This window comes from Streptomyces sp. NPDC058469, from assembly GCF_042721125.1.
Classification (GTDB): domain Bacteria; phylum Actinomycetota; class Actinomycetes; order Streptomycetales; family Streptomycetaceae; genus Streptomyces.
Map to the genome: position 1 here is coordinate 17239 of NZ_JBHXME010000020.1, position 55883 is coordinate 73121.

53 protein-coding genes and 1 pseudogene are annotated in these 55883 nt (G+C 70.4%); 31 read left to right on the forward strand and 23 right to left on the reverse strand.

Features of this window, described 5'->3' with window-relative positions:
* Window positions 1–283: 283 nt before the first annotated feature.
* Complete coding sequence (locus ACFWP5_RS12735) at window positions 284–1468, reverse strand: GDSL-type esterase/lipase family protein (RefSeq protein ID WP_384154341.1); 1185 nt, start codon at window positions 1466–1468, stop codon at window positions 284–286.
* A 118-nt stretch (window positions 1469–1586) separates the two neighbouring features.
* A complete protein-coding gene (locus ACFWP5_RS12740) occupies window positions 1587–2162 on the reverse strand; it encodes a TetR/AcrR family transcriptional regulator (RefSeq protein ID WP_384154343.1) in 576 nt (191 codons plus the stop codon).
* Window positions 2163–2233: 71 nt separating this feature from the next.
* Between ACFWP5_RS12740 and ACFWP5_RS12745 the strand changes: the two genes are divergently transcribed.
* The 4 genes from ACFWP5_RS12745 (at window position 2234) to ACFWP5_RS12760 (ending at window position 6009) form a co-directional block, all read left to right on the forward strand.
* Entirely contained in the window at window positions 2234–2728 is a 495-nt protein-coding gene (locus ACFWP5_RS12745) for an FBP domain-containing protein (RefSeq protein ID WP_384154345.1), read from the forward strand.
* A 210-nt stretch (window positions 2729–2938) separates the two neighbouring features.
* Entirely contained in the window at window positions 2939–3796 is an 858-nt protein-coding gene (locus ACFWP5_RS12750; RefSeq protein ID WP_384154347.1) for an aldo/keto reductase, read from the forward strand.
* 89 nt (window positions 3797–3885) lie between these two features.
* Window positions 3886–5658: an ABC transporter ATP-binding protein gene (locus tag ACFWP5_RS12755; protein ID WP_384154349.1), complete on the forward strand. Its 1773-nt coding sequence runs from the start codon at window positions 3886–3888 to the stop codon at window positions 5656–5658.
* A gap of 108 nt (window positions 5659–5766) precedes the next feature.
* The gene (locus tag ACFWP5_RS12760) at window positions 5767–6009 is read left to right on the forward strand and encodes a DUF5133 domain-containing protein (RefSeq protein WP_384154351.1); all 243 of its coding nucleotides are present in this window, start codon (window positions 5767–5769) and stop codon (window positions 6007–6009) included.
* A gap of 5 nt (window positions 6010–6014) precedes the next feature.
* Here the strand turns inward: ACFWP5_RS12760 and ACFWP5_RS12765 are convergent, their stop codons facing one another.
* Window positions 6015–6983, reverse strand: a complete 969-nt coding sequence (locus ACFWP5_RS12765; protein ID WP_384154353.1) for a GlxA family transcriptional regulator — start codon at window positions 6981–6983, stop codon at window positions 6015–6017.
* Between the two features lie 144 nt (window positions 6984–7127).
* On the opposite strand from ACFWP5_RS12765, the gene ACFWP5_RS12770 reads away from it, so the two are divergent.
* A complete protein-coding gene (locus ACFWP5_RS12770) occupies window positions 7128–7595 on the forward strand; it encodes a hypothetical protein (protein ID WP_384154355.1) in 468 nt (155 codons plus the stop codon).
* Between the two features lie 9 nt (window positions 7596–7604).
* Here ACFWP5_RS12770 and ACFWP5_RS12775 read toward each other — a convergent pair whose 3' ends face one another.
* Entirely contained in the window at window positions 7605–9644 is a 2040-nt protein-coding gene (locus tag ACFWP5_RS12775) for a SpoIIE family protein phosphatase (protein WP_384154357.1), read from the reverse strand.
* 201 nt (window positions 9645–9845) lie between these two features.
* Here ACFWP5_RS12775 and ACFWP5_RS12780 point away from each other — a divergent pair, with 201 nt between their 5' ends.
* The gene (locus ACFWP5_RS12780) at window positions 9846–11003 is read left to right on the forward strand and encodes a serine hydrolase domain-containing protein (protein ID WP_384154359.1); all 1158 of its coding nucleotides are present in this window, start codon (window positions 9846–9848) and stop codon (window positions 11001–11003) included.
* A gap of 43 nt (window positions 11004–11046) precedes the next feature.
* Here the strand turns inward: ACFWP5_RS12780 and tgmB are convergent, their stop codons facing one another.
* From tgmB to ACFWP5_RS12795, 3 genes are all read right to left on the reverse strand, one after another.
* The gene (tgmB, locus tag ACFWP5_RS12785; RefSeq protein WP_384154361.1) at window positions 11047–12033 is read right to left on the reverse strand and encodes an ATP-grasp ribosomal peptide maturase; all 987 of its coding nucleotides are present in this window, start codon (window positions 12031–12033) and stop codon (window positions 11047–11049) included.
* Window positions 12034–12049: 16 nt separating this feature from the next.
* The gene (tgmA, locus tag ACFWP5_RS12790) at window positions 12050–12241 is read right to left on the reverse strand and encodes a putative ATP-grasp-modified RiPP (RefSeq protein WP_033283043.1); all 192 of its coding nucleotides are present in this window, start codon (window positions 12239–12241) and stop codon (window positions 12050–12052) included.
* Window positions 12242–12405: 164 nt separating this feature from the next.
* Window positions 12406–12702, reverse strand: coding sequence for a YkvA family protein (locus tag ACFWP5_RS12795; protein WP_384154363.1), 297 nt, complete (start codon window positions 12700–12702; stop codon window positions 12406–12408).
* A gap of 156 nt (window positions 12703–12858) precedes the next feature.
* Between ACFWP5_RS12795 and ACFWP5_RS12800 the strand changes: the two genes are divergently transcribed.
* Window positions 12859–13662 (forward strand): helix-turn-helix domain-containing protein, encoded by an 804-nt coding sequence (locus ACFWP5_RS12800; RefSeq protein ID WP_384154365.1) that lies wholly within the window; start codon window positions 12859–12861, stop codon window positions 13660–13662.
* A gap of 40 nt (window positions 13663–13702) precedes the next feature.
* Here the strand turns inward: ACFWP5_RS12800 and ACFWP5_RS12805 are convergent, their stop codons facing one another.
* The 3 genes from ACFWP5_RS12805 to ACFWP5_RS12815 form a co-directional block, all read right to left on the reverse strand.
* A complete protein-coding gene (locus ACFWP5_RS12805) occupies window positions 13703–14974 on the reverse strand; it encodes an alpha-L-fucosidase (RefSeq protein WP_384154367.1) in 1272 nt (423 codons plus the stop codon).
* A 161-nt stretch (window positions 14975–15135) separates the two neighbouring features.
* Window positions 15136–16374: a hypothetical protein gene (locus ACFWP5_RS12810; RefSeq protein ID WP_384154369.1), complete on the reverse strand. Its 1239-nt coding sequence runs from the start codon at window positions 16372–16374 to the stop codon at window positions 15136–15138.
* Between the two features lie 274 nt (window positions 16375–16648).
* The gene (locus tag ACFWP5_RS12815; RefSeq protein WP_384154371.1) at window positions 16649–17080 is read right to left on the reverse strand and encodes a hypothetical protein; all 432 of its coding nucleotides are present in this window, start codon (window positions 17078–17080) and stop codon (window positions 16649–16651) included.
* Between the two features lie 260 nt (window positions 17081–17340).
* On the opposite strand from ACFWP5_RS12815, the gene ACFWP5_RS12820 reads away from it, so the two are divergent.
* From ACFWP5_RS12820 to ACFWP5_RS12830, 3 genes and pseudogenes are all read left to right on the forward strand, one after another.
* Window positions 17341–17871, forward strand: coding sequence for a PadR family transcriptional regulator (locus tag ACFWP5_RS12820; RefSeq protein ID WP_384154372.1), 531 nt, complete (start codon window positions 17341–17343; stop codon window positions 17869–17871).
* An 88-nt stretch (window positions 17872–17959) separates the two neighbouring features.
* Window positions 17960–18538, forward strand: coding sequence for a hypothetical protein (locus tag ACFWP5_RS12825; protein ID WP_384154373.1), 579 nt, complete (start codon window positions 17960–17962; stop codon window positions 18536–18538).
* Window positions 18438–19316: pseudogene (locus ACFWP5_RS12830) on the forward strand (SpoIIE family protein phosphatase); the annotation flags it as partial. The gene ACFWP5_RS12825 and the pseudogene ACFWP5_RS12830, both read left to right, overlap by 101 nt.
* 26 nt (window positions 19317–19342) lie before the next feature.
* Here ACFWP5_RS12830 and ACFWP5_RS12835 read toward each other — a convergent pair.
* From ACFWP5_RS12835 to ACFWP5_RS12860, 6 genes are all read right to left on the reverse strand, one after another.
* Window positions 19343–20374 (reverse strand): LacI family DNA-binding transcriptional regulator, encoded by a 1032-nt coding sequence (locus tag ACFWP5_RS12835; RefSeq protein WP_384154375.1) that lies wholly within the window; start codon window positions 20372–20374, stop codon window positions 19343–19345.
* A gap of 9 nt (window positions 20375–20383) precedes the next feature.
* Window positions 20384–21079: a nucleoside/nucleotide kinase family protein gene (locus ACFWP5_RS12840; protein ID WP_384154377.1), complete on the reverse strand. Its 696-nt coding sequence runs from the start codon at window positions 21077–21079 to the stop codon at window positions 20384–20386.
* Entirely contained in the window at window positions 21076–21972 is an 897-nt protein-coding gene (locus tag ACFWP5_RS12845) for an ATP-binding cassette domain-containing protein (RefSeq protein ID WP_384154379.1), read from the reverse strand. The genes ACFWP5_RS12840 and ACFWP5_RS12845 overlap by 4 nt, the downstream gene beginning before the upstream one ends.
* A complete protein-coding gene (locus ACFWP5_RS12850) occupies window positions 21969–22985 on the reverse strand; it encodes an ABC transporter permease (protein ID WP_384154381.1) in 1017 nt (338 codons plus the stop codon). The genes ACFWP5_RS12845 and ACFWP5_RS12850 overlap by 4 nt, the downstream gene beginning before the upstream one ends.
* Before the next feature lie 3 nt (window positions 22986–22988).
* Window positions 22989–23999: a substrate-binding domain-containing protein gene (locus ACFWP5_RS12855; protein ID WP_384154383.1), complete on the reverse strand. Its 1011-nt coding sequence runs from the start codon at window positions 23997–23999 to the stop codon at window positions 22989–22991.
* Window positions 24000–24150: 151 nt separating this feature from the next.
* Complete coding sequence (locus tag ACFWP5_RS12860) at window positions 24151–25116, reverse strand: DUF1152 domain-containing protein (protein WP_384154385.1); 966 nt, start codon at window positions 25114–25116, stop codon at window positions 24151–24153.
* 38 nt (window positions 25117–25154) lie between these two features.
* Here ACFWP5_RS12860 and ACFWP5_RS12865 point away from each other — a divergent pair, with 38 nt between their 5' ends.
* Window positions 25155–26075: a sigma-70 family RNA polymerase sigma factor gene (locus ACFWP5_RS12865; RefSeq protein ID WP_384154387.1), complete on the forward strand. Its 921-nt coding sequence runs from the start codon at window positions 25155–25157 to the stop codon at window positions 26073–26075.
* A 74-nt stretch (window positions 26076–26149) separates the two neighbouring features.
* Window positions 26150–26707: a dihydrofolate reductase family protein gene (locus ACFWP5_RS12870; RefSeq protein WP_384154389.1), complete on the forward strand. Its 558-nt coding sequence runs from the start codon at window positions 26150–26152 to the stop codon at window positions 26705–26707.
* Between the two features lie 65 nt (window positions 26708–26772).
* On the opposite strand, the gene ACFWP5_RS12875 is transcribed toward ACFWP5_RS12870, so the two are convergent.
* Both ACFWP5_RS12875 and ACFWP5_RS12880 read right to left on the reverse strand, forming a co-directional pair.
* The gene (locus ACFWP5_RS12875) at window positions 26773–28137 is read right to left on the reverse strand and encodes an FAD-dependent oxidoreductase (RefSeq protein ID WP_384154391.1); all 1365 of its coding nucleotides are present in this window, start codon (window positions 28135–28137) and stop codon (window positions 26773–26775) included.
* Window positions 28138–28348: 211 nt separating this feature from the next.
* Window positions 28349–29107: an SDR family oxidoreductase gene (locus ACFWP5_RS12880; RefSeq protein ID WP_384154393.1), complete on the reverse strand. Its 759-nt coding sequence runs from the start codon at window positions 29105–29107 to the stop codon at window positions 28349–28351.
* A gap of 220 nt (window positions 29108–29327) precedes the next feature.
* Between ACFWP5_RS12880 and glnT the strand changes: the two genes are divergently transcribed.
* The 10 genes from glnT (at window position 29328) to ACFWP5_RS12930 (ending at window position 42197) form a co-directional block, all read left to right on the forward strand.
* Entirely contained in the window at window positions 29328–30704 is a 1377-nt protein-coding gene (gene glnT, locus ACFWP5_RS12885; protein ID WP_384154395.1) for a type III glutamate--ammonia ligase, read from the forward strand.
* A 53-nt stretch (window positions 30705–30757) separates the two neighbouring features.
* On the forward strand, window positions 30758–31633 hold the full coding sequence (locus ACFWP5_RS12890) for a glutamine amidotransferase (protein WP_384154397.1): 876 nt from the start codon (window positions 30758–30760) through the stop codon (window positions 31631–31633).
* A complete protein-coding gene (locus tag ACFWP5_RS12895) occupies window positions 31621–32313 on the forward strand; it encodes a glutamate synthase (protein WP_384154399.1) in 693 nt (230 codons plus the stop codon). Before ACFWP5_RS12890 ends, ACFWP5_RS12895 begins: the two co-directional genes overlap by 13 nt.
* 16 nt (window positions 32314–32329) lie before the next feature.
* Window positions 32330–33658: an FMN-binding glutamate synthase family protein gene (locus ACFWP5_RS12900; protein ID WP_384154401.1), complete on the forward strand. Its 1329-nt coding sequence runs from the start codon at window positions 32330–32332 to the stop codon at window positions 33656–33658.
* Window positions 33655–34755, forward strand: a complete 1101-nt coding sequence (locus ACFWP5_RS12905) for an FAD-dependent oxidoreductase (protein WP_384154403.1) — start codon at window positions 33655–33657, stop codon at window positions 34753–34755. Before ACFWP5_RS12900 ends, ACFWP5_RS12905 begins: the two co-directional genes overlap by 4 nt.
* A 53-nt stretch (window positions 34756–34808) precedes the next feature.
* A complete protein-coding gene (locus tag ACFWP5_RS12910; protein ID WP_384154405.1) occupies window positions 34809–35459 on the forward strand; it encodes a helix-turn-helix domain-containing protein in 651 nt (216 codons plus the stop codon).
* Between the two features lie 112 nt (window positions 35460–35571).
* Window positions 35572–36777 carry an MFS transporter gene (locus ACFWP5_RS12915; protein ID WP_384154407.1) on the forward strand — a complete coding sequence of 402 codons (1206 nt, stop codon included), beginning with the start codon at window positions 35572–35574 and terminating at the stop codon, window positions 36775–36777.
* 101 nt (window positions 36778–36878) lie between these two features.
* Entirely contained in the window at window positions 36879–39599 is a 2721-nt protein-coding gene (locus ACFWP5_RS12920) for a glucosidase (RefSeq protein ID WP_384154409.1), read from the forward strand.
* Entirely contained in the window at window positions 39596–41074 is a 1479-nt protein-coding gene (locus ACFWP5_RS12925) for an alpha-amylase (protein ID WP_384154411.1), read from the forward strand. Before ACFWP5_RS12920 ends, ACFWP5_RS12925 begins: the two co-directional genes overlap by 4 nt.
* Window positions 41075–41270: 196 nt before the next feature.
* Window positions 41271–42197: a hypothetical protein gene (locus ACFWP5_RS12930; RefSeq protein WP_384154413.1), complete on the forward strand. Its 927-nt coding sequence runs from the start codon at window positions 41271–41273 to the stop codon at window positions 42195–42197.
* A gap of 59 nt (window positions 42198–42256) precedes the next feature.
* Here ACFWP5_RS12930 and ACFWP5_RS12935 read toward each other — a convergent pair whose 3' ends face one another.
* Entirely contained in the window at window positions 42257–42712 is a 456-nt protein-coding gene (locus tag ACFWP5_RS12935) for a MarR family winged helix-turn-helix transcriptional regulator (protein ID WP_384154415.1), read from the reverse strand.
* A 177-nt stretch (window positions 42713–42889) separates the two neighbouring features.
* On the opposite strand from ACFWP5_RS12935, the gene ACFWP5_RS12940 reads away from it, so the two are divergent.
* Entirely contained in the window at window positions 42890–44347 is a 1458-nt protein-coding gene (locus ACFWP5_RS12940; protein WP_384154417.1) for an MFS transporter, read from the forward strand.
* 254 nt (window positions 44348–44601) lie between these two features.
* On the opposite strand, the gene ACFWP5_RS12945 is transcribed toward ACFWP5_RS12940, so the two are convergent.
* The gene (locus ACFWP5_RS12945) at window positions 44602–45270 is read right to left on the reverse strand and encodes a TetR/AcrR family transcriptional regulator (protein WP_384154473.1); all 669 of its coding nucleotides are present in this window, start codon (window positions 45268–45270) and stop codon (window positions 44602–44604) included.
* Between the two features lie 99 nt (window positions 45271–45369).
* Between ACFWP5_RS12945 and ACFWP5_RS12950 the strand changes: the two genes are divergently transcribed.
* Together ACFWP5_RS12950 and ACFWP5_RS12955 are read left to right on the forward strand one after the other, a co-directional pair.
* On the forward strand, window positions 45370–46215 hold the full coding sequence (locus ACFWP5_RS12950; RefSeq protein ID WP_384154419.1) for a patatin-like phospholipase family protein: 846 nt from the start codon (window positions 45370–45372) through the stop codon (window positions 46213–46215).
* A 225-nt stretch (window positions 46216–46440) separates the two neighbouring features.
* On the forward strand, window positions 46441–47664 hold the full coding sequence (locus ACFWP5_RS12955) for a cytochrome P450 (RefSeq protein WP_384154421.1): 1224 nt from the start codon (window positions 46441–46443) through the stop codon (window positions 47662–47664).
* Between the two features lie 205 nt (window positions 47665–47869).
* On the opposite strand, the gene ACFWP5_RS12960 is transcribed toward ACFWP5_RS12955, so the two are convergent.
* Window positions 47870–48742 carry a helix-turn-helix domain-containing protein gene (locus tag ACFWP5_RS12960; RefSeq protein WP_384154423.1) on the reverse strand — a complete coding sequence of 291 codons (873 nt, stop codon included), beginning with the start codon at window positions 48740–48742 and terminating at the stop codon, window positions 47870–47872.
* Window positions 48743–48829: 87 nt separating this feature from the next.
* On the opposite strand from ACFWP5_RS12960, the gene ACFWP5_RS12965 reads away from it, so the two are divergent.
* The 3 genes from ACFWP5_RS12965 to ACFWP5_RS12975 all read left to right on the forward strand — a co-directional run bounded on the left by ACFWP5_RS12965 (window position 48830) and on the right by ACFWP5_RS12975 (window position 51206).
* Entirely contained in the window at window positions 48830–49426 is a 597-nt protein-coding gene (locus tag ACFWP5_RS12965; RefSeq protein WP_384154425.1) for a non-oxidative hydroxyarylic acid decarboxylases subunit B, read from the forward strand.
* 64 nt (window positions 49427–49490) lie between these two features.
* Window positions 49491–50915 (forward strand): non-oxidative hydroxyarylic acid decarboxylases subunit C, encoded by a 1425-nt coding sequence (locus tag ACFWP5_RS12970; RefSeq protein ID WP_384154427.1) that lies wholly within the window; start codon window positions 49491–49493, stop codon window positions 50913–50915.
* Between the two features lie 63 nt (window positions 50916–50978).
* On the forward strand, window positions 50979–51206 hold the full coding sequence (locus ACFWP5_RS12975) for a non-oxidative hydroxyarylic acid decarboxylases subunit D (protein ID WP_384154429.1): 228 nt from the start codon (window positions 50979–50981) through the stop codon (window positions 51204–51206).
* Between the two features lie 21 nt (window positions 51207–51227).
* Here the strand turns inward: ACFWP5_RS12975 and ACFWP5_RS12980 are convergent, their stop codons facing one another.
* Window positions 51228–51608, reverse strand: a complete 381-nt coding sequence (locus ACFWP5_RS12980; RefSeq protein ID WP_384154431.1) for an ATP-binding protein — start codon at window positions 51606–51608, stop codon at window positions 51228–51230.
* A 335-nt stretch (window positions 51609–51943) separates the two neighbouring features.
* Here ACFWP5_RS12980 and ACFWP5_RS12985 point away from each other — a divergent pair, with 335 nt between their 5' ends.
* From ACFWP5_RS12985 to ACFWP5_RS12995, 3 genes are all read left to right on the forward strand, one after another.
* Window positions 51944–53041, forward strand: a complete 1098-nt coding sequence (locus tag ACFWP5_RS12985) for a PP2C family protein-serine/threonine phosphatase (RefSeq protein ID WP_384154433.1) — start codon at window positions 51944–51946, stop codon at window positions 53039–53041.
* A gap of 71 nt (window positions 53042–53112) precedes the next feature.
* On the forward strand, window positions 53113–53568 hold the full coding sequence (locus ACFWP5_RS12990) for a MarR family winged helix-turn-helix transcriptional regulator (protein ID WP_384154435.1): 456 nt from the start codon (window positions 53113–53115) through the stop codon (window positions 53566–53568).
* A gap of 28 nt (window positions 53569–53596) precedes the next feature.
* On the forward strand, window positions 53597–54661 hold the full coding sequence (locus ACFWP5_RS12995) for an LLM class flavin-dependent oxidoreductase (RefSeq protein WP_384154437.1): 1065 nt from the start codon (window positions 53597–53599) through the stop codon (window positions 54659–54661).
* A 47-nt stretch (window positions 54662–54708) separates the two neighbouring features.
* On the opposite strand, the gene ACFWP5_RS13000 is transcribed toward ACFWP5_RS12995, so the two are convergent.
* The gene (locus ACFWP5_RS13000; RefSeq protein WP_384154439.1) at window positions 54709–55656 is read right to left on the reverse strand and encodes a chitinase; all 948 of its coding nucleotides are present in this window, start codon (window positions 55654–55656) and stop codon (window positions 54709–54711) included.
* Between the last annotated feature and the right edge of the window lie 227 nt (window positions 55657–55883).

Here is a 55883-nt window from a genome sequence, read left to right on the forward strand (position 1 = left end):
GCGCGGCCTGTGACGGGTGGACGCGCACCGGGTGGGGGGGGGGGGCGCCGAGCTGGTTCAGTGGGCCCCGCGTGTGGGGGTGGCGGTGGGGGGCGGCGGAGCTGTCGCCGCCCGCAACGCGTGGTTCCCGGCCCGCGCACGGTAGTTGGACGGCGAGGAATGCCGCTGGTTCTGCGGACCCGCCTCGAAGTCCCGCTCGTGTCCGCTCAGTTGAGCCGCCGTGCAACCGTGATCCTGCTCAGCCGACTCAGCCGACTCAGCCGACTCAGCCGACTCAGCCGTGTCACTCGGTCCCGGTCCTGGCCGCGAAGGCGCCGCCCTCACCGAACACGAGCCGCCCGAAGTTCTCGCCGATGTGCCGGTGTCCCGCCGGGTCGGGATGGACCTCGTCGGGGAGCGGGAGTTCGGCGTAGTCCTTCTCGCCGTAGAGGAAACGGCCGTCGAGGTAGTGGAGGTTCGGGTCCTCGGTCGCCCGCTGTTCGACGATGCGGGCGAGTGCGTCGCGGATGACGGTGAGCGTCAGGCGCCCGGCGGCGCGTTCGGCCGGATCGCCTGTCGCCCTGAAACGCAGGGTTCCGCCGTCGAAGTCGGGCATGAGGGGGCCGGGGGTGTCCTCCTGGACCGGGCAGAGGATGGCGGACACGACCAGCAGCGGTGTGGTCGGATGCCCCTCGCGGATGGTGTCGAGGAAGCCGTGGACCGCCGGGGTGAAGGCGCGCAGGCGCATCGCGTCGGCGTTGACGACGTTGATGCCGATCTTGACGCTGATCAGGTCCGCGGGGGTGTCCCGCATCGCACGGGCGGTGAACGGGTCGAGTAGCGCGCTGCCGCTGAACCCCAGGTTGACGAGCCCCACTTGGCCCTGAGTGGCAGCCAGCGCCGGCCAAGTCGCCGTCGGATGCGTGGCGTTCGAGCCGTGGCTGATGGAACTGCCGTGGTGCAGCCACACCTTGCGCCCGTTGTCCGGCGCCTTCTCGACGGGAGCGTCGGTGCGCAGGGCGATCAGCTCGGTGGCTTCCGTGTGCGGGAGCCAGATCTCGATGTCCTTGTCACCCGCCGGCAGGTCGGCGAACCGGGCGGTGCCGGGCTCTCCCTGCGTGAGCTCGGAGGACTGGGTCACCATGTCGGTGATCGTGCGCACGTTGCCGCCGGCCACCGTGGCCTGGGCGGTGAGACGGCCGTCGACCAGCAGGTCGTACACACCGTCGGCCGGGGCCGGGAACCCCAGGTAGACGCGCTTCGTGGGCAGCGTGTGCAGTTCGATCGTGGTGGCCCGGGTACGGAAGACCAGCCGTACACCGGAGGGCTGAGCCTCGGCCACGGTCAGTTGGGCGTCCGGGATCTGCCGACGCGCCCGGGCGGGCAGCCGATGCGGCAGCAGACCGTGCGCGGTCGTTTCCACGTCGAGGAAACCGCGCAGCATGTCGGTGGTGACGGGTGTGGTGATCGTGTCGTACTCGGTGCTCATTGCCTCAGCCTGTTGATCAAGGTGTCCGGAATGGGGCAGACCCGGAACGGGAAATAGGTCAGACCCGGAACCGGAGTACGTCGGATCCGGAACCGGGATACGCCAGATCAGGAATACGTCAGACGTGGGGCGCGGCCCGGTTCCGCAGCAGCGCGTCGAGCGAATCCACGATCCAGGCCCAGGATTCCCGCGCGTCGGGCGCGCTGTGCTCGAAGCCTCCGGCCAGCTCCAGGCTGACGTAGCCGTGGAAGACGCCGCCCAGCATCCGGACCGCGTGTGTCTGGTCCGGCTCTTCCAGGTCGTAGCCGCGCAGGATCGCCCGTGTCATCTGGGAGTGCCGCACCCCGGCGCTGGCGGCCGCCGTCTCGGGATCGAGCCGGAGCCGTGCCGCCGCGTACCGGCCGGGGTGCTCCCGGGCGTAGTCGCGGTAGGCGTCCGCGAAGGCGGCCAGGGCGTCCTTGCCGGCCCGCCCGGCCACCGCGTCGGAGACCCGGTCGGCGAGTTCCTCCAAGGCGAACAGGGCGATCCTGGTCTTGAGTTCCTGTGAGTTCTTCAGATGCGAGTACAAGCTGGCGACCTTGACGTCAAAGTGCCGGGCGAGTGCCGAGACGGTCACCTGGTCGAAGCCGACCTCGTCGGCCAGCTCCGCCCCCGCCACGGTCAGCCGCTCCGGCGTCAGTCCTGCTCTGGCCATAACCTTCCTCCCATTCGGCGATAGCCATTATGTATTTGCCTAAAGGTTTTAGGCAAACTAGCGTGCCGTTCATGAGACCACTGACTGAGCGGGAGATCCGCGCCGCCTTCGTGAACTGCACCAAGGGCGAGGCCAAGCGTCTGTCCGTCCCCCGGGACCTGGTCGAGCGGCCCTGGGACGACCTGGACTTCCTCGGCTGGCGGGACCCCCAGGCCCCCGACCGCGCCTACCTCGCGATCGAGCTGGACGGCCGTCCGACGGCGATCGCCCTGCGCTGTCCCGGTGCCGGCTCCTGGCAGACGCGGCGCAGCATGTGCTCGATGTGCGTGACCACCCACACCGGAGGCGTCTCGCTGATGACCGCCGCGAAGGCGGGCAGGGCCGGGCAGCAGGGCAACTCCGTCGGCGCCTACATATGCAGCGACCTCGCCTGCTCGCTGTACGTGCGCGGCAAGAAGGACGCGGGCATCGGCGCACGGCTGCCCGAATCACTCACCCTGGAGGAGAAGATCCAACGGACCGTCACCAGCATCACGGCGTTCATCGCCAAAGTCGCCTCCCGTTGAGCAGTCCGACTGAGCAGTCCGACTGAGCCGTCTGATTGAGCAGTCCCACTGCTGGGTCCGTTCGATTTCTTCTATTGGACCTACGGACCCGGGCCGGAGAAGCTGGAAGATGCGTCCTGCCCGTCGTGCCCGAGATCCGCGATCCGAGATCCGGCTCCGGCGGCGCGGGACGGCACGGTTCCGCGTGACAGCCGGAGGAGGAGCACCAGCATGGACACCCGCCGTATCGGTGACGTCGAGGTCAGTGCGATCGGCCTGGGCGGTATGCCCATGTCGATCGAGGGGCGGCCGGACGAGGCACGCTCCCTCGCGACCATCCACGCCGCACTCGACGCGGGCGTGACGCTGATCGACACCGCCGACGCCTACCACCTGCACGCCGACGAGGTCGGACACAACGAGACCCTGATCGCCAAGGCCCTCGCCTCCCACGACCGGGGCGCGGACGTCCTCGTCGCCACCAAGGGCGGCCATCTGCGCCCCGGGGACGGCAGTTGGACCCTGAACGGCAGCCCCGGCTACCTGAAGGAGGCATGCGAGGCATCCCTGCGCCGGCTCGGCGTGGAGGCCATCGGGCTCTACCAGTTCCACCGCCCCGACCCGAGGGTCGCGTACGCGGACTCGGTCGGCGCGGTACGGGAGTTGCTCGACGAGGGCAAGATCCGCATGGCCGGCATCTCCAACGCGAACCCGGAGCAGATCCGGCTGGCGAACGAGATCCTCGACGGCCGACTGGTCTCCGTGCAGAACCAGTTCTCCCCGTCCTTCCGCTCCAGCGAACCGGAGTTGGACCTCTGCGACGAACTCGGCATCGCGTTCCTGCCCTGGAGCCCCCTCGGCGGCATCGCCCGCGCCGGTGAACTCGGCTCCGCCTACGCGCCGTTCGCCCGCATCGCCGAGAAGCACGACGTCAGCCCGCAGCGCGTGTGCCTGGCCTGGATGCTCGCCAAGTCGCCGGTCGTCGTACCAATCCCGGGCGCCAGCCGCCCCGAGACGATCCGCGACTCGGCCGCCGCACCCGAACTCACCCTCTCCGCCGATGAGATCGCGGAACTGGACGCCGTCTGAGAAGGCCATGACGTCTGAGGTGTAGACATGGCGGGCAAGGGCAGTAAGCGCTTGCCCGCCAACCGGTCACAGGGGGAGGACCACCACCGATGGCGTCGTCCACGGAGAAACCGCTCGACCACCGCTACCGCGACGAACACCCGATCCGCACCCTCGCCTACCTGTTCCGCGCCGACCGAAGACGCCTGACCTGGGCCGTCGCCGTGTTCACGGTCAAACACAGCCCCATCTGGCTGCTTCCCCTGATCACCGCGACCATCATCGACACCGTCGTCCAGCACCAGCCGGTCAGCAGGCTCTGGACGAGCACCGGCATCATCCTGTTCATCCTGCTGATCAACTACCCCCTGCACGTGCTCTACGTCCGCCTCCTCTACGGCAGCGTCCGCCGCATGGGCACCGACCTGCGCTCGGCACTGTGCACCCGCATGCAGCAGCTCTCCATCGGCTACCACTCCCGGGTCAGCGCCGGAGTGCTCCAGGCCAAGGTCGTGCGCGATGTGGAGACGGTCGAGCAGATGGTCCAGCAGACCGCGGAGACCGGACTCGGCGCGATCACCGTGCTCACCGGCGGCCTGGTCATCATCGGCTTCCGTACACCGGAGTTCGTGCCCGTCTTCATCGTCGTCGTACCGGTCGCCGCGCTCCTCGTGTCCAGGCTGCGGGCACGGCTGCGTACCCACAACGAGCACTTCCGCCACGAGGTGGAGACCCTGTCCTCCCGCGTGACGGAGATGACCCGCCTCATCCCGGTCACCCGCGCGCACGGCCTGGAGGGCAAGGCCCTGCGCCGCATGGACGGCACCCTGCGCCGACTCCTCACCTCGGGAAACCGCCTCGACCTGCTCAACGGCCGCTTCGGCTCACTGGCGTGGGTGGTGCTGAACGTGGTCGGCGTCCTGGTCCTCGCCGGCGCGGCACTGGTCTCGTACTACGGCGCCTGGGGAGTCACCGCCGGTGACGTCGTCATGCTCAGTGCCTTCCTGACCACGCTCACCAACTCCACCACGACCCTCACCGGCCTCGCCCCGGTCATCACCAAGGGCCTGGAATCGGTCCGTTCGGTCGGCGAGGTGCTCCAGGCGCCCGAGTTGGAGGACAACGAGGGCAAGGCGGAGGTCACCGAGGTGCGCGGAGCCGTCACCTTCCGGAGCGTCGGTCATACCTACGACGGTGACCAACTCCGGCCCGCCGTGCACGACTTCACCCTCACCGTGACACCCGGCGAGACCGTCGCCCTCGTCGGCGCGTCCGGCGCCGGAAAATCCACCGTGCTCAACCTGGTCATCGGCTTCATTCGCCCCACCACCGGCCAACTCCTGCTCGACGGCATCGACATGAACACCCTCGACCTGCGCACCTACCGCCGCTTCGTCTCGGTCGTCCCCCAGGAGTCGATCCTCTTCGAGGGCACGATCCGCGACAACGTCGCCTACGGCATGGACGACGCCGACGAGGATGCGGTGCGCGCGGCGCTGCGGGACGCCAACGCCATGGAGTTCGTGGGGAAGCTGCCGCAGGGCCTGGAGACCCTGGTCGGCGAGCGCGGGGCCCGGCTGTCCGGCGGCCAGCGTCAACGCCTCGCCATCGCACGGGCGTTGATCCGCGACCCCAAGGTGCTCGTCCTGGACGAGGCGACTTCGGCCCTGGACACCCGCTCGGAAGCCCTGGTCCAGCAGGCGCTCGCCCGGCTGCTGCGCGGCCGTACGACATTTGTGGTGGCCCACAGGTTGTCCACCATCCGAGGGGCCGACCGGATCGTGGTGATGGGGGACGGGGAGATCCTGGAGGTCGGCACACACGACGAACTCCTGCGCCGGGGCGGGGCGTACACGGCGCTGCACAGCGGGCAGGTCGCCTGACCCACTGCCCGTCGGTTTCGCGTCAACAGCGCGGCGGGGTGTCGTAGTCGTGTGCTTGCCGCGGCGCCGACCGGGCATACGGTGCAGAAAGCGAGAGAGGGGTGTTCCGTGCTCGTGCCGGACCCGAAGGCCGTCAGAAAACTGCTCACCCGGTACGCGGTGCTGCGCATCTCCCAGGCGGAGCGCCACCGACCGCAGGCGGCCGACGAGTTGAACGACGTCGTCCACACCCTCTGCGTGATGATGGGCACCACCGGCATCCGGGAGGCCATCGTCAAGGCGGACGCCCTGTTGGCGGAGGCGCGCAGCACCCCGGGGAGCGCGGTCGCGGACGGACGCGCCCTGGCGTAGGTCTGTCAGGAGAGCGCCGCTTCGGGGACCGTCCTGCCCTGGAACGCCGAGCGGTACGCCTGCGGGCTCGTGCCGACCACCCGGCGGAAACGTTCGCGGAACGCGGTGGGGGAGCCGAACCCCGCCTGCTGGGCGATGCGTTCGATGGTGTGGTCGCTGTTCTCCAGCAGGTACTGGGCGCGTCGTACGCGGGCCCGCAGCAGCCACTGAAGCGGTGTGCTGCCCGTCTGTTCGCGGAAACGGCGGCTGAACGTACGCTCGCTCATGCCCGATCGCGTCGCCAGCGCGCCCAGCGTGACCTCGTGGGAGAGGTTGTCCTCGATCCACCGGAGAAGCGGTTCGAGGGTCGAGCCCTGCGGGACCGGAGGGTGCCGGTGGACGATGAACTGGGCCTGCCCGCCCTCGCGTTCGAGCGGCATGACCGACAGCCGGGCCGCGTCCGCGGCGACCGCCGAGCCGAAGTCCCGCCGGATGAGGTGCAGACACAGGTCCAGCCCGGCGGCGGCCCCGGCCGAGGTGAGGATCTGCCCGTTGTCGACGTACAGCACGTCCGGCTCCACCTTGACCAACGGATAGGTGCGGGCCAGCAGTTCGGCGGCCACCCAGTGCGTGGTGGCGCGCAGCCCGTCCAGCAGCCCGGCCTCGGCCAGCACGAAGGCGCCCACGCAGATGGACACGATCCGGGTACCCGCCGCTGCCGCCTCCCGCAGCGCCGCCAGCACCCGGGCGGAGGGCGGCGCGGCCTGCTCCGAGCGGCCCGGCACGATGATGGTGTCGGCGTCCGCCAGCGCTTCGAGCCCGTGGTCGACCCGCAGCGCGAACCCGTCCGTCCGCACGTCCGGCGTCTCACCGCACACCCGGACCCGGTAGGCGTTCCGGCCGTCCGGCAGCCGTGTACGGCCGAACACCTCCATCGGTGTCGCCATGTCGAACGGCACCACATGATCGAGAACAAGGATCGCGACGGTGTGCATGAACCCCACGATAGGCGGATTCCCGCCAGGGATGTGACATGGCCATCTGCCTCAGCAGGCTGATGGGATGGGTTGGCGGGAATCCGTTGGAAGCTGTCGTTCCAGCCCCTGTGCTGCCGGACGGGATCTCCCTAATCTGAGCCGGTGACCAAGATCCTTCTCACTCTGCACGTCCTGGCCGCCATCGTCGCGGTCGGCCCCGTCACCGTCGCCGCCAGCATGTTCCCACCGGCGGCCCGCCGCGCTCTCACGGGCGCGGACGGACCCGACGCGGGGGTGACGACCGTACGACTGCTGCACCGCATCTGCCGTGTCTACGGCGCGGTCGGGCTGGCGGTGCCCCTCTTCGGCTTCGCGACCGCTTCCGCCATGGGCGTCTTGAGCAGCGGCTGGCTCATCGCCTCCATCACGCTCACCGCGGTGGCGGCCGGCATCCTGATCGCGTTCGTGCTGCCCCGCCAGGACGAGCTCCTGGAGGAACTGGGCGCACAGCGGCCCGTGGAGCGTTCCGGGACTGTTCAACTCGCCATGTTCACCGGCATCTTCAACCTGCTGTGGGCGACCGTCACCGTCCTGATGATCATCCGTCCGGGCTCGACCACGGGCGCCTGACCGGACCGGTCAGCCGGTGACGCGGACCAGGAGGAGCGCGACGTCGTCGTCGGGTTCCGGGCGCAGCGCGTTGAGGAGCATGTCGCTCGTCTGCTCCAGGGGACGGCGGGAACTCTGCAACAGCCGCGTCAGCGCGTGCAGCCCCACGTCGATCGACTCGCCGCGGTTCTCCACCAGCCCGTCGGAGTACAGGGCGAGCAACGCGCCTGTGGTGAAGTCGACTTCGGCGGTCCCGAAGTCCACCCCGCCGACGCCGAGCGGGACTCCGCCGGGGATGTCGAGGAGTTCCGCGGTGCCGTCGGGGTGGATCAGCACGGGCGGCAGATGCCCGGCACTCGACAGGGCGCAGGTGCCCCGGCCGAGGTCGACGACGCCGTACGCGCAGGTGGCGATCGCGTCACCGAGGGAACCGGTGAGGTCGTCGAGGTGGTGCAGCAGCTCCGCCGGCGGGAGGTCGAGCCGGGCGAGTGCGCGGGTCGCGGTGCTCAACTGCCCCATGATGGCGGCGGCTTGGACGCCCTTGCCCATCACGTCGCCCACGACGAGGCCGGTGCGGCCCGGCCCCAGCGGCAGCACGTCGTACCAGTCGCCCCCGACCTCGCTCAGCGCCGGGAGATAGCGGGCGGCGATGTCGAGGCCCTCCTGCCGGGCCGGGGCCGGTGGCAGCAGGCTGCGTTGGAGGGTCAGCGCGGTGGTGCGCTCGCGGCCGTAGAGGCGGGCGTTGTCGATGCAGATCGCGGCGCGCGCGGCGAGTTCCGAGGCGAGGACGCGGTCCTGCTCGTCGAAGGGGCGGTCGTTGACGGTGCGGTAGAGGCTCAGTGTGCCCAGGACCTCGCCGCGGGCCATCAACGGGACGGCCAGGTAGGAGTGGACGCCCGCCATGCGCAGGGTCTGGGCGGCGCGCCCGTCCCTGGCGATGCGGCGCATCATCGGCGGGTCGACCCGCTCGACCAGGATCGGTCCGGCCTCGCGCACGCACCGGGTGATGATGCGGTTGGGGCCGTAGGTGGCCAGTTCGCCCACCGGGTCGGCCGCGTGGATCGCGTCGGTGAGATAGCCCGCGGCGACGGCCAGCGCCCGGAACTCGACCTGCGCGTCCTCGGTCACCGGAGTGATCGTGCCGTCCGTGACGACCGATTCCAGTACGTCGACGGCCGCCAGGTCGGCGACATGCGGCACCGCGACGTCGGCCAGTTCCCGCGCGGTCTGCTGGAGGTCCAGCGTGGTCCCGATCCGCACCCCGGCCTCCGCCACGACGGACAGGTGCTGGCGCGCCTGCGCGACCTCGTCGGCCGCCTGCTCCCGCTCGGTGACGTCCAGGACGGCCATCGCCAGCCCGAGCACCCGACCCTGCGCGTCCTCGATGCGGTGGTACGACTCCGAGTACGCCCGGTCCACGACGTCGGCCGCCGTCCGCCCCACGGTCTGCTGGTCGAGCAGCGGCTTGCCGGTGATCAGCACATGCCGCATCCGCGACTCGATGGCCGCGACGTCCAGACCGGGCAGCACCTCGCCGACGCGGCGCCCGACGACCTCGTCCTCCGGTACGCCGTTGATGCGCTCCAGGGCCGGATTGACGCCGACCCACCGCAGATCGGTGTCGAACACCGCGATGCCCACCGGCGTCTGCCGCACCAGGCTGTGGGACAGGGCCAGGTCCCGCTCCACGCCCCGTACGGTCGTGGCGTCCGCCGCGAGCCCCAGCAGATGCGCCTGACCGCGGCTGTCACGCAGCCGCATCGTGCGGAACTCCACCAGCCGCTCGCTGCCGTCCCGGTGCAGCAGGGGGAACACGCCGGCCCAGCGGGCACCCGAGCCCACCTGGGCGAACAGCTCACGCGCCCTGACCCGGTCGTCGGGCGACACCAGCAGCCGGTCCGCGCGCTGCGTCAGCGCCTCCTCGGGGGAGTAGCCGAGCAACTGCTCCGCCTCGGGACTCCACAGCGCGATGTACCCGCCGGCGTCCAGGACCACCGCCGCGACCCGCAACAGGTCCAGCAGCCCGCCCGGGGCGGCCGAGACACCGTCCCCGGCACCGTAAGCGTCCATCCCAGCCGCTCCTTCCGGCACGGCGCGGCACCGCCAAGATCCGAACCGCGGGTCATCCGATTACGGCACAGCCCGCCGCGCGGGGCAACACCGCGGGAGGCGAACAGGGGGAGGGGGCCGTATGGAGCACGTGGCCGCGCGGGCACCGACGCGCCCCCGGATTCTGGTCGTGCCCCGACCCCACTGCCCCCAGGACACTCCATGCCCTTGCCGCTCCGCCTCGTCTCCCTCCTGGTCGCCACCTGCGTGGGCGCCCTCGTGCCCGCGTCGCCCGCCGCGGCCGACGACCACTCCCTCCAGCGCGGCCTCGACGAACTGGTCGCTGCCCCCGACGGCCCGCCCGGCGTGATCGTCGTCCTGCGCGACGGCGATCACCAGCGCGTTCTCCGCGCAGGCACCGCAGACATCACCACCGGCCGCCCGCTCGAACCGAACGACCACACCCGCACCGCGAGCACCAGCAAGGCGTTCAGCGGAGCGGTGGCCCTGAGTCTCGTACGACAGCACAAGCTCGCCCTCGACGACACGATCGGCACCCGGCTGCCGCACCTGCCCCGGGCCTGGCGGTCGGTGACCCTGCGCCAGCTGCTCCAACACACCAGCGGGCTCCCGGACTTCAGTGAGAGCACCCGCTTCCGCAGCCTCCTCCAGGCCGACCCGCGCCGGCACTTCGACTCGCGGCGCCTGCTCGACTTCGTGGCCGGCGAACCGCTGCGCTTCACCCCGGGCTCGCAGTACCGCTACTCCAACTCCGACAACATCGCCGTAGCGCTGATGGCCGAGGCGGCGACCGGCGCACGCTACGAGGACCTGCTGCGCCACGACGTGTACAAGCCGCTGGGGCTGCACGACACGAGCCTGCCCCAGGGGTACGCGATGCCGAAGCCGTACATGCACGGATACGTCGTCGGCGGACCGTCCGGACCGGAGGACGTCAGTGAGGCGATCGGCATGTCGGGCGTGTGGGCCTCGGGCGGCATCACCTCCTCGCCCCGCGACCTGGCCGCGTTCATCAGCGGCTACGCCGCCGGGGCCCTCACCTCTCAGGCGGCCGTGCGGGAACAGCGGCACTGGATCCCCGGCGCCTCCGAACCGGCCGGCCCCGGCCGCAACAGCGCCGGACTCGCCCTCTTCCGCTACGACACCCGCTGCGGGGCGGTTCTCGGACATACCGGGAACACCCTTGGTTACACACAGTTGATCGCGGCGACCCCCGACGGCCGGCGCGCGCTCACTTTCTCATTGACAACTCAGGTGAACCAGGCGGGGAACCCGGAACTGCTGCGCAAGGTGCGCGCGGTCGAGGAGGACGCCGTGTGCAGCCTCCTGGGGACATACGGGGCTGAGCGCCACTCCTGACCCAGGGCGCTCACCCCCTCCGCCTCAGGCGAACCGTTACTGCTCAAGCGATCGCGCTGTCCGACCCGTTGACGAGGCCCTCCCGCTCCGAGGCGGCGGGCAGGGCCAGCCACTCCGCGATGGTCCGGGCGATCGGCTGGCCGGTGTCCGCCTCGACGAAGCCGAACTGGCCCGACTGGTTGCACTCCAGGAACCACCAGGTCCCGTCGGCGTCCTCGGCGAAGTCGAAGGCGCCGTAGGCCAGTTCGGCGTCCCGCATGTACGTCAGGACGGCCGCGGCGATGCGCGGCGGGACCTCGGTGGGGCACCAGGGCTGCACGGACACGGCGAAACGGACGTCGACCTCGGCGGGGTCGGGGTCCGGGGCGGTCGCCGTGCGGGCGGCGAGCATCCGGTCGCCCACCACGGTGAGCCGGATGTCGGCGCGCTTGGCGATCCGGCGTTGCAGCAGCGTGGGGCCGAACGCGACGGCCGCGAAGTCGGTGTCCGGCGCGACCCGGCTCGTCGGCACCGCTCGGGGCGGATCCTGCGGGTGGGCACCGGAGACCGGCTTGACCACCAGGTCCGGGAAGCGCTGCGAGAACTCGCGCGCGGCCTGCGGGAACGTGGTGATGAGGGTGGCCGGCACGGGCAGGCCGCTGCGCTGCGCGAGACGCAGCTGCCAGGGCTTGTGCCGGGCGCGGCGGGACGCGTCGGGGTGGTTCATCCAGCGGGCGCCGGAGCCGCGGAGCATGCCGTAGAGCGCCTGTGAGGCCTCCTCGGTCAGCCACGCGGAGGGCTGGGGTGCGCGGGTCGCCGGGGCACCCGGCCTGCGCACCCAGATCGACCGCAGTCCGCTCACGCTCACCAGCCGCCCCCCGGCGGACAGATGGCCGCGGAAGGCTCCGTGGACGTACTCCCCGGAGAGCGCGACCCCGCCGGTGAGGTCGGCGGGATCGATCCGGACCACGGGGACGCCGGACGCGTGGAGGTGCACCACCACCATGTCCGCTGTGACGTCCTCTTCGCAGGTAAGGACCAGGACGGTCATTTTCGTCGTTCCGCGTTCAGTCGTCGAAGTGAGTCTTCGATCCCGCGGTGGACGTCGTGGTCCCCAGTTCTCTCAGCAGAGCGAGATCATGGGCGGCCACCCGTCCGTCGGCGAGCACGTTCAACTGCAGTCCGGAGTCGTAGCTGTACGGAGCGGTGAGCTCCAACTGTGCTGCCGGGCGAGCGTAGTTGAGCGCGAACGGTTGCATCGTCTCTCCCTCGTCGGTACTACCTCGTACAAGCGGTGGCCACCCTGCGAGGTCGCTTGGCCCGCTGACTTCCGTCTGCTTCCAGAGACTTATACGAATCGAACGAGTGAATGGTTTCCTTACGCTGCGTAATCACAGGAAGGAGCCCGTTCCGCACATCGGGGTCAGTCGAGGTCGCCCGGCAGCCCCTTCTCCTGCTCGCCGAGGGAGTTGCGCATCGTGCGAAGAGCGAGGAGAAGTACGGCGATGTCGTCCAGATACACGGGATCGGGCATCAGGTCGGTCGGCAGTACGAAGTAGAGGACGGCACCCCAGAAAACCCATTTGGGGCCGGTCGGAAGCCCCGCGCGCCGCATGGTGCGCCGCGTACGGACGAGCCGCACCAGCACTCCGACGGCCACGGCGAGCAGCATCACCGCGAGCACCGCGGCGATGACGATCACGGTTGTGGTCGAGTCCACTGGCGCCCCTTTTTCCGGTGTGGCCGCATGGCATGTGCCCTATCCGGATGCCCGGTTACGGCCCCGGTATGGCCGACGAGAAGAACATCACACCCGAACGCTTCGAAGAGCCTTGACAGGCCCCGACCCCTTGTCAGGCACTGGTACGTTTTCACCGTGAGCGCGACCATCGGCACCGGAACCCACGTACGGATCGGCCTCGACGCCCCACCGCGCGTGGCCAGCCTCGGCGTGGGCGTGCACGGGACGGTGAGCCCGCGCGACGTGTTCCGGCTGCCCGACCTCTGGCAGCTCCACCTGTACCGCTACGAGGCGGAGTTGACCGTCGACGGTGTGGCGCACGAGATCAGGCCCGGCCATGTGAGCCTGGTGCCGCCCGGCGCGCTGGTGCGGTTCCACTACCGGGGCCGCTCCGAGCATCTCTTCGCCCACCTGGAACTCCCGTCGGCCGGTGAGCGGCTGACCGTGCCCGTGATGCAGGACGCCGGTACGCAGACGCCGGTGCTGACCGACCTGATGCAGCGGGCCGTGGCGGCGGCGCCGCGCAACTCCGCCCGCGCGGCAGCGGAGTTGTGGACCGTCCTGTGGCGCGTGGCGGACCTCGCGACCCCGGCCGCGGGCGGAACCACCGGCCCCCACCCGGCCTTCGCCCTCGCGGTGGCGCACATCGAATCGAACCTGGCGGCCCAACTGACCGTCCCCGACGTGGCCCACGCGGCCGGCGTCTCGCACAACCACCTCATCCGCCTGTTCCGCGCCGAGACCGGCACCACGGTCGTCGCCTACATCCGGCACCGCCGCATGGAACGCGCCCGGCACCTGCTGCGCGAGTCGACGCTGTCCGTCCCGGCGATCGCGGCCGCCGTCGGCATCGGTGATCTGCAGGCCTTCAACAAGGCGTGCCGACGTGAACTGGGGGCTTCACCCAGGGCGGTTCGGGCACGGGTGGGCGGGACCTGAAGGCCGGCTGTGCGGGCCGGTGTTACGGGTGGTGTATGCCTCAGTCCCGACCCGCCCCCCGGTACACGTCCAACTCCCCGTCCAGCTCGACCGCCAGGACCGTCGCCCGCTCGTCCACGTCGGCCGCGCCAGGGGCGTCGATCCACGTCACGCCCGGCACGTCACCGAGGCCGCCGATGACGTCGTGGCCGAGTTCGGCGCCGGTGCCGAGAACGGTGACCCGCCTGACGGGCGTACGCAGGCCGCGCACCGACACCGACTCGCGCGGCGGATCGAAGCACACCAGGTACAGCGTGCGGCGGTCGGCGGAGAGGGTGCTGGGCCCGTAGTGGTGCCCGGCGGGCAGACCGGCGACCGTGCCGTACACCGCCTCGGAGTGCCGGGCGATCCACCCGCCGAGCCCCTCAAGTCGCTCCGTCTGCGCGGGCGTTATCGTCCCGTCCTCCCTCGGGCCCACGTCGAGCAGCAGATTGCCGCCCATCCCGATCGTCTCCGTGAAGTAACGCACCAGCTGCCGCACCGACTTGTGATGCTCGTCCTGGTGCTGGAAACCCCATGAGTCGTTGACCGTCAGACACAACTCCCAAGGCCCGTCCGGGGCTTGCAACGGCACCCCTTGCTCGGGCGTCGCGTAGTCGCCGTAGCTGAGCATGCGGGCATTGAGGACGGTGTCGGGGTTTCCGGCGAGAATCTGCTCGGCCAACTCCCGCATGCCCCACTGCTCTTCGCTGCGCTCCCACTCGCCGTCGAACCACAGCAGGTCGGGCCGGAAGCGGTCGACCAACTCGCCGACCTGGCCGTTGCGGTAGGCGAGGTAGCGGGCCCAGGCGGCCGGGGACTCGTGGCCGGGCCGTGCGGAGGCGTACGGGTTGGTGCGTGTCTCCTCGTCGGGCGGATGGGGGTGCACCGTGCTGGCGTAGTCGGGGTGGTTCCAGTCGGAATGGGAGTAGTACAGACCGACGTTGAGACCTTCCTCGCGCAGCGCCTCCGCGTACGGCCCGATCAGGTCACGGCCCGCCGGGGTGCGGCGGACCACGTCCAGGTCACCGTGGGCCGAGTCCCACAGGGCGACGCCGTCGTGGTGACGCGCGGTCAGCACCGCGTACTTGGCACCCGCCCGCGCGAACAGCCGTGCCCAGGCCCGAGGTTCGTAGCGTGCGGCGGTGAACCCGTCGAGCTGCCGCATGTACTGGCCGTGCGGGACCTGGCCCGTGTAGAACGACCAGGACTCCGGCACACCGTCGACGGCGTAGATCCCGTAGTGGACGAAGATGCCCAACTTGGCATCGCGGAACCAGGGTTGCATCGGCATGCCGCCAAGCTAGGCCGGGGTGCGGCGGGGGCGCGTGGGCGCTGATCACCAATAGTGGTCTATTTTCACCACCGGCATTGCGCTGCGTAGGCCTTCGGCATACCCGAGGGGCCTGGGAGTCATTTGAGGAACGACGTTTCCTCGGCCCCGACACCGATCGCCTACTGCTCCTCGGCCGAGCGACCGCCGTCACTCGGCGGATCAGCACGGTCGCTGTCGGTCGGCGGCGCGGGGCGCAGAGCCTTCGTCGCGTCCCTCAGCCGACCGAACGTCCGCTGGAACGGCGACCCGCCCGGCGGAGTCGGCGCTCCGGGCACGGAGGCGCCGGCGGAGTCGCGCAGCGCGGCCAGCGCCTCGTTGGCCCGGTCCGCGGACTCCCGGTACAGGTCTCGGGACTTCGTCATCGCTTCGAGCGCCTCGGCGTACATGGCCACGAGCCTGCGCTCCCGGGCCAGTTCCTCCTCCATCGTCATCAGCTTCCACTGCTCGCGCAGCGCGGTGACGGCCTCCTGGCCGCCGTCCGGCAGGGGACGCGCGGAGGCGGCGTAGCGGCAGAGCACGTCCACGAGTTCGGTGGGCTCGGAACCGTCGAGGAAGACGCTGCGCACCGAGAAGTCGCGCACGTCGTAGGAGGGCGCCACCGGACTGGTGGGCAGCACCACGGCACCGCCGCGCGGCACCTGGAAGTCGAACTCGCGCAGCAACGCCCAGTTGACGGACCGTAGTTGGTCGGGTGTGGCCCGGTGCTCCACCACGCGGTGCTGGAGGCTCGCGGGCAGCAGTCGCGCCAGGGGCAGTCGGCCTTGCGCGTCCGGGGTCATGGCCTCGTGCACGACGACGTGGATGCTCCAGCCGTCCTGCGCGCAGCTCCGGAACAGGCGCCGCAGATCCTTCTCGTCGGAGGGCAGCGGATTGACCTGCCGGAAGCGCAGCCCCGGAACCGTCACATGGTCCCAGCCGGCGTCCGCGTCCTCGGGCCAGAACATGGTCGCGGGGGAGGGCCACCGAGGATCCCAGACCCGCTCGGCCTCCGCGACCAGGACCCACTCCTGACCCTCCGCCGAGACGGAGGCGGCAGAGCCGGAACCAGGGCCGGAGCCGGGCTCCGGGACGTGCGGAAGCGTCAACCGTGCCCGCACGGTCACCGTCCCCTCGACCCGCCACCGCGCCTCGAAGACCCGGTCGAGCGGATCACGGACATGATCGTGATCCTGACTCTTGTCGGCATCCCGATCCTGGTCCTCGTCGGGTTCCAGGTGGTCGTCGATGACCTCGCGGTCCTTGAGCCGTTGCAGCTGTCGCCGTACGACATCCGCGGCGTCGTCGGACCCGACGTAGCGGCCGCGAGCCAGCCACACCGTGTGGGGGATCGTGGGCGGAGCTGTGGAGGAGTTCGACATAGGCCAATCTGCGGGCGGGGGCGGTGCTGACCCACCAGTATCACCGTCGGAGATCTTGGCGGGTCAAGCGGGGGGTCGGGCAGGGGTCGTGGAGTCTCGTATGCCCGATTTTCCTGGGATACCGCGCGAGCATACGCGCGGGGTGTGATCGGTTCACTCCGGGCGGGCGGGTTTCACGCGTGCCTCTGACGTGGACCTGTCCCCAGAATGGTGGGGCGGACGGGACCCGCCCACCATCCGCTCGGGGCGGGTCCCTTCCGTGTGCCACCGGGACTCACCGACCCCGACGCCTGTCCACGGCGCCCGGCCGGGACGGGACGCCCGGTTCGGGCGGGGGCGCGCTGAACACGGCCGGTACCGAGCGGGCGCTCGTCGCGGACGGCGCCTTCAGCGGTACGACCGTCTCCTCGCGCGGCGGCCGGGTGCGTGGCAGCGGCTTGCCGACGACGCGGGTGTGCGTCATCAGCGAGGCGCAGGCCGCGCAGACCTCGGAAAGGGTCCACACCTGGCCGACCGCGGGATCGTGGCGCAGCACGAGCAGCACCGAGCCCGAGCAGTCGACCCGGGTCCCCTCGTGCGCCGCGCACCGCTGGCGACGGCAGCCGCAGGCCGCGTCGGGGCGTACGGTCGCCGCTCTGACATGGGCCGCCGCATGGGCTTCGGCGAAGCGGCGCAGGGCCGCGATGTCACGCGACCGGGCCGGCATGCCGCACCCGGAGGAGCAGCTGACCGAGGCGGTACGGTCGCGGTGACCTGTGATGCGAATAGTCCAGGTACGCCCGGGTCGACGGGCTGACGGGGCGTCAGGGTACGCGAGAGCCAAGACCACAGTTCCTTTGAGTGGAGGTGTTCACGCGGAAGAGGCGCTGAGTTGAGGGCTAGCTGAGTTAGAACTACCCGTCGCGGGGCAGTTCACATCATTTGCGGACCCCAAGTATTCGTTCGACACCGCGATACGGTCGCCGCATGTCTGACGCGCGGCTGACCACCTCCTCGTTCCTCGTCCTCGGCATCATCGACAGACTGGGCGAGGCGAGCCCGTACGACGTGAAGACGGAGGCCGCGCGTACGGTCGCGCCGTTCTGGTCGGTGCCGCACGCGCAGGTGTACGCGCAGTGCGACCGGCTGCTGGAGGCCGGACTGCTGTTCCAGGTACGGCGGGAAAGTGGCCGTAACCGCCGGGTGCTGACCCTCACCGGCCAGGGCCGGGCCACCCTCCGGAGCTGGCTGGACGACCCGGAGTTCGTGCCGGTCGAGGCCAGGGAGCGCGGCATCCTCAAGCTGTGGTTCGGCGGGCGGCCCGACGTCCTCGCCCCGGTCCAGCTCGGCGAGCACGAGAGGACCCTGCACGGCTACGAGGAACTCGCCGACGACGTGGGCGGGTTGCTGACCCCGGGACAGCACGAGGCGCTGGAGTTCGGCATCCGGTACGAGCGGATGATGGTCGACTTCTGGCAGTGGGTACAGCACCGCGGCGAACGGGCGCAGGACCGTTGACCCCGACGGCGCCCGCCTCTACCGTCTCGATAGTCCAGAAGAGACCATCGAGGGCCGGGCCGAGGCCATGAGCCGGCAGGGGGCCGCCGTGCGTCGTCCGACGAACAGCACCTGGCGCCGCGCCACGATGATCGCGGTGACGGTCGTGTGCCTGGCCTACGCGCCGATCGCGATGACCGAACTGTGGCCCTACGCCCGCCCCGGCGCCCCCGCTCTCGGCGAATGGGTCATGGGCCGCGTCGTCTCCCCGCGCTACGTCACCGACGCCCTCGTCGGCCGGATCGAGCCCTACCGCCACAGCCTCGTGCCGATGATCGTGCACTCGGTCCTCGGCGGCGCCTTCATGCTGCTCGGCCCCGCCCAACTCCTCACCGCCGCACGCCGACCCACCCGTCTGCACCGCACGCTGGGCGCGGTCTTCGCGGTCACGGTGTACGTCTCGATGGCCGGCGCCGGGATCCACCTGGCGCGCACGGCCCCGAAGGACGCGTTCAGCGGCCCCGCGTTCTGGATCGTGCTCGCCACCCTCCTGGTCGGCACCGTCCTGAGCGTGAGCTTCGGCATCCTCGCGCCTGCGCACCGCGGTGCAGACGCTCGCGGACGTCGACCTGCCGCCCGACGAACTCCTGGCCCACCTCGACGACCTGGTCCTGCGCCTCGGCGGTGACGACGAGAACGGCGGCCGTGGCGGCGCCGGTGAAACCGGGGCGACCTGCCTGTACGCCGTCTACGACCCGGTGTCGCGCATACTGACCGCCGCCAGCGCCGGCCACCCCCCGCCCGTCCTCGACCTGCCCGACGGCACCACGAGAGTGGTCGACATCAGCGTCGGCCCGGTACTGGGCGTGGGCGGCCTGCCCTTCGAGACCACCGAACTCGAACTGCCGCAAGGCACCCTCGTCGCCCTGTACACGGACGGGCTCGTCGAGGCCGTCGACCGTGACCCGGACCTCGGCATCTCCCGGCTGCGGCAGGCGCTGACGGGCTCGCACTCCACGTTGGAGGACCGCTGCGACCAGGTGCTCTCCGCCCTGGTGCTGGCGCGCACGAAGGCCCTGGACGCCGACCACGTCCAAGTCTGGGACCTGGCCGCCGACTTCGAGGTCGTCTCCGAGGCCCGAAGGCTCGCCGCCGCCCAACTGGACGCCTGGGGGCTGACGGAGGAGGGCTTCGTCACCGAACTGGTCGTCAGCGAGCTGGTCACGAACGCGATCCGCTACGGCGCCGAGCCGATCCAACTCCGCCTGATCCACGACCGTACGCTCATCTGCGAGGTCTCCGACGGCAACTCCACCTCGCCCCACCTGCGCCCGGCGCGGATCTTCGACGAAGGCGGCCGAGGCCTGCTCCTGGTCGCCCAGCTCACCACGAGCTGGGGTACCCGGCACACCGCGACCGGCAAGACCATCTGGGCCGAACAGGCGCTGACACCGACCACGGGCTGACCGACCGGCCCGCGATCCCTCGTCCGTCAGGAATCGGACGGCGGGCAGCCGCACGATTCGCGGTGCATGAACGCCGGATTGATGGTGACCTTGCGCGGTGGCAGCGTGGGGGACGTGATCCGGGACAGGGCCATGGAGACGGCCTGTTCCCCGATGGACAGGGCGGGTTGGGCCATGGCGGTCAGCCGCGGGTGGAAGAGGTCGGCCCATTCGAAGTCGTCGAACGACACGAGGGCCATGTCGCCGGGCACCGTCAGACCGGAGTCGCGCAGAGCGCGCATGGCACCGATCGTCATGCGGTTGTTGCCCACCACCAGAGCCGTGGGTGGCTCCGGGAGCGACAGGAGCTGCCCGATGGCCGCTTCCGCGCCCTCTTCGCTGGAGTCGCCGTCCACCGCGTAGGACGGGTCGGCGTCGATGCCGTTGCGGCGCAGGCCGAGCCGGTAGCCGTCGCTGCGTTCAAGAGTGGTGGTGAGGCCGTCACGTCCGATGATCATGGCGATGCGGGTGTGTCCGACGGACGCCAGATGGTCCACGAGGATCGCGGTGGGTTCGGTGTTGTCGACGGCGACCTGGTCGACGGCGGCGGGAACGAACCGGTCGATGGCGATGACGGGTACGTCGACCTTGTCGGCGTACCTGATGGCCTGGGCCCCGTCACCGGAGGCGGCCAGGATGATCGCGCTGACCCTGCGGCGCAGGAGCTCGCTGACCGCCTTGATCTCCGTGTCGGCCTCGTCGTGGGTGTCCGCCATCAGCACCGAGTAGCCGGCGGCCGAGGCGTGCCGGTCGATCCCGTGCACGACGTTGCTGAAGTAGGGGTTCGACAGCGCGGACATGGCGAGGCCTATGGTCCCGTACCCCGTGCTGTCCAGGGCGCGGGCGACCGGATCGGGAACGTAACCGGTTTCGGCGACGGCATCCAGCACGTTGCGCACCGTCGCCGAGGCCACCGGCCGGGTCTTGTTGAGCACATGCGACACCGTCGACACGGATACGCCCGCCCGACGGGCCACATCGGACATGGTGGGTGTCTGCCGGGGTGCTCTGCCTGCCATGTCCGGATCTTATCCAAGCTCGCCGAGCACGAGGTCAGCCCGTGAAACGGTGCTGCGGATGAGGGCACTGGTGTCCTCGTCGACCCCAAGGGCCTTGGCGCGTGCGGCATCAGGGGTGAAGCCGTGGCTGATGTAGCGGCGGACGAGCCGCTCGCGCCGGGGCTCCGGAAGGGCATCCAGGAACCAGGTCTCGTCCAGCAGGTGCTTGGCCCGCCGCCAGGGATCCCGCGTGGCCAGCAGGAAGTTGCCGTCGACAATGACCAGTTGGTGGTGTGCCACGACGTCGACAGCCCCCGACACCGCGTCCTCAAGGTCGCGGTCGAACTCCGGCCACCACACGGTGTGTTCGGTTTCGGCGCGCGTACGGTGCAGGAGGGCGACGAAGCCGTCGGCGTCGAAGGTGTCGATCGTGCCCTTGTCGGCCATCTGCCCCCGGGCCTCGATGACCTTCTGGGCGAGGTGGAATCCGTCCATGGACACGGCCACCGCCGACCCCGGCTGTTCCTTGTCCAGTCGGGCCAGGAGTTGTTCCGCGAACGTGGACTTGCCGGCTCCGGGCTCGCCGACGATGCCGAGGAGCGCCCGGCCGCTTCGGGCCAGGTGCAGGGCCCGCTCCGCGAGGGCGTCGAGGGAGGGGTTCCCGTAGAGCGGGGTGCCGCTCGGGCCGGTCTGCCCGCCGGTGCGGTGGCTGCCGGTGATCGTCATTCGGGGGACTCCGACGGGTGGGGGGAGGCGGGCTTCTCCTCGGGCATGTGCTGAGTCGTGCTCTCCAGGAGTGTGCCGTCGGCTCCCATCCGCAGTGCGCCGGTCATCAGGCCCACCACTTCGGTCATCGTGCGGGTCTTGGGCGAGACCACGGCGACGCGCTTGCCCAGGCGGTGCACGTGGATGCGGTCGGCGATCTCGAAGACCTGTGGCATGTCGTGGCTGATGAGGACGACGGGGACGCCTCGGTCGCGGATTCGCGCGATGAGGTCCAGGACCTGACGGGACTCCCGCACGCCGAGGGCCGCGGTCGGCTCGTCCATGATGATCAGCCGGGTGCCGAACATGGCTGCCCGAGCCACCGCCACCGCCTGCCGCTGGCCGCCGGACAGGGTGCCGACGAGCTGGGTGATGTCCTGGATGGTGGCGATGCCGAGCCGGTCGAGCTGCTCGGCGGCCTGGGCGCGCATCCTCTTGTGGTCGAGCATGCGCAGCCCCGAGCCCAGGAAGCCCTCACGACGCAGGGGTCGGCCGAGGAAGAGGTTCGTGGCGATGTCCATCTGCGGGGCGACGGCAAGGGTCTGGTAGACGGTCTCGATACCCGCCGCGCGTGCGTCGCGCGGCCCGTGGAAGTGCACCGGCCGACCGTCCAGTTCGATGGTTCCCGCGTCCGGGACGAGGGCTCCGGTGAGGGCCTTGATCAGGCTCGACTTGCCCGCGCCGTTGTCCCCGACGACGGCCAGGACCTCACCGGCGCGGATCTCGAAGTCGGACTCGCTGATGGCCACGACATTGCCGTAGCGCTTGACCAGTCCGCTCGCGCTCATCACCACGTCGGCGGTGTGCGGCGCGGGCGCCTGGGCGGACGCGGCGTCTGATCGGGGCTGGTTCATGCTGCCCTCCTGCGGACGACACGGTCGACCGCGACGGCGACGATGACGAGGATGCCGGTGGCGACCTGCTGGTAGAGGCTGTCGATGCCGGCCTGGGTCAACCCGTTGGTCAGGACGGTGACGACCAGGGCGCCCAGGACGGTGCCGGGGATGCCGCCGCGCCCGCCGAAGAGACTGGTGCCGCCGATCACCACGGCGGTGATGCTGTCCAGGTTGCCGGTCTGGAAGGCGTTCGGGTCGGCGTTGGGGATGCGGCCAAGTGCCTGCCAGGCGGCGACGGCGTAGACGAACCCGGCCAGCACGTACACGCTCAGCAGGGTGCGCCGGGTGTTGATGCCGGTCAGTCTGGCGGCTTCCTCGTCGTCGCCGACGGCGTACACGTTGCGGCCCCAGGAGGTCTGGGTGAGCAGGAACCACAGACCGACGACGAGGACGATCGCCACGCCCATGCCGTACGTGACCTCGATCCGGCCGAACAGGTAGGAGCGCTTGCCCAGGAAGGTCAGCACACCGGAGGAGACGGCGAAGCTCTCACCGTTGGCGAACAACTGACCGGTGGCCGTCAGCACGCTGAGCACGCCGAGGGTGACGATGAACGGGGGCAGCCGCAGCCGGGTCACCAACGTGCCGGACACGGCACCGATGGCGGTGCACAGCACGACGCCGACAAGGAGGGCGAGGCCCCCGGGAAGGGAGTGCTGGCCCAGCTTGGCGATGACGAGGGTGCCGAGGACCATGATGGCCGCGTTGGCCAGGTCGATGCCGGCGGTCAGGATGATGAGGGTCTGGCCGAGGGCGAGCGTGCCGACGACCAGGAACTGCTCCACGATCAGCGACCCGTTGTCGAGGTTGAAGAACGTGTTGGTGGTCAGCGCGAACACGATCACGGCGATGACCAGGGCGGCCAGCGGGCCCGCCGCGGCGTTGCCGAGGATTCGCGCGAGCAGCGACTTGACCGGGGGCCGGGCGGCGGGGGCCTCGGGCGTCGCGGGGGAGGTGTGCGTGGTGGTCACGGATCAGCCCCAGCAGTTCTTCAGACCCCAGGCGGTGTCCTTGGAGTCCAGTCCGGCCGCGGGCTTGTCGGTGATGAGCTGGGACCCGGTGTCGACGAACCCCGAGGGCTTCTTGTTGTTCTTGGCGAAGTTCACGACGGCGTCGACGCCGTCCTGCGCCATCTTCTTCGGGAACTGCATGACGGTGGCGGCGAACTTGCCGCTCTTGACGTTGGCCACACCCGTGCAGGAGCCGTCGATGGAGCCGATGACGACACCCGTCTTGCCGCTCAGCGCCTGAGCCGCGCCGGCGGCGGCGGGCTCGTTGATCGTGTAGACGGCGTTGATCCCGTGGTCGCGCTGGTACAGGTTCTCCATCGCGGTCTGCGCCTTGGTCTGGTCACCGTTGGTGACTGCGGTCCCCTTGATCTCCGAAGAACCGCTCGTGAGCCCGAAGCCCTCCAGGAATCCCTTGTGCCGCAGGTCGTCCACGGTGGAGCCGGGCGTGCCGTCGAGCAGCACGACGGCGGGCTTCCTGCTTCCCAGGGCGGCCTTGACGTACTTGCCCTGCTTGACGCCCGCGGCCTGGTTGTCGGTGGCGAACGTGGCGTCCACGGCACTGGCCGGATCGGTCGCGGTGTCCAGCGCGATGACGAGGACGCCCTTGTCGCGGGCGGCCTTGATGGCGCCGAGTACGCCGGTGGAGTTGCTCGGAGTGATGAGGATGCCCTTGACGCCCTGGGTGACCAGGTTGTTGATCGCGTCGACCTGGCCCTGGTTGTCACCGTCGAACTTGCCCGCCAGGGCGATGAGCTTGGCCCCCTTCGCGTCCGCCTCGGCCTGCGCCGACTCGCGCAGCTTGACGAAGTAGGGATTGCTGTTGGTCTTGGTCACCAGCCCGATGGAGACCTTGCCACCGGAGGAGGCGCCGGTGTCCGACCCACCGCTCTTGGTCGACGTGCACCCGGCGACCAGCAGGGCCGCTCCCGTCACGGCGATGACCGGCACTCTTGAGGGGAATCGCAGATGTCCCATGATCTGCTCCTTTCGGCCGTACAAGTCTCCGTCGACCTGCGGGCTGTCGCACAAGCTAGCCGGTGGAAACGCGTCTGCATAGGCATTGCGCAAAGCTTTGCGGAGCTTGTCGTGTGCCCTCTCGGTGAAGGAGACGGTCGATTCCCGGCGGTCAGTGGGGATAGGCGCGCGGTGGCCGCTGTCGGGGCAGTTCGTCGCGGAACTCCTCGATGAGGGAGCTCACTTGGCGGATGAGCGCGGTCCGCTCCAACCGGTCGAGATAGAGGTTGCGGCGCGCGAGCCCCGGCGCGTCCACGCAGAAGTACAGCGCCATCAGCGGATTGATGAACAGCTCCCCGCCGCGCGTGCGTTCGGTGAAACGGACGTCACCGAAGTCCCCGCGTACGGCCGCCGCCACGGAACCGTTGACGATGCTCGGATGGTCCGGCGTGCACTCCTGGGCATGAGCCACCGCATCGAGATACAGCTGCCCCTCGCGGCTCTCACGCGGCACGGAGAACGCGCCGAGATAGGCACCCTCGCGATCGAGTGCGGCCAGATTCTCCAGCACCAGCGAGTGGCTGACCCCGTGATACGCGTCCACTCCGAACCCGAGGCACGCCACCAGCCGCGCCGGCACCTCGTCGAGCCCGTTCACCGCCGCGAGGCTGACCATGTCCTCCTCCGGCGTACCCAGCCCGTGCTCGTCGCCCCGCATCAGGATGTCGGTCCCACCGTCCACCAGCACGACGGCGTCGACACCGCCGAGATGCCCGATCAGCGTGCGGTACGCGTCCCGCAGCGGCCGCACACCGGTCAGGGGGAACGCGTACACCGTGGACGGCATGTCGCGCAGGTCGAGCCACCGTGCAAGGGACCGCTCGGGGAAGTAGTCGCCGCGTGCCTCCGTGTCGGGGCGTACGGCGGCGACGTCCTGGTCCACCCACACGTCCTGGTCGAGGCCGTACAGATCGGCGAAGGACAGGTTGGCGAGGTGCACCTCCTTGCCGGCCGAGCGCAGGGCGAGGGCCAGCGGCAGCCCGGCGTAGACGTCGAAACCGCCGCCCGCACCGGCGACGAGTATCCGGCGCGCGTCGCGCAGGCGGGAGAAGAACGGAGGTTCGAGGAGGGAGAACACCGGGGGACGTTAGCAGGCCCGTACGCCATGATGGGCGGGTGGACTTCGAGCCGTACCGGGGCGAGTTGGTGGCGTACTGCTATCGGATGCTGGGCTCGTTCCACGAGGCCGAGGACCTGGTGCAGGAGACGATGCTGCGCGCGTGGAAGGCCCGCGAGCGGTACGACCCCGCACGCGCGTCCATACGGACCTGGTTGTACCGCATCGCCACCAACGTGTGCCTCACCGCGCTCGAAGGACGGGCACGCCGACCCCTCCCGTCCGGCCTCGGCGCACCGAGCGAGGACCCCGGGACACCGCTCACCCCGGCGACCGACATCCCCTGGCTGCAACCCTTCCCCGACGCGCGCTACGACGTGGAGGCCCGCGCCGACATGCGGCTCGCGCTGATCGTCGCCCTGCAACGACTGCCCGCGCGGCAGCGGGCCGTGCTCGTACTGCGCGAGGTGCTGCAGTTCAGCGCCGCCGAGGTCGCCGACCAGCTCGACACCACCGTCCCGGCCGTCAACAGCACACTCCAGCGCGCCCGCGCGACCCTCACGGACGTGGGCGACGGCGACACGATCGCCGAACCGGACGACCCCGGGGCACGCGAGGTCGTCGACCGCTACCTGCGGGCGTTCGAGGCGGCCGATGTCCCCGCCCTGGTACGGCTGTTGGCGGACGCCGTGGTCCTGGAGATGCCGCCGCTGCCGCTCTGGTTCCGGGGCACCGAGCACTACGGCGCGTTCATGCGCCGGGTCTTCGAACTCCGGGGCGCGGACTGGGCGTTGAGGCGACTCGTCGCCAACGGGCAACCAGCGCTTGCCGCGTACGCGTCGGGCAGCGATGGAGACCGGTGGCTGCACAGTATTCAGGTGTTCACGGTCGCCGGCGGACGCGTCACCCGCAACGTCGTCTTCACCGATCCGCAGGTGCTGGCGGCTTTCGACCTGCCGCGACGGATTTTCTCGGACTGACCGCGCCCGCACCGATGAGTTCGGCCGACGCCGCCGGTACGTACCGGTGAGCACCGACCGAAAGGACACCCATCATGAGCGTCATCGTCATTCAGTTCACCACCCTGGACGGGATCGTGTCCGACCCCGACGGGTCCGAGGGCACCCCGAACGGGGGCTGGATGTTCCGCTACGGCCGAGAGGCGATCGGCGGCGACAAGTTCCGGCTGGGCAGCACCCTCGACGACGGGGTCATGCTGCTCGGCCGCAGGACCTGGGAGGCGTTCTCCCAGTTGTGGCCGGGCCGCGACGACCCGTTCGCCGCGCGGATGAACGCCGGGAGGAAGCTGGTCGCGTCCCGCACCCTGACCGATGTGTCGGCGTGGTCGCATTCGAGCGTCCTCGACGGCGACCTCGTCGACGCCGTGAAGCGCGAGGAGCGGGACGTCATCGTCATCGGCAGCCTGAGCGTCGTACGCACGCTGATGGCGGAGGATCTGGTCGACGAGTACCGGCTGATCACCTTCCCCACAGTCGTCGGCACCGGCGAACGGCTCTTCCCGGCGGGCGGTCCGCCCGTCCACCTGGAGTGCCTGGCGGCGGAGGAGGCGGGGCACACCGTGTTCGCGCGGTACGGCAGGACCGCGAGCTGACATGCGCGAGGGGCCCGGCGGTACGGCCGCCGGGCCCCTCGGTCTCAGCTGTGCGGGAGCGAGGCTTACGCGCCGCTCGCCCTGAGCATGTCCTCACGCTCGACGAGCTTCACGCGCTCGCGGCCCTGCGGCTCGCCCAACGCCTTTTCGGCGGCGTCCAGTCGGTACCAGCCGTCCCAGGTGGTGAAGCGGACGTCGCGCTCGGCGAAGAACGCCTCCACGGCCTCGGGGTCGGGCGAGACAGGCGTGTGCAAACGGCCGTTGGCGTGGTCGTCGAGCAGGTTGGCGACCGTCTCGTTGGCGTCGCCCTTGGTGTGGCCGATCAGGCCGACGGGGCCGCGCCGGATCCAGCCGGTGACGTACGTCGACTGGAGGTGCTCGCCGGTCTCCTGGATGACCCGGCCGCCCTCGTCGGGGACGGTGCCCGAGTCGATGTCCCAGGGGAGCTTGGGGAGTTTGTCGGAGAGGTAGCCGACCGCGCGGTAAATCGCGGTGACGTCCCAGTTCTTGAACTCGCCGGTGCCCTTGACGTTGCCGGTGCCGTCCAGCGCGGTGCGCTCGGTACGCAGGCCGACGACCTTGCCGTCCTCGCCGAGGATCTCGGAGGGGGACTCGAAGAAGTGCAGGAACAGTTTGTGCGGGCGGTCGCCGACATCGCGGATCGCCCAGTTCTCCAGGGTCTTGGCGACCATGTCGGCCTGCTTGTTGCCGCGCCGGGTGGTGATCGAGCCCTCGTCGTAGTCGATGTCCTCGGGGTCGACGATGACCTCGATGTTCGGGGAGTGGTCCAGCTCCCGCAGCTCCATCGGGGAGAACTTCGCCTGCGCCGGGCCGCGGCGGCCGAAGACGTGGACCTCCAGCGCCTTGTTGGCCTTGAGGCCCTCGTGGACGTTCGGCGGGATCTCGGTCGGCAGCAGTTCGTCGCCGGTCTTGGCGAGGACGCGGGCCACGTCGAGGGCCACGTTGCCGACACCGAGGACGGCGACCTTCTCGGCCTCCAGCGGCCAGGTGCGCGGGACGTCCGGGTGGCCGTCGTACCAGGAGACGAAGTCGGCGGCGCCGTAGGAGCCGTCGAGGTCGATGCCCGGTATGGACATGTCGCGGTCGGCCGTGGCGCCGGTGGAGAAGACCACCGCGTCGTAGAAGCTGCGCAGGTCGTCCAGGCTGATGTCGGTCGGGTAGTCGACGTTGCCGAAGAGGCGGATCTGCGGCTTGTCCAGGACCTGGTGCAGGGCTTTGATGATGCCCTTGATGCGCGGGTGGTCGGGGGCGACGCCGTACCGGATCAGGCCGAAGGGCGCGGGCATCCGCTCGAAGAGGTCGATGGACACGCCGGGTTCGGCGGCCACCTCGGACTTGAGCAGGGCGTCGGCGGCGTAGATCCCGGCGGGGCCGGCTCCGACGATGGCTACCCGCAGGGGGCGCGGCATGATCAGGTTCCCTTCGAGCGAAAACAGGCGACTCGACGGGAAGCCTAAACTAAGGCATGCCTAAGTCGGTATGCGGGTCCGGTCTATGACCTCATAAGGCCGGCTTATGGGGTGGCGGATCCCGATGCGTGGGTCGACCGGACGGTGGCGCGCGGGGCGACCGGGGTGCGGCGCATGGGCGCGGGCCGGAGTGTGGTGCGTGGGCGGGCCCTCAGCCCGCCGGACGAATGTGTACCACGTCCTGGACGACCTCGGGCGGGGTGCTGAGCAACTGGAACATGACCCGGGCGACGGTCGCGGAGGGGAGTGGCTTCATGGCTCCCACCCTGGTCAGATAGCCGTCCGCCTCCCATACCGGCGCGGCGCGCTGCCGGTCCTCGCCGGGGAAGTTCTCGATGAAGGCGCTGTCCGATATCGAGCCCAGGATCACCAGGGCGACCCGGATTCCGTCGCCGCGCAGCTCCTTGTGCATCGCGGCGGTGAAGCCGTTCAGGCCGTGCTTGCCGGCCGCGTACATCGCCACCAGCGGCATGTGGTCCAGCGTGATCTCGGAGGAGATGTTGAGAATGTCACCGCCTCCCGCCGCCCGCAGCAGCGGCACCGCCGAGCGGATCGTGTGGATCGGGCCCAGGAGGTTGGTGCCGATGCAGCTGTGGATGTCCTCGTCGGCGGTGTCCTCGATGGCGCGGATGCGGGCGGCGCCGGCACTGTTCACCAGGATGTCCACCCGCCCGAACCGCTCCTCGATCTGAGCGAACGCCGCACGGAAGCTGTCGCCGCTGCTGACGTCGGTCGGGATCGTCAGCACCGAACCCGGCATCTCCCGCGCCGCCCCTTCCAGCCGGTCGGCGCGGCGGGCGAGCAGGATCACCTCCGCCCCGTTCTCGGCGAGCACTGCACCGACGGCCCGCCCCACGCCGGTCGAACCTCCGCTGATCACGGCGACCTTGCCCTGCATCGTGCCTGCCATGACGGCCTCCCCGGCGAGACGTGACGAACGGATGAGAGGCTACCTATCGAAATATGAGAACGCCATATCCGCACAGGAGATTGCCGATCTTTCGGCGCCGGGGCGCCCGGAACCGGCAACAGGGTGCTTCCCTACGGGAAATGGGGCCGTAATCGCGACGGAGTTTCCTGATGGGAAATAGGGATTCACATCAGGAAACCCTGGATGCTGGGAGCCTCCCATGGCGATGGACACCGCAGCCGCACCGCCCACGACCACCGGCCCGGCATCAGCGGCCGACCCCGCACCCGACCTCGCCGCCCAAGTCCGCGCCGACGGCATCGAGTTCGTCCTGGCCGTCTTCGTCGACCTCGCGGGCAAACCCTGCGCCAAACTCGTCCCCGTCGAGGCGGTCGAGGAACTCCAGTCCGAGGGCGTCGGATTCGCGGGCTACGCCGCCGGCGCGCTCGGTCAGCAGCCCAGCGACCCGGACGTCATGGCGCTCCCGGACGCCGCCTCCTACACCCCGTTGCCCTTCGTACGCCCCGGACTCGCCCTCGTGCACTGCGACCCGCACGTCGAGGGCAAGCCCTGGCCGTACGCACCCCGCATCATCCTGCGCGCCGTACTGGCCCGCGCCGCCGAACTCGGACTGTCCCTCGCGGTCGGCGCGGAGATCGAGTACTTCCTCGTCCACCGCGACGAACACGGCACGCTCTCCGTCGCCGACAGCCGCGACACAGCCGCCCAACCCTGTTACGACGCCCGGGGGTTGACCCGGATGTACGACCACCTCACCGCCGTATCCAAGGCGATGAACTCCCTCGGCTGGGGCAACTACGCCAACGACCACGAGGACGGCAACGGGCAGTTCGAGCAGAACTTCGCCTACGCCGACGCCCTCACCACCGCCGACCGGGTCATCACCATGCGGTACTTGGTGTCGGTACTGGCCGAACAGCGGGGCATGACAGCCACGTTCATGCCGAAGCCGTTCACCGACCGCACCGGCTCCGGGATGCACATGCACCTGTCGCTGTGGCGGGGGAGCGAACCCGCCTTCCCCGACGCCTCCGACACCCGGGGCCTCGGCCTGTCCCCGCTCGCCTACTCCTTCGTCGGCGGCATCCTCGACCACGCCCGCGCCCTCCAGGCCGTCATCGCGCCCACCGTCAACTCGTACAAGCGCACCGGCGCGGTCTCGACCCGCTCGGGCGCCACCTGGTCACCCCGCAAGGCGGGTTACGGCGGCAACGACCGCACCCACTTCATCCGCGTCCCCGACGGCAACCGCGTCGAGCTGCGCGGCGGCGACGGTTCCGCCAACCCCTACCTCGCGGCAGCCGCGGCCCTGGCAGCCGGACTCGACGGCATCGAGCGAGCCCTCGACCCCGGCGAACCGGGAGACGCGGCGGTTACGGCGTCCCGCCCCGAGTTGCCGCCGACCCTGCTGCACGCCGTGGAGGCACTGGCCGCCGACCCGGTGATCGGCGGAGCCCTCGACGCGGCGGGCCCCGGCGTCAGCGGGTACTTCGGCGAGGTCAAGCGCCAGGAGTTTTTCGACTGGCACGGCACGGTCGGCGCCTGGGAGTTGGACCGCTACCTCACCGCCTTCTGACCCGCCCGTTCCTCCCCATCCCATCCCGTTCCTCCTCGTCGGAAGAGAGCCGCATGTGCGGAATCGTCGGGCTCCATCTCCGTGAGCCCTCCCTCGAACACCGGCTCGGCGAACTGCTCACCGCCATGCTGGGCCAGGTCGTCGAACGCGGCCCGGACTCGGCGGGCGTCGCGGTCTACGGCGACCCGCGTCTGTCGCCGCCAGGGCGCGCTGTCGTCTCCCTGCTCGGAGTGACCCCGCAGGGGGCGTCAACCGCCCTGCCGGACGCGGTGGTTGTCGCCGCCGACGCCACGACAGTGGTCCACGCGGAGTCGCCGGTCGCCGAGTTGCTGGCCACCATCGCGACCGCGCTGCCACAGGCCACCGTCATCGGCTCGGGGGAGGGCTTCGCCGTACTCAAGGGCACCGGAAATCCGATCCAGTTGGCCGAGTCGTTCGGGCTCGCCGGAGTGACCGGCTACCAGGGCGTCGGCCACACCCGGATGGCCACCGAGTCGGCCGTCACCCCCGAAGGCGCGCACCCCTTCTCCGTCGGCCCCGGTCAATGCCTGGTCCACAACGGGTCGTTCGCCAACCACGCCACCATCCGCCGTGAACTCCGCGCTCAGGGCGTGGAGTTCGACAGCGAGAACGACTCCGAGGTCGGTGCCCGCTTCGTCGCCCACCACCTCGCCCGCGGCACCGACCTGGAGAAGGCGCTGCGGCTGCTGTGCGAGCGCTTCGACGGTTTCTACACGTTGCTGGTCTCCACCGCCGACTCCTTCGCGGTGGTCCGCGACGCCATCGCCTGCAAGCCCGCGCTGGTCGCCGAGACCGACGCCTGGGTGGCGATGGCCTCCGAGTACCGCGCCCTGGACGTCCTGCCGGGCATCGAGCACGCCCGTATCTTCGAACCCGAGCCGGAAGAGGTGTACGTATGGCAGCGCTGACCGGGGCGGAGGTCGCCGACCTCGCGGCCTCCACCGTCCGCGATCTCAACCAGGCGCTCCACGCTCCCCAACCGGTCGCGTCCTGGCGGGTGTTGAACCCTCGGGGCGCCCACAGCGTCGCCTGCGGTCTCAAGGACGAGGTGAGCGTCGACATCGAGGGCCACGTCGGCTACTACTGCGCCGGCATGAACCAGTACGCCACGGTCACCGTGCACGGCAACGCCGGAGTCGGCGTCGCCGAGAACATGATGTCCGGCACCGTCCGGGTGCGCGGCGACGCCTCCCAGTCCGCCGGGGCCACCGCGCACGGCGGGCTCCTGGTGATCGAGGGCAACGCGGCGGCCCGGTGCGGGATTTCGATGAAGGGCGTGGACATCGTCGTCGGAGGGAACGTCGGCCACATGAGCGCGTTCATGGGACAGGCGGGACGGCTGGTGGTCTGCGGCGACGCGGGTGACGCCCTCGGCGACTCCCTCTACGAGGCCCGGATCTACGTCAAGGGCACGGTCAAGTCCCTCGGCGCGGACTGCGTGGAGAGGGAGATGCGGCACGAACACCTCACGGAACTGGCCGAGTTGCTGAAGACGGCGGAGTTCGACGAGGACCCCGCCGACTTCCGCCGCTACGGCTCGGCCCGGCAGCTGTACCACTTCAAGGTCGACAACTCGACGGCGTACTGAGGGAGTTGCATCTTCCATGGACTTCGCATCACACGGCCTGCGCGAGTCGGCCACCTTCGACCGTGCCACCATCCACGCCATCCAACGGGCCGCCGCGACCGGCGTCTACGACATCCGCGGCTGGGGCGCCAAACGGCCCCTCCCGCACTTCGACGACCTGCTCTTCCTCGGCGCCAGTATGTCCCGCTACCCGCTTGAGGGCTACCGCGAGCGCTGCGACACCGACGTGGTCCTCGGCACCCGCAACGCAAAGTACCCGCTGCACCTGGACATCCCGGTGACCATCGCCGGCATGAGTTTCGGCGCCCTGTCCGCGAACGCCAAGGAGGCGCTCGGGCGCGGGGCGAGCGCGGCCGGCACCTCCACCACCACCGGCGACGGCGGCATGACCCCGGAGGAACGCGGCCAGTCCAAGCACCTCGTCCACCAGTACCTGCCGTCCCGCTACGGCATGAACCCCGACGACCTCCGCAAGGCCGACGCCATCGAAGTGGTCCTCGGACAGGGCGCCAAGCCCGGCGGCGGCGGAATGCTGCTCGGCCAGAAGGTCACCGACCGCGTGGCCGGGATGCGCACCCTGCCGGTCGGCGTGGACCAGCGCAGCGCCTGCCGTCACCCCGACTGGACCGGCCCCGACGACCTCACCATCAAGATCGGCGAACTCCGCGAGATCACCGACTGGGAGAAGCCGATCTACGTCAAGGTCGGAGAGACACGCACCTATTACGACGTGAAACTCGCGGTCCACGCGGGCGCCGACGTCGTGGTCGTCGACGGCATGCAGGGCGGCACCGCCGCCACCCAGGAGGTGTTCATCGAGCACGTCGGCATCCCGACCCTCGCCGCGATTCCCCAGGCGGTGCGGGCACTTCGGGAACTCGGCGTCCACCGAGAGGTGCAGCTCATCGTCTCCGGCGGCATCCGCACCGGCGCCGATGTCGCCAAGGCGATCGCGCTCGGCGCGGACGCGGTCGCCATCGGCACCGCCGCCCTGATCGCCCTCGGCGACAACCACCCGCGCCACGACGCCGAGTACCGTCAACTCGGCTCCGCAGCAGGCTACTTCGACGACTTCCAGGACGGCCGCGACCCGGCCGGCATCTCCACTCAGGACGAGGAACTCGCCGCCCGCCTCGACCCGGTCGAAGGCGGACGCAGGCTCGCCAACTACCTCCGCGTCCTCACCATGGAGGCCCAGACCCTCGCCCGCGCCTGCGGCAAGGCCCACCTCCACCACCTGGAACCCGAAGACCTGGTCGCCCTCACCATTGAGTCCGCCGCCATGGCCCGCGTCCCCCTCGCCGGCACCGACTGGATCCCCGGCAGCTCCGGAGCCGCCCTGTGATCGCCGTCGTAGGAGCAGGCCTGATGGGCGCGGCCACGGCCTGGCAACTCGCCCGGCAGGGCCACGAGGTCACGATCGTCGAGGCGTACGACGTCGGGCACAAGTCCGGCAGCTCCCACGGGAGTTCACGCATCTACCGGCGCGCCTACGCCGACCCCCTCTACGTTCGCCTGACCGGTGAGGCCCGCGAACTCTGGCAGGAGCTGGAGCGCGACACGGGTACCCAACTGCTGCGCCTCACGGGGGGTTTGGACTTCGGCGCGGGCCGAGACCCGGAGGGCATCGCGGAGAACCTGGCGGCAGCCGCCGTACCGCACGAACTGCTGACCGCGGCCGAAGCGACGGACCGCTGGCCGCAGTTCCGCTTCGACGGCCCCGTGCTCCACCACCCGGACGCGGGCACGGTCGACGCCGACGCGACGGTGGACGCCGCCGTACGACGGGCCGCCGAACTGGGCGCCAAGGTCCTCACCGGCACCCGCGTCACCGGCGCGGACATCCGCAACGACGGTCGTGTCGCGCTGAGTTCGGACGGCCCCACAGTCATCGCGGACACAGTCGTGGTCGCGTCCGGCGCCTGGCTGCCCCAACTCGCCGCCCCACTGGGCATTTTGGGGCCCCTGCCGCGCCTCCAAGTGACCCAGCAGCAGGTCTTCCACTTCCGCCGACGCACCCCGGAAACGGAGACGACCGCCTGGCCGGTCTTCGTCTACAAGGACCGACTGAACCTCTACGGCCTCCCCTCCGGCAGCGACGGCGGTCCGCTCCCGGCGCTCAAGGTCGCCCAGCACGACGAGGGCACCCCCACAACGGCGGACACCCGCACCGGCATCGTCGACCCCGCCTCCCGCGACAAGGTCACCGCGTGGGTGGAACGCACCCTCCCGGGCCTCGACCCCACGCCCGTCGCCGAGGCCAGCTGCCTCTACACCACCACCCCCGACGAGGACTTCGTGCTCGACCGCACCGGCCCCTTCGTCGTCGTCTCCCCGTGCTCGGGCCACGGCGCCAAGTTCACTCCACTCATCGGCGCGATGGCCGCCGACCTCGCCCTGGGCCGCGCCGAGCCCCATCCACGCTTCGCCCTGAACCGTTGACCACCGACCCGCAACTCCCGGCAAACCAAGGCCTATCGGGCAGAATGGCAGCCATGGGCACGGACCACCACGACCAGACAGCCGCTCTGCCCGACCGGGAGATCACCCGGGAACAGGCCGACGAGCCCGTGAACCTGGAGACCGCGATCGCCCGGCAGGTGCGTCGCTACCGGATCGCGGCCGGACTGTCGGTTGCGGAGATGGCGGCCCGGGTCGGCATCTCGAAAGCGATGCTCTCCAAGATCGAGAACGCGCACACGTCGTGCAGCCTCACCACTCTCGGCCGCCTCGCCACCGGCCTGAACGTCCCGGTCACCGCCCTCTTCCGCGGCGTCGACACCGAACGCGAGGCCGTCTACGTCCCCTCCGGCCACGGCGCCCAGATCATCCGCCGCGGCAGCCGCGTAGGCCACCTCTACGAACTCCTCGGCGCCCTGCGCGGCCCCCACAAACGCATGGAAGCCGTCCTGGTCACCCTCACCGAGTCCAGCGAGGTCTTCCCCCTCTTCCAGCACCCCGGCACCGAACTGCTCTACATGCTCGAAGGCGTCATGCTCTACGGCCACGGAGAGGCGGCCTACACGATGCGCCCCGGCGACGCCCTCCAACTCGACGGCGAGGGCGCGCACGGCCCCCAGGAACTGATCGAACTCCCCGTCCGATTCCTGTCAGTTACGGCTTTCGGCGACCACGGAAGGGACTGAAACCGTCTGGTGACGGGCCGGTCCCCTCGCTAGGCTGCGCGGCAGAATCGGGATCGTCAACGCGCCGGTGGCTGGGTAGCGCGTCTCTCCGACGTGCTCATTGGAGACGCCGATGGCGTACCGATCCCTGCTGCGTGTTCCCGGCGCGGCATTCTTCCCGCTGGGCTTTCTGGCCCGCCTTCCCTACGCCACCTCGTCGCTCGCGACGCTCGTCCTCGTCCAGGCCGCCTCCGGCAGTTACGCCTTCGCCGGGCTCGCCGCGGCGGCCCAGGGCATCGCCAACGCGCTCGGCGCCCCGATCGCCGGAACACTGGCCGACCGGCACGGCCACCGCCTCGCCGGGACGGTCACCGCGCTCGCCAACGCCGCCGCCCTGACCGGCCTCGTCGTGGCGAGCCACACCGGCCGCGCGAGCATGCTGACCGCTGCGGCCCTGTCCGGCCTCACCCAACCACCGGTCGGCCCCCTGGTACGGGTCCACTGGTCGCGCCTGCTCCACGCCCGCGCCCGGCCCGACCTCATCCCGACCGCCTTCTCGTACGAGGCGACCGCCGACGAGATCAGCTTCGTCGCCGGACCCGCGCTCGTCGGACTGCTCACCGCCCTCGGCCCGACAGCGCCGACGGTGGCCGCCATCGCCCTCCTCGTCCTGGCCACGCTGCCCTTCGCCCTGTCCCTGAACCAGGGGAGCACCGAACACCGTAGGAGCGCACGCGCCGCGCGAACTCCCCTGCCCCGACTGCCACTTGCCGCCATGTTCGTCGCCATGGCCGCGATGGGCACGATATTCGGCGCCGTACAGACCGGCGTCACCGCCTATTCCAACGAGAGCGGGCACCCCGGCAGCGCCGGACTCCTCTACGCCGTCTTCGGCATCGGCAGCGCCCTGGCGGGCGCCGCCTGCGCCTGGCTCCCCACGCGCTTCAGCCTCCGCCGGCGCTACGTGACCTTCGCGGCAACGCTGCTGCTGGGCGCACTCACCCTGGTCGCCGGGGAGCGGGGACACGTGCTTCCCGCCGCCATGGCCGTCGCGGGCGTGACCGTCGCTCCGTATCTGATCAGCCTCTACGCCCTCACCGAACGCCTCGCACCCGCCGACCGGGCGACCGTCGCCCTGACGGTCCTGTGCGCCGGTGGCCCGCTCGGCACCGCGACCGGGCAGGCGCTGGCCGGGTTCCTGGTCGACAGACATGGCAGCGCCGGAGCGTTCCTGGTGGCGCCGGTCGCGGCGGCAGCGGCGTTGCTGCTGGCAGTCGCGGTGGTCCTCGCGCACTCCGCCCGAACCGGAGATGAACCATCCGCCCGAACCCGGAGATGAACGAGAAGGGACCATCCGCATGGTCGGCCCTGTATCCGTTGCCGTCGCGCGCAAGACCCCGGAGTCTGGAGGAATGTGCCGGGCCACGAGGAGGACACACCATGGGGACGAGCGGTGACACACCGGATGCCGAGCGGCGACGGCTGGCCGAGGCCGATGATTCCGGGGTGCCCTGGCGCCGTTGGGGTCCCTATCTGAGCGAGCGCCAGTGGGGGACCGTACGGGAGGACTACAGCCAGGGCGGTGACGCCTGGTCGTACTTCACCCACGACCAGGCACGTTCGCGCGCCTACCGCTGGGGCGAGGACGGCATCGCGGGCGTCAGCGACGACAAACAGCGACTGTGCTTCGCGCTCGCGCTGTGGAACGGCCGCGACCCGATCCTCAAGGAGCGGATGTTCGGCCTCACCAACTCCGAGGGAAACCACGGCGAGGACGTCAAGGAGTACTACTTCTACCTCGACAGCACGCCCACGCACTCGTACATGAAGTACCTCTACAAATACCCGCAGTCGGAGTTCCCGTACGAGGACCTCAAGGCGACGAACCAGGCCCGGGGCCGCGGCGACTTCGAGTACGAACTCCTCGACACCGGCATCTTCGACGAGGACCGCTACTTCGACGTGTTCGTCGAGTACGCCAAGGCGGGCCCCGACGACCTGCTGATCGAGATCACCGCGCACAACCGCGGACCCGACGAGGCACCCCTGCACCTGCTGCCGACCCTGTGGTTCCGGCACACCTGGTCCTGGGCCGGCGGCACCGCCGTACCGTCCATCCACCAGGAACCCGGCGGGCCGCTCCGCGCCGACCACGAGGAGCTGGGCCAGTGCCGGCTGTACTGCGACGCGGACGCGGAGACCCTGTTCACCGAGAACGACACCAACAACGAGAAGATCTTCGGCAGTTCGAACTCCTCCCCGTACGTCAAGGACGGCATCGACCGGTATGTCGTCGGCGGCGAGACCGGAGCCGTCAACCCCGACCGGACCGGCACGAAGGCCGCCGTCCACCACGTGCTGACCATCCCGGGCGGCCAGAGCGCCACCGTCCGCCTGCGCCTCAGCGCCACCGAACTGCCCGACTGGACCGGCGACTTCGACACCGTCATGACCCAACGGCGTGCGGAAGCGGACGAGTTCTACGACGGCATCACCTCCGCCGACTCGTCGGTCGATGAACGGCGGCTGGTGCGGCAGGCGTTGGCCGGGATGATGTGGAGCAAGCAGTACTACTACCTCGACGTCGAGCGGTGGCTGTCCGAGCACGGCGTCGACCCGCTCGCCTCCGACCCCCGGGTGCGGAACAGCAACTGGTACCACATGGTCAACGACGAGATCATGTCGATGCCGGACACCTGGGAGTACCCGTGGTTCGCGGCCTGGGACCTCGCCTTCCACACCGTCGCCCTGTCGATGGTCGATCTCACCTTCGCCAAGGGCCAGTTGGACCTGCTGCTGCGCCGCCTCTACCTCCATCCCAACGGCCAGATCCCGGCGTACGAATGGAACTTCGGCGACGTCAACCCGCCCGTGCACGCCTGGGCCACCCTGTTCCTCTACGAGCTGGAGAAGCACCGCACCGGCAAGGCCGACCGCGCCTTCCTGGAGAACGCCTTCCAGAAGCTGATGAAGAACTTCAGCTGGTGGCTCAACCGCAAGGACACCGACGGCAACAACGTCTTCCAGGGCGGCTTCCTCGGCCTCGACAACATCGGCGTCTTCGACCGCAGCGCCCCGCTCCCCACCGGCGGCCACCTCGACCAGGCGGACGGCACGGCCTGGATGGCGCTGTACTGCCAGAACCTCCTTGAGATCGCCATAGAGCTGGCCGTCGACAACCCCGTCTACATCGAGCAGGCGCAGTCCCTGTTCGAGCACTTCGCGTGGATCGCCGTCGCCATGAACCGCATCGGCGCCGACAACGCGAGCCTGTGGGACGAGGAGGACGGCTTCTTCTACGACGTGCTGCGGCTGCCCGACGGCACGGCGACCCGGCTCAAGGTCCGCTCCCTCGTCGGACTGATCCCCCTTGCGGCCACCAGCCTGGTCGGCGGCTGGGCGGACCACCGCTTCCCCGAACTGGTCGCCGGTGCAAGGGAGTTCCTCGAACGCCATCCGGCCGTGGAGGCCACCATCTCCTCGCACGAGGCGCTGGGCCCGAACGCCGACGGCCGGTATCTGTTCGCCCTGTTCGGTGAGGACCGGCTGCGGCGCATCCTGTCCCGGATGCTCGACGAGGGCGAGTTCCTCGGCCCGCACGGCATCCGCTCCCTCTCCCGCCACCACGCCGAGCACCCCTACACCTTCGAAGTGCACGGAGAGACGTACGGCGTCGGCTATCTGCCGGCCGAGTCCGACTCCGGGATGTTCGGCGGCAACTCCAACTGGCGTGGCCCGGTGTGGTTCCCGGTCAATCTGCTGCTGATCCGCGCGCTGCTCAACCTGCACGCCTTCCACGGCGCCGAGTTCACCGTCGAGTGCCCGACCGGATCAGGCCGACAGCTCACCCTCTACGAGGTCGCCCGCGAGATCTCCGACCGGCTCACCGCCACCTTCCTCAGCGACGCCGACGGACACCGGCCGGTACACGGCGCCCAGGCCAAGTTCGCCAAGGACCCGCACTGGAAGGACCTGATCCTCTTCTACGAGTACTTCCACGGCGACAACGGCGCCGGCCTCGGCGCCTCCCACCAGACCGGCTGGACCGGACTGTCCGCGGTCACCGCCACCCTCTTCCGCACCCTGGGCGATGAGGAATGGTCGGCCCGGGGCCGCGAGAGCCTGCGCCCGACCGGCGACCGAGAGGAGCCCCTGTCATGACCGCCTGGCCCGAGCACCCGGTGATCTACGAGATCAACACCCTGATCTGGCTGGGGGAGTTGAGCAGCCGCTACGGCCGCCCCGTCACCCTCGGCGAGGTGCCCGCGCCCGCCTGGGACGAGGTCGCACTCCCGGGCGTCGACGCGGTCTGGCTGATGGGTGTGTGGGAACGCAGCCCGGCCGGACTGGAGATCGCGCTGCGCGACGCCTCGCTCCAGGCGTCGTTCCGGGCCGCGCTGCCCGACCTCCGCCCGGAGGACGTGGCCGGATCGCCGTACTGCGTCCGGAACTACGTCGTGGACGCATCCCTCGGCGGCCCGGAGGGCCTGGCGGCGGCCCGCGCCCAACTGGCCGCCCGTGACGTGAAGTTGATCCTCGACTACGTCCCCAACCACGTGGCCCCCGACCACCCCTGGCTGACCGAACGCCCCGGCTGCCTGGTCCAGGGCACCCAGGACGACCTGGCCCGCGATCCCGCCGCCTTCCTGGAAGTCGGCGGCAAGGTGTTCGCCCGTGGCCGCGACCCCTACTTCGCTCCCTGGCCGGACGTCGTCCAACTCAACGCCTTCAGCGACGAGTTGCGCACGGCGGCCGTCGACACCCTGGCCTCGATCGGCGACCAGGCGGACGGCGTGCGCTGCGACATGGCCATGCTGCTGATGACCGACGTCTTCGCGAAGACCTGGGGCGAACGGGCGGGCGCGGCACCGGCCGAGGACTTCTGGCCGTACGCCATTCCGAAGGTCCGCGAGCGCCACCCCGATCTCCTCTTCGTCGCCGAGGCCTACTGGGACCTCGAATGGGCCCTGCAGCAGCAGGGGTTCGACCACTGCTACGACAAGCGGCTCTACGACCGGCTGCTGCACGAGGGCGCGGAATCGGTGCGCGGCCATCTGCAGGCCGACGTCCGCTACCAGCGCGGCCTGGTCCGCTTCCTGGAGAACCACGACGAACCCCGCGCCGCCGCCACCCTGTCGCCCGAGCGGGAACGGGCGGCGGCGGTCACCATCGCGACCCTCCCCGGCGCGACGCTCTGGCACGAGGGCCAGTTCGAGGGGCGACGGGTACGCCCGCCGGTCTTCCTCTCCCGGCGGCCGGAGGAGCCCGTCGACAAGGAACTCCTCGCGTTCCACCACCAGTTGCTTGCCGCGGTCGCCTCCTCCGGTATGCGCACGGGAGGGGAGTGGCAATTGCTCGACTGCTCGGGCTGGCCGGACAACCCGACCCACGAGAACCTGATCGCATGGTCCTGGACCACCGATTCCAGCCGCCACCTCGTCGTCGTGAACCTCTCCGAACAGCCCGCCCAGGGCCGGGTCCGCCTCCCGTGGACCGACCTGCGCGGTGGCTCCCGCCAACTCACCGAACTGCTCAGCGACATGACCTACGACCGGGACGGCGACGAGCTGGTCGATCCCGGCCTTTACGTCGAGTTGGAGGGGCTTCGCCGGCATCTGGTCGCGGTGATGCCCTGATCTTGACCTGCGGCCAACTGGTGAAGGATTGACGGGAGTTGTGAAAGGTGACAAGAATTCAGCTTGCTTCGCTGTGTCTACGCTGAGCGAAGCGCTGCGAGCGGTCCGGTAGCGCACGCCATCGATCGTTTCTTCAGTGTGCCCGCCGTTCGCGCTCTGCCACCTCCCACACCTTTCACCATCGCCGAGGCTCACTTTGTCACGTTCGCACCACCTCAGATCCCTGTCCGCCCTCGCAGCCACCGCGTTCCTCGCCGCCGCCGCACCCGTGCTCGCGGCCGGCCCGGCGAGCGCCACCGACGCCGACGCGTGCCAGTCCGCCACCGTGCAGTACCGCATCGTCGGCGCCGATGGAAACGTTGTCGGCGCGGACTGGACCTCGCAGGGCGGGTTCCTCCAATGGGACACCGTCCCCGGCACCGTCGAGGTCCGGCTGGCTCCCGACCAGAGCGTCGGGGACAGCTGCAAGTACCCCGTCTCCCTCGCCGAGTACACCGCCGAGGGCTCCAACTGGTACACCTCCGGCCACCAGGCCATGGTCGACAAGGCCACGGTCTACCTCACCGCCAAGGACGTCGCCGGCGCGAGCGACGCCCAGCACACTTGGCAGCAGTTGAAGGTCAAGTCGCCCGACTGCTACGGCCAGATCGACCTGTACGGCGACGACGTCACCTACGACGGCGGTACGGGCGAGGGCCACGGCCCCCTGCCGTACGAGCCGGACAACATCATGACTCCGTACCACCTCATCGCGGCCTGGAACGGCGGCGACAAGGAGTGCACCCCGAGCACGCCGGACTCGCCCACCCCGACGCCGACGCAGCCGGCCTCGGCTCCGCCCGCGACGCCGTCGGCCCCGGCCGACAGCACGCCTCCCGCCGAGGAGTCGACCCCGCCGGCCAGCCCCAAGCCGTCGACGACGCCTCCCACGTCCGCGCACGTCCCGCCGCTGCAGTCGACGCCCTCGGCCACTCCGAAGGCGACGCCGAACGGTGGCAACCAGCCGCTGGCGGAGACCGGTTCCAACGCGCCGATCGGTCTCATAGCCGGCGGTGCGGCCCTGGTGATCGCCCTGGGCGCCGGTGGGGTCTACGCGGCCGGCCGCGCTCGCCGCTCCTCCTGATACAGCCACGCCCGGCGTGAACTGACGGCCCTGCCCCGTGCGTTGGCACGGGGCAGGGCTCACGGCCTTGGCCAGGGACGCCCGCCGAGCCGTTCGATGTCGGTGTTGAAGCGTCGTAGAAAAGCCGCGAAGGCGTCGATGTCCTCGTCCGACCAGCCGTCCATGATCTGGTCCAGGGACTGGACGAGACCCTCGCGCTCCTCGTCGAGCATCCGCGCGCCCTGGTCCGTGATGCGGAACTTGCGGGCCATGCCGCCCTGCGGATCGGGGATGCGCTCCACCAGCCCGGAACGCATGGCGGCCGCCGTCTGCCGGTTGAGGGTGGACGTGTCGAGACCGAAGGCGTCGCTCAACTCGCCGATGGACATGGGCCCTTGGATGCGGATCCGGCTCAGCAGGATGTAGGCGCTGCGCTCCAGCACACCGTCCTTGCGGCGCCCGCCCTTCTGCGCGAGCAGTCCGTGCCGGCTGAGAAGCATCTGCTCGTACTCGACCTCGCGCGTGCGCCTGTCCATCGGTCCGCTGCCTCCTGCTTCCTGCCGATGCCGCCGCCGTGTTCTGCGCTTCGGGACGGCCCGGACCATCCTCGCACGACGGTATGCATCATCCAGATGACATGGCCGATACATACGATGTGTACGATGCACATTCCTTCACGTCCCGACTAAACAGACATGCCGAGGAGTCCCGTCATGGACGCCCCCCAGCCTTCAGCCCGCGCAGGCGGCGTGATCGCCACGCTGGCCTTCGCCGGCACCACCGCGGCGATCATGCAGACGCTGGTCACGCCACTCATCGCCGACCTGCCGGAGATGCTGCACACCTCGTCCTCGAACGCCGCGTGGGTGATCACGGCCACGCTGCTGGTGGCCGCGGTCTGTGTGCCGGTCGTCGGCCGCCTCGGTGACCTGCTGGGCAAGCGCCGCATGCTGCTCGCCTGCTCCGTCCCGCTGATCGTGGGCTCGGTGGTCTGCGCGCTCTCCTCCTCCATCGTCCCGATGATCGTCGGACGCGGTCTGCAGGGCATGGGCATGGGCATGGTCCCCCTCGGCATCGCCCTCCTGCGGGACGTGGTCCCGCAGGAGCGACTCAGCCCCTCCATCGCCCTCGTCAGCGCCTCGATGGGCATCGGCGGCGGCCTCGGTCTGCCGATCGCCGCGGCCATCGCCCAGTACGCCAACTGGCGTGCCCTGTTCTGGGGTTCGGCCGCTCTCGCCGCGGTCGTCGCCGCGCTGATCTGGTTCCTGATCCCGGACGTACCGGCCGCCGCCAAGGGTCAGCGCTTCGACGCCCCCGGTGCCCTCGGCCTCGCCGTCGGCCTCGTCTGCCTGCTCCTCGGCATCTCCAAGGGCGCCGACTGGGGCTGGGGTTCGACCACCGTGCTGGGCCTGTTCGCCGTAGCGATCGTGGCCTTCCTGGCCTGGGGCGTATGGGAGCTGCGCACCGGCGACCCGCTGATCGACCTGCGCACCACGGCCCGCCCCAGGGTCCTGATCACCAACATCGCCTCGGTCTTCGTCGGCGTCGGCATGTACTCCAGCATGCTGGTCGTCCCGCAGCTGCTCCAGTTCCCCGAGGCCACCGGCTACGGCCTGGGCCAGTCGATGCTCGCCTCCGGTCTGTGGATGGCGCCCGGCGGCATCATGATGATGATCGTCTCCCCGCTCGGCGGAAAACTCACCAACGCCCGCGGCCCGAAGTTCACCCTGATCAGCGGCGTCCTGGTCATCACCGCCGGCTACGCCCTGTCGATGGGCCTGATGAGCTCCGCCTGGGGCCTCATGGTCGTCTGCATCGTCATCAACAGCGGCGTCGGCCTCGCCTACGGCGCGATGCCAGCCCTCATCATGAGCTCGGTCCCCCTCTCCGAAACGGCCGCGGCGAACGGCTTCAACACCTTGATGCGCTCCCTCGGCACCTCGATCGGCGCCGCGGTGATCGGCGTGGTCCTCGCCCAGATGACCAACACGGCGGGCGGCTACACCTTCACCTCCGAGGACGGCTTCCGCACGGGCCTCATCATCGGCGGCGGCGTAGCCCTGCTGGCGGCCCTGGTCGCGGCGGCGATCCCGGCCGTGCGGCAGGCCGCGCCGAGCGAGGAGAAGCCCGAGCCGGTCGGCGCGCTGGAGGAGGCGGGGGTCGAGTCCTGACCTGGGGGAGCTGAACGTACGGGGGGTGCTGCCCGGCGTCGGAGGATCGAGGGATCGGTCTTCTGCGCCGGGCAGCGCGCTGTCCGGCCGCCAACTCCTCAGTGGGCTACGGCTCGTGCGGTGAGTTGGTCGGAGAGGGATGCGGCACCGGAGTGCTGACCGGGGTGCCGGTCCTGGACGGAGGTTGGGGACCAACTCCGCGCGGTACACGGCCGTAGACCGGTCCGCGCAGGTGAACTCGCGCCGCAATCAGCTCAGTTGCGCGGTCCGAGGCCCTGCAGCGCATCGTTGAGTTGGGTCGCGGTGAGAGCGGGAGGGGGGAGCGCGGTTGTAGCGGGCGTGGCGCGCAGGCCGTCGAGGAGGAGGGCCAGGGGGCGGCGCCAGGCGTCGGGGCCGGCCGCCGCGGTGAGGGCGGGGACGGTTCGGCCCAGGGCGGCGAGGGCGAACAGGACGTCCTCCGGGGTGACGTCCGAGCGGATCGTGCCCTGGTCGCGGCCCCGGCTCAGCAGAAGTTCCACGGTGCGACGGTTGTGGTCGTGCACGGCCTGGAGCGAGTCGACGCCGGCGAGGTGGGTGGTCATGAGGTCGTTGGTGCCGCGGTCGGCGGCCAGGCCGGCGAAGACGGTGTGCAGATAGCCGGTCAGGCCCGCCCAGGCGTCGTCAGCGGTACGCGCCTGCTCGCCCACGGTCATCGTGTCGGTGAGCAGGTCGCGGAAGACGGCGTCCACGAGGGCGGCGCGGGTGGGGAAGTGCCGGTACAGCGTGGCGTTGCCGATGCCGGCGCGGCGGGCGATCACGTCGATCGGCGCGTGCAGCCCCTGCTCAGTGAAGACGTCGTGGGCGGCCTCGATCAACAGCTCCCGATTGCGCCGCGCATCGCGGCGTCGAGCAGGTGCCGACGCGTCGTCCGGGCCCGTCATCATCATCCTCCGAGCTTGTGGGGAGTGCTCCCCGGTAGTGATGCTATCGTCGATCCGGCAAATGGGGAGTGCTCCCCACTTGGGCGATGAGGGGGTGGCGTCATGCGTGGCACGGCACTGGTCCTGGGTGGTGGTGGACCCGTCGGCGGGGCGTGGATGACGGGGGTGCTCGCCGGACTCTCGGAGGCCGGTGTCGACCTCGACCGTGCCGACGTGATCATCGGCACCTCCGCGGGCGCGATCTTCGGCGCCCGGCTCGCGGCCGGAGAGGCACCGCAGGAGTCGTACGAACGTCAAGTGACCCGCGCCGACAAGGTGGAGCTGCGGGTCACCGCGGCCCAGACGATCCGCTTCCTGTGGGCGGCACTGGGATCCCGCGATCCGCAGCGCTCCGTACAACGGCTCGGCCGTGCCGCCCTCGGCGCCCGCACCGGGCCCGAGTCCGAACTCCTCGACGCGGTAGGCACCTTGCTGCGCGGTGCACGGGACTGGCCCGACCGCGCCCTGCGGATCGCGGCCGTCGACGCCGCGACCGGGGCCCTGGAGACGTTCGACGCCGACTCGAAACTCTCCCTCCTCGAAGCGCTCGCCGCGAGCTGCGCAGTCCCCCTCGTCTCGCCGCCCGTCACGGCCGCCGGCCGACGCTGGATCGACGGCGGCAGCCGCACGACCACCAACCTGCACCTGGCCGACGGCTACGACCACATCCTGGCCGTCGCGCCGATCCCGAGGGCGGTCGGCCCGCACCCCAGCGCCGCGCAGCAGACGGCCCAACTCGCCGCGCGGGGAGCCGAGATCACCCTCGTGACCCCGGACCGCGCGGCCCGCCGCGCGATGGGCCGAGACATGACCGCCGACGCCCGCCGCCCGGCAGCCGCCCGGGCTGGCCACGCTCAGGCGACGGCCCTCGCGCACAGGGTGCATGCCGTATGGCACGGCGGCGTGTGACCGGTCGGCCCAGGGTGCCCCGTGACTGTCGCAAGGAGTGCCGTGCTGGATCCCGACCGCATGGCTCGACACGCGTCGGATCGCGACTTGACCGCCGACGCCCGGCAGCCGCCCGAGCTGGTCACGGCCAGGCGACGGCCCTCGCGCACAGGGTGGATGCCGTACACCGCGGCGGCGTGTGACCCGCCCGGCCCTGACCACTCCGTGACCATCGAAAGGAGTGCCATGCCGGCACCCACCCTCCAGGACCTCGCCCCCGACGGGCACGACCTGGCCGCCGATCCCCACCCCGTCTACGTGGCCCTCCGCGCGCGCGGTCCCGTGCACCGGGTCCTGGTGCCGGGCAGCGGCGAGAGCTGGCTGGTCGTCACCCGGGACGCGGCCCGCGCCGCACTGACCGACCCTCGCTTGCGCAACGACATCCGCCACTCCTCGACCTGGCAGGACGACGGCGGCCACGCCCTCGGCCGCAACATGCTGCAGACCGATCCACCGGACCACACGCGACTACGGCGGCTGGTCGCGGGCCACTTCACGCCCGCGCGGATCGCCGCCCTCCGCCCGCGCATCATGGAGATCGCCGTCGATCTGCTCGCCGAGCTTCCAGAACGGGGGACCGTGGACCTGGTGAGCCGATACGCCCTGCCGCTCCCGGTCACGGTGATCTGCGACCTGTTCGGGGTGCCCGAAGCGGACCGTACGGTGTTCCACGCCTGGTCGAGCGAGCTCGTCATGCCCGCTTCGCCCGAGTCGGGCGCCTCGGCCGCTGCCGCCCTGGGCGGCTACCTGGCCGAGTTGATCCACCAAAAGCGCGGCACACGCGAGGCCGACCTGCTCGGTGACCTGGTCGCCACGGCCCGCGAACCCGCCCCCGAGCCGCCCCTCACCTCCGAGGAACTCCTCGGGATGGCTTTCCTGCTCCTCGTCGCCGGCCACGAGACGACCGTCAATCTGATCTCCGCGACCGTCCATGCCCTGCTCACCCACCCCGACCAACTCGAACTGCTGCGCTCCGAACCGGACTTGGCCGGTGCCGCCGTGGAGGAGTCGCTTCGGCACTACTCGCCCGTCCACGCCACCGCGTTCCGCTTCGCGGCCGAGCCCCTGGACCTCGCCGGTACCCGCATCCCGGCCGGAGACGCGGTGCAGATCTCCCTGGCCGCGGCCTCCCGCGATCCCCTCCACTTCCCCGAACCCGACCACTTCGACCTGCGCCGTCGCGGCCCCGGACACCTCGCCTTCGGCCACGGCCTCCACCACTGCCTGGGGGCACCCCTGGCCCGCACCGAGGCCGCCATCGCCGTACGCCTCCTCCTGCACCACTGCCCCGACCTCGCCCTCGCCACCGACCCGGCGACACTGACGTGGCGAACGAGCACGCTGCTGCGGGGCTTGAGCGAACTGCCGGTGCGTCTCGGCCCGTCAGGGGATCCGGGCGCTGCCGACTAGCCCAAGCCCAGGATGTCGGCGGGCAGTCGGGGATCCAGACAGTGAGGCTCGGGACGCCACCTCCAACCGGCGGCCGCGGGTGGACAAGACCGGTGGCCGAGCTGCCAGTTGACGCCGCCAGGTTCGGCAGGGCGCGCAGCCGGGCGGTTTCGTCGTCGTGCCCGGCTGGAACTCCTGCACGCACGCCTCCGGACGCTCGGGTGACTCATGTCTGCCCGCGCGCCACCGCCCGGAACTCCAGCGGCGTACGTCCGTCCCGCTTGCGGAAGAACTTCGCGAAGTCGGTCGGTTCGCCGAAGCCGAGGGTGCGGGAGATGTCCGCCGCCGTCGCGTCGGTGTGGACGAGGCGGCGCTTGGCCTCCAGGAGGATGCGGGCGTCGAGGTACTGCTTGGCGGTCGTGCCGGTGGCCGTGAGGGTCGCGCGGGTGAGGGTGCGGGGGCTGTAGCCGAGGGCGGCGGCGTAGTCGGCGACGCGGTGGCTGGTGCGGAAGTCGCGTTCCAGGGCGGCGCTGTAGCGGCGGAACGTGTCGTCGGCGGGGGCGGACGACACCGGGTCCGGGCGCACGTGCGAGAGGCGCAGCAGCAGGACGGAGAGGAGCATCCGGAGGGTCTGGAGATGGGCGTCGAGGGGGAGTGACGTCAAGTCGGCGTATTCGTCGGACAGGTGACGCAACGTCAGGAGTGCTGCCCGGGCGTGGGGTTCCGTCGGGAGCAGCGGTGACTGGTCGTACGGGGGTTCCGCCAGAACGAACCCGGGCTGCCAGATGACGATCGTGCCCCGGGTCGTCGTCAGGTCGTCGGGGACGTACTGGTGCACCTGCCCGGGCCTCACCCACAGCCAGCCGCCCGCTTCCACCGCGCAGTCCGTGAAGTCCACCCGGTGGCGCAGCGTGCCGGTGGTGACGTGGATCAGGTGGTGGAAGTCCGGCCGCTGCGGTGCCGACAAGTCGATGCCGCGACGCTTGCCGCGAGCTAGCAGCTCGGTGAAGTCCAGGACGTCCATACCGATGGGTGCGCTCAGCGACGGACGGTACGACACGTCGGTGATCTCGGGGCGAGGCTGACCGTTTTTTCCCATGGTGAGTCCCGAGCCTACCCTTGGCGGGCAACGAACCGCTCCTACGGTCGAAAGCGCAGAGACCGGACTGGGCAAGGAGCTGGCGACGTGCGACTGATCGTGGGGATGACCGGAGCGACCGGGGCCGTCCTCGGTGTCCGGCTGCTGGAGCAGCTCGCCGAGCTGCCCGGGGTGGAGACCCATCTCGTCCTCAGCCGCTGGGCCCGGACCACCGTCGAGCTGGAGACCGGACGCACCGCCCGCGAGGTCGCCGAGCTGGCCGACGTCGTCCACAACCCCGAGGACCAGGGGGCCACCATCGCCTCCGGGTCGTTCCGCACCGACGGCATGGTGATCGTGCCCTGCTCCATGAAGACCCTGGCCGGCATCCGCACCGGCTACGCCGACGGGCTGATCGGACGGGCCGCCGACGTGATCCTCAAGGAGCGCCGCCCGCTGGTCCTCGTACCGCGCGAGACACCCCTGAGCGAGATCCACCTGGAGAACATGCTCGACCTCGCGCGCAAGGGCGTACGGATCGTGCCGCCGATGCCCGCGTTCTACAACCACCCCGCGTCGGTCGACGACATCGTCACCCACATCACCTCCCGCGTCCTCGACCAGCTCGACCTGCCCGCCCCCGCCGCCAAGCGCTGGGAAGGCATGCGGACCGCCCGCGACGCCCGCATCCACCCCGCCGCCTGAGACGCCACCACCTGAAACGTCACCACCCGAGACGCCCCACATACACGACGTACGGAGCCCACCCATGCCCTACGACGACCTGCGCAGCTTCCTGGACACCCTGGACAAGGAGAACCAGCTGCTGCGGATCACCGAACAGGTCCTCCCCGAACCGGACTTGGCCGCCGCCGCCAACGCGGCCGGACGTATCGGCGAAGGCGCCCCCGCCCTCTACTTCGACAACGTCAAGGGCTTCACGGACGCCCGTATCGCGATGAACGTCCACGGTTCCTGGCGCAACCACGCCCTCGCTCTCGGACTGCCCCCGGACACCTCCGTGCGCGAGCAGGTCGAGGAGTTCGCCCGCCGCTGGGACGCCTTCCCGGTCGTACCGGAGCGCCGCGAGGACGCGCCCTGGCGGGAGAACACCCAACAGGGCGCCGACATCGACCTGTTCAAGGTCCTCCCGCTGTTCCGGCTCAACGACGGCGACGGCGGTTTCTACCTGGACAAGGCCGCCGTGGTCTCCCGCGACCCGCGCGACCCGGACCACTTCGGCAAGCAGAACGTCGGCACGTACCGCATCGAGGTCATCGGCCGCGACCGCCTCGCCTTCCAGCCCGTCCCCATGCACGACGTTGCCCAACACCTGCACGCCGCCGAGGAGTTGGGTGAGGACCTCCCCATCGCGATCACCCTCGGCAACGACCCCGTCATCACGATCGTCGCCGGCATGCCGATGGGCTACGACCAGTCCGAGTACGAGATGGCCGGTGCCCTGCGCCAGGCCCCCGCCCCCATCGCCACCGCGCCCCTCACCGGCTTCGACGTCCCCTGGGGTTCCGAGGTCGTCATCGAGGGCGTCGTCGAGAGCCGCAAGCGCCAAATAGAGGGCCCCTTCGGCGAGTTCACCGGCCACTACTCCGGCGGCCGACGGATGCCGACGATGCGCGTCGACCGCATCTCCTACCGCACCGACCGGGTCTTCGAGTCGCTCTACCTCGGCATGCCGTGGACCGAGGTCGACTACCTGGTCGGCCCCAACACCTGCGTCCCCCTCCTCAAGCAACTCCGCGCCGAATTCCCCGAGGTCCAGGCCGTCAACGCCATGTACACCCACGGCCTCGCGGTGATCGTCTCGACGAAGAAGCGCTACGGCGGTTTCGCCAAGGCGGTCGGCATGCGCGCGATGACGACACCGCACGGCCTCGGCTACGTCACGCAGGTCATCGTCGTGGACGAGGACGTCGACCCGTTCGACCTGCCCCAGGTGATGTGGGCGATGTCCGCGAAGGTGAACCCGCAGGACGACGTGATCATCGTCCCCAACCTCTCGGTCATGGCCCTGGCACCGGCCGCCAACACCCCAGGAATCACCAGCAAGATGATCATCGACGCGACGACCCCGGTCGCACCGGACAACCGGGGTCACTTCGACACCCCGGTACGGGACCTGCCCGAGACCCCCGAGTGGGCCGACCGGCTGCGCGCCCTCATCGCCGCCCGCTGAACCGATCCGATCCGAACCGACAGGAACCGGTCCAGTCCGATCCGACGTCAGGAGTCACCCGTCATGATCTGCCCCCGCTGCGCCCACGACACGGTCGACACCGTGACCACCTCGCCGGTCCCCGGCGTGTGGGACGTACTCCAATGTGTCCGCTGCCTCTACATGTGGCGCACCACCGAACCCGACCGCCGCACACGGCGCGAGGCGTACCCCGTCGAGTTCCGGATGACGCAGGCCGACATCGAGGCCGCCCCGGAGGTGCCCGTCGTACCGCCGCTGGTCGTCGGCTGAGGAGTTCCGCCCGAGGCCGGGTCAGATGGCCAGGATCGCGCGCACGCGCTTGCCGCCCCCGGTGAGCGGGGTGACGTCGAGGCGGTGGGCCAGGCAGCGGACCATGGCCAGGCCGCGTCCGCTCTCGCCCTCGGCCGTCATCGGCCGTACGCGGGGCGGGGCCGGGTTGTCGTCGTAGACCTCTACCGTGACCCGCTCGTCGGACAGTTGGAGACGCAGCCGGCACTCGCCGCGGCCGTGCTCGGTCGCGTTGGCGACGAGTTCGGACACGATGAGCGTCGCGTCGTCGATCTGCTCCGCGTGCACCCGCGCCAACTGATGGCGGGAGCGGGTGAGGAACTCCGAGGTCAGCTTCCGTGCCTGACCCGCCGACGCGGCCTCGTCCGGCAGCAGGTACTCCACGCGTACGGTACGCCTATGGGTACGCCCATGCGCACGCATGGCGAATCACTTCCCCTCCTAGGACAACCCGGTATCCCCGCGGCGTCACCGCACCGGGGCCGCCGCATATCTTGCGCGGCCGGTCCTACACACTTCACTTGCCCGGAGTCCGTGATCGGCAACCAGGCGGCGCCAGTTCGTTGTCGCCGATCAGGAAATGTCCGTTCTCGGACTCAATTGGGTAAAGGGCCGGGCACGCCCAAGGGATTGCCTGGCAACCTTGCGATGTCCAAAGGTGGGGGAGGGGCCCCTGCGGAAGGCGGCTCCCGAAAGCCGCGACGCCCTTGGAGTGGACCATGGCCGCAGCGAAGCCGCAGCGCAGTCTCTCCGTGCTGACCTGGCTGCCCGCCGCGGTGATGGTGGTGGTCGCGGTCGGGGACATCCTCACCGGCCCCGGACTCGGATTCCTGCCACTGGCCTCCCTCGGGCCGGCCTTCGCCGGACTGGTCGGCAGCTGGCGCCGTACCGCGTGGTTCGGCGCGGCGGCGCTCGCGCTGTGCGTCGGACTCGGCCTGTACGACGGCCTGTTCCAGGAACGCCGGGGCTTCCTGGCGATGGTGTCGGTGGTGGGCGTGACCGGCGCGGGCATCGCCGCCGCCGTGATGCGCGGACGCCGCGAGGCCGAACTCGCCAGCGTGCGATCCATCGCGGAGGTCGCGCAACGCGTGCTGCTGCGGCCCGTGCCCCTGACCGCGGGCCCGCTCCAGGCGGCCGTTTCGTACACCTCGGCCGTCGCCGAAGCCCGCATCGGAGGCGACCTCTACGAGGTGGTCGCCTCCCCGCACGGCGTGCGGGTGATCGTCGGCGATGTGCAGGGCAAGGGGCTCGCCGCGGTCGAGACGGCCGCCGTGGTGCTCGGCGCGTTCCGCGAGGCCGCGCACGACGAACCCGACCTGGTGGGACTCGGCGAGCGCCTTGAGCGCAGCGTCTCCCGGGTGCTGTCCGACGAGAAGTTCGTGACCGCCGTCCTCGCCGAGATCGGCACGGACCACGAGGTGCTCTTCCTCAACTACGGCCACCCGCCCCCGATGGTCGTACGCCGCAACGGCACCGCCGACTTCCCCGCACCGCCCGCCTACGCCCCGCCCCTCGGCCTGGGCAGCGCCCAGGGCAGCGAGAGCCCGAAGCCGTTCCCGGTGCGCTTCGCGCCGGGCGAGCAACTGCTGCTGTACACCGACGGCGTCACCGAGGCCCGCGACGCCCACGGCACCTTCTATCCGCTCGGCGAGCGGGCGCACCTGCTGAAGGAACCCGACGCGGAGCGCGCGCTCGACTCCCTGCGCGAGGACCTGGTCCGCCACACGGCCGGACCGCTCCACGACGACGCCGCGATGCTCCTGCTGCGCTATCACGGCCATGCGACCACGACGGGGGACGAGCCGCCCGTCCGGTGAGTACGGGAGGTCCGAGGCGACCGCATCGGTCGGCCCGCTTGCTTGTTTCGTCAATCAAGTAAACTGGTGGCATGACCACGCCCGAGCAGCCACTGCGACCCATGAGTCCGCACGAGGAAGAGCTGGTCCGCGAACTCGCGCGGGTGATGCTCGTGCTGCCCCGGGCGGTCGACGCCGACATGGTGCGGGAACAGCGCCTGCCGCTCTCCGAGTACACGACGCTCATGCACCTCTCCGAGGCCACGGACCGACGCATGCGCATGAGCGAGCTGGCGTCGGTCTGCAGCCTCTCGCTGAGCGGCATGACCCGCATCGTCACCCGCCTGGAGACGCGGGGGCTGGTCGAACGGGAGCGGTGCGCAGAGGACGCCCGCGGCTGGAACGCCGTCCTCACCGACCAGGGCCTCGCCCGCCTCCAGGAGGCGTGGCCCGCCCACCTGTCCAGTGTCCGGCGCCATGTCCTCGACCACGTCGACGCCGCCGACCTGACCCGGCTCCTCGGCGTGATGCGCCGTATCGCCACCTGACACACCGAGCGGAACCAAGGAGTACGAGATGACCGACCCGTCCACCACACCGACCGGCACCGGCGCCATCACGCTCGGCCTGGACACCTTCGGTGACGTCACGAACGACGCCGAGGGCACACCGCTGACCCACGGCCAGGCCATCCGCCGCCTCGTCGAGGAAGGAGTCCTCGCCGACCGGGCCGGCGTCGACCACTTCGGCATCGGCGAGCACCACACCGAGGCGATGCCGCTGTCGGCAGCCGACGTCGTCCTCGCGGCCATCGCCGCGCGCACCGAGCGCATCCGCCTCAACTCGGCCGTGACCGTCATCAGTTCCGACGACCCCGTCCGCGTCTTCCAGCGCTACGCCACCCTCGACGCCGTCTCCGGGGGCCGCGCCGAAGTCATCCTCGGCAGAGGGTCGAGCACCGAGTCCTTCCCGCTCTTCGGCTACGACCTGAACGACTACGAGGAGTTGTTCGAGGAGAAGGTCGCCCTCTTCGCCGAACTGCTCAAGGAGAAACCCGTCACCTGGTCCGGCACGACCCGCGCCGCCCTCGACGGTGTCTCGGTCTACCCGCACAGCGAGACGGGCTCGATCCCCACCTGGATCGGCGTCGGCGGCAGCCCCCAGTCGGTCATCCGCACCGCCCAGTACGGGTTCTCGCTGATGCTGGCGATCATCGGCGGCGACGTGGCCCGCTTCGCCCCGTTCTCCCAGCTGTTCCGACGGGCGCTGGCGGAGTTCGGCCACCCCGCGCGCCCCATCGGCGTGCACGCGCCCGGCCATGTCGCCGCCACCGACGAACAGGCGGTGGAGGAGTTCGTGCCGGCCTTCCAGGAGCTGATCCGCAGCGTGGCGCGGGAACGCGGCTTCCGTACCCCGACCCGCGAGAGCCTCATGCGGGACGTCGGCCCCGGCGGCGCCCTGCACGTCGGATCACCCGAGACCGTGGCCCGCAAGATCGCGGCCACCCTCAAGACCCTCGACGCGACCCGCTTCAACCTGAAGTACGGGATCACCGGAATGCCCCACGACACCCTCATGACCAACATCGAGCTCTACGGCACGAAGGTGGCGCCGCTGGTGCGCGAGATGATGCAGGACTGACGCGACGCCGCCTTGGGGGAGGCGGCGACACGCAGTCCGCCGAGCCGCTAGTGGTGGTTGCCGAAGCCGCGCGTGAACGACTTGAAGGTGTGGCTGAAGTACCAGGTGTCCTGGGCGATTCCGGAGCAGTTGTTGGCGGCCCCGGTGCCCACGCAACTGCCGTTGTCGCGCTGGAGCGCCCAGAAGGAGAGCGTGTTGATGCCCCGGGCGACGGCCCACTTCTTCACGGTGAGCGCGTTCTGCGTGGTGAAGGTCTCCGCCGGGCCGAAGTCGTCGATGCCGGGCATCTCGGTGACGCCGATCGTCTTCCACAGCTTCGCCGGGTTCTTCTTCGGGTACAGCGCGGCGAGTTGGGAGTGCAGGCCGGTCGCGGCGGTCTTGGTGTCCTCCGCCATGTCGTGGGTGGCGCCGTCGTAGTAGTCGAACGTCATGATGTTGACGACGTCCACGCGCGCGCCGTTGTCGACGGCATTCTGCAGCAGGGCAACGCCGTTGGGCGCGAGTCCGGTGGTGGTGGTCGGCAGCGTGTAGGAGAACTCCACGCTGCGGCCGGTGTGTTCGGCCCAGCGCTGCACCTTCGCGATCGCCTTGTTACGGCGGTCGATGCCGGCCGTGTTGTTGATGGAGTCGGCCTCGATGTCGAGGTCGATCCGGCTCACGCCGTAGGTCGTGACCAGGCTCTCGTAGACCTTGGCGATGGCGTCGACATCGGTGCAGCTGTCGGCCAGTTCGGTGTTGGTGGTGTCCGCGGTGTAGCCGCCGAAGGACGGGATGACGTTGCCGCCGCGCGCCTGGATCGTGGCGATGTCCTCGCCGAAGGTGGACTTGGAGATCGGCTGCGCGGGCAGGCCGTTCCAGTACGCCGTGCACGAGCCTGCCGCCTCGGTCTGCAGGAAGGCCATCGTGAGGTACTTGTTGCCGGACGCGGCGGCGAGCGCCGCCGGGCTCTCACCGGTCCACGCCTCGAAGTACGGCGCGGCCACGTGGTCGGGCATGGGCTGTACTCGGTGCGTCGCACTCGCGTCACCCCCGCCGAGAGCAACAAGCCCCGTGGACAAGGCGGTTACGGCCGCGCAGGACAGCGACGCGCGAAGAGGCCCAGGTCGTCTCATTGACGCTCCCATGCTGAAAGGAGAGAAGCCGTCCCTGACCGGGACGAACAGCGACCATATTTGGACTAGACCAATCGTCTGTCAAGGTTCTTTACAGTGAACCGGCCGTG

Excerpts from the sequence above, each read along its gene's own strand:
- ACFWP5_RS12870 (WP_384154389.1), top strand. The coding sequence starts at position 26,150 with ATGAGCGTCATCGTCATTCAGTTCACCACCCTGGACGGGATCGTGTCC.
- ACFWP5_RS12895 (WP_384154399.1), top strand. The coding sequence starts at position 31,621 with ATGGCAGCGCTGACCGGGGCGGAGGTCGCCGACCTCGCGGCCTCCACC.
- ACFWP5_RS12935 (WP_384154415.1), bottom strand. The coding sequence starts at position 42,712 with ATGGACAGGCGCACGCGCGAGGTCGAGTACGAGCAGATGCTTCTCAGC.
- glnT (WP_384154395.1), top strand. The coding sequence starts at position 29,328 with ATGGCGATGGACACCGCAGCCGCACCGCCCACGACCACCGGCCCGGCA.
- ACFWP5_RS12820 (WP_384154372.1), top strand. The coding sequence starts at position 17,341 with ATGTCTGACGCGCGGCTGACCACCTCCTCGTTCCTCGTCCTCGGCATC.
- ACFWP5_RS12780 (WP_384154359.1), top strand. The coding sequence starts at position 9,846 with ATGCCCTTGCCGCTCCGCCTCGTCTCCCTCCTGGTCGCCACCTGCGTG.
- ACFWP5_RS12950 (WP_384154419.1), top strand. The coding sequence starts at position 45,370 with ATGCGTGGCACGGCACTGGTCCTGGGTGGTGGTGGACCCGTCGGCGGG.
- ACFWP5_RS12890 (WP_384154397.1), top strand. The coding sequence starts at position 30,758 with ATGTGCGGAATCGTCGGGCTCCATCTCCGTGAGCCCTCCCTCGAACAC.
- ACFWP5_RS12840 (WP_384154377.1), bottom strand. The coding sequence starts at position 21,079 with ATGACGATCACCGGCAGCCACCGCACCGGCGGGCAGACCGGCCCGAGC.
- ACFWP5_RS12910 (WP_384154405.1), top strand. The coding sequence starts at position 34,809 with ATGGGCACGGACCACCACGACCAGACAGCCGCTCTGCCCGACCGGGAG.
- ACFWP5_RS12755 (WP_384154349.1), top strand. The coding sequence starts at position 3,886 with ATGGCGTCGTCCACGGAGAAACCGCTCGACCACCGCTACCGCGACGAA.
- ACFWP5_RS12920 (WP_384154409.1), top strand. The coding sequence starts at position 36,879 with ATGGGGACGAGCGGTGACACACCGGATGCCGAGCGGCGACGGCTGGCC.
- ACFWP5_RS12995 (WP_384154437.1), top strand. The coding sequence starts at position 53,597 with ATGACCGACCCGTCCACCACACCGACCGGCACCGGCGCCATCACGCTC.
- ACFWP5_RS12940 (WP_384154417.1), top strand. The coding sequence starts at position 42,890 with ATGGACGCCCCCCAGCCTTCAGCCCGCGCAGGCGGCGTGATCGCCACG.
- ACFWP5_RS12810 (WP_384154369.1), bottom strand. The coding sequence starts at position 16,374 with ATGTCGAACTCCTCCACAGCTCCGCCCACGATCCCCCACACGGTGTGG.
- ACFWP5_RS12855 (WP_384154383.1), bottom strand. The coding sequence starts at position 23,999 with ATGGGACATCTGCGATTCCCCTCAAGAGTGCCGGTCATCGCCGTGACG.
- ACFWP5_RS12915 (WP_384154407.1), top strand. The coding sequence starts at position 35,572 with ATGGCGTACCGATCCCTGCTGCGTGTTCCCGGCGCGGCATTCTTCCCG.
- ACFWP5_RS12990 (WP_384154435.1), top strand. The coding sequence starts at position 53,113 with ATGACCACGCCCGAGCAGCCACTGCGACCCATGAGTCCGCACGAGGAA.
- ACFWP5_RS12765 (WP_384154353.1), bottom strand. The coding sequence starts at position 6,983 with ATGCACACCGTCGCGATCCTTGTTCTCGATCATGTGGTGCCGTTCGAC.
- ACFWP5_RS12960 (WP_384154423.1), bottom strand. The coding sequence starts at position 48,742 with ATGGGAAAAAACGGTCAGCCTCGCCCCGAGATCACCGACGTGTCGTAC.
- ACFWP5_RS12955 (WP_384154421.1), top strand. The coding sequence starts at position 46,441 with ATGCCGGCACCCACCCTCCAGGACCTCGCCCCCGACGGGCACGACCTG.
- ACFWP5_RS12975 (WP_384154429.1), top strand. The coding sequence starts at position 50,979 with ATGATCTGCCCCCGCTGCGCCCACGACACGGTCGACACCGTGACCACC.
- tgmB (WP_384154361.1), bottom strand. The coding sequence starts at position 12,033 with ATGACCGTCCTGGTCCTTACCTGCGAAGAGGACGTCACAGCGGACATG.
- tgmA (WP_033283043.1), bottom strand. The coding sequence starts at position 12,241 with ATGCAACCGTTCGCGCTCAACTACGCTCGCCCGGCAGCACAGTTGGAG.
- ACFWP5_RS12925 (WP_384154411.1), top strand. The coding sequence starts at position 39,596 with ATGACCGCCTGGCCCGAGCACCCGGTGATCTACGAGATCAACACCCTG.
- ACFWP5_RS12845 (WP_384154379.1), bottom strand. The coding sequence starts at position 21,972 with ATGAACCAGCCCCGATCAGACGCCGCGTCCGCCCAGGCGCCCGCGCCG.
- ACFWP5_RS12900 (WP_384154401.1), top strand. The coding sequence starts at position 32,330 with ATGGACTTCGCATCACACGGCCTGCGCGAGTCGGCCACCTTCGACCGT.
- ACFWP5_RS12745 (WP_384154345.1), top strand. The coding sequence starts at position 2,234 with ATGAGACCACTGACTGAGCGGGAGATCCGCGCCGCCTTCGTGAACTGC.
- ACFWP5_RS12735 (WP_384154341.1), bottom strand. The coding sequence starts at position 1,468 with ATGAGCACCGAGTACGACACGATCACCACACCCGTCACCACCGACATG.
- ACFWP5_RS12805 (WP_384154367.1), bottom strand. The coding sequence starts at position 14,974 with ATGCCGATGCAACCCTGGTTCCGCGATGCCAAGTTGGGCATCTTCGTC.
- ACFWP5_RS12740 (WP_384154343.1), bottom strand. The coding sequence starts at position 2,162 with ATGGCCAGAGCAGGACTGACGCCGGAGCGGCTGACCGTGGCGGGGGCG.
- ACFWP5_RS12775 (WP_384154357.1), bottom strand. The coding sequence starts at position 9,644 with ATGGACGCTTACGGTGCCGGGGACGGTGTCTCGGCCGCCCCGGGCGGG.
- ACFWP5_RS12880 (WP_384154393.1), bottom strand. The coding sequence starts at position 29,107 with ATGGCAGGCACGATGCAGGGCAAGGTCGCCGTGATCAGCGGAGGTTCG.
- ACFWP5_RS12985 (WP_384154433.1), top strand. The coding sequence starts at position 51,944 with ATGGCCGCAGCGAAGCCGCAGCGCAGTCTCTCCGTGCTGACCTGGCTG.
- ACFWP5_RS13000 (WP_384154439.1), bottom strand. The coding sequence starts at position 55,656 with ATGCCCGACCACGTGGCCGCGCCGTACTTCGAGGCGTGGACCGGTGAG.
- ACFWP5_RS12970 (WP_384154427.1), top strand. The coding sequence starts at position 49,491 with ATGCCCTACGACGACCTGCGCAGCTTCCTGGACACCCTGGACAAGGAG.
- ACFWP5_RS12835 (WP_384154375.1), bottom strand. The coding sequence starts at position 20,374 with ATGGCAGGCAGAGCACCCCGGCAGACACCCACCATGTCCGATGTGGCC.
- ACFWP5_RS12815 (WP_384154371.1), bottom strand. The coding sequence starts at position 17,080 with ATGCCGGCCCGGTCGCGTGACATCGCGGCCCTGCGCCGCTTCGCCGAA.
- ACFWP5_RS12750 (WP_384154347.1), top strand. The coding sequence starts at position 2,939 with ATGGACACCCGCCGTATCGGTGACGTCGAGGTCAGTGCGATCGGCCTG.
- ACFWP5_RS12875 (WP_384154391.1), bottom strand. The coding sequence starts at position 28,137 with ATGCCGCGCCCCCTGCGGGTAGCCATCGTCGGAGCCGGCCCCGCCGGG.
- ACFWP5_RS12945 (WP_384154473.1), bottom strand. The coding sequence starts at position 45,270 with ATGATGACGGGCCCGGACGACGCGTCGGCACCTGCTCGACGCCGCGAT.